The organism is Caballeronia eucalypticola (assembly GCF_047608185.1).
In the GTDB taxonomy this organism is placed as follows: domain Bacteria; phylum Pseudomonadota; class Gammaproteobacteria; order Burkholderiales; family Burkholderiaceae; genus Caballeronia.
The window spans coordinates 1-54,929 of record NZ_JBLKRU010000015.1 but is presented as its reverse complement, the minus strand read 5'-3'; the positions used below and the strand labels follow the sequence as shown (position 1 = coordinate 54,929).

At 59.9% G+C, this 54,929-nt stretch carries 55 protein-coding genes (1 of these 55 running past the window's edge); 24 read left to right on the top strand and 31 right to left on the bottom strand.

Features of this window, described 5'->3' with window-relative positions:
* The 3 genes from ACMX25_RS18735 to ACMX25_RS18725 all read right to left on the bottom strand — a co-directional run.
* A protein-coding gene (locus tag ACMX25_RS18735; protein ID WP_414951554.1) for a ParA family protein crosses the window boundary here: on the bottom strand, window positions 1-714 show its 5' portion. 483 nt of this gene lie to the left of the window's left edge; only the first 714 of its 1,197 coding nucleotides appear in the window; its start codon is at window positions 712-714; its stop codon lies beyond the left edge, outside the window.
* Between the two features lie 247 nt (window positions 715-961).
* Window positions 962-2,908: a phage integrase family protein gene (locus ACMX25_RS18730; protein ID WP_414951552.1), complete on the bottom strand. Its 1,947-nt coding sequence runs from the start codon at window positions 2,906-2,908 to the stop codon at window positions 962-964.
* 249 nt (window positions 2,909-3,157) lie between these two features.
* Window positions 3,158-4,012 carry an SDR family oxidoreductase gene (locus ACMX25_RS18725; protein WP_414951551.1) on the bottom strand — a complete coding sequence of 285 codons (855 nt, stop codon included), beginning with the start codon at window positions 4,010-4,012 and terminating at the stop codon, window positions 3,158-3,160.
* 88 nt (window positions 4,013-4,100) lie between these two features.
* Here ACMX25_RS18725 and ACMX25_RS18720 point away from each other — a divergent pair, with 88 nt between their 5' ends.
* Complete coding sequence (locus tag ACMX25_RS18720; protein WP_414951550.1) at window positions 4,101-4,502, top strand: winged helix-turn-helix transcriptional regulator; 402 nt, start codon at window positions 4,101-4,103, stop codon at window positions 4,500-4,502.
* 85 nt (window positions 4,503-4,587) lie between these two features.
* Here the strand turns inward: ACMX25_RS18720 and ACMX25_RS18715 are convergent, their stop codons facing one another.
* On the bottom strand, window positions 4,588-5,535 hold the full coding sequence (locus tag ACMX25_RS18715) for an aromatic alcohol reductase (protein WP_414951548.1): 948 nt from the start codon (window positions 5,533-5,535) through the stop codon (window positions 4,588-4,590).
* 258 nt (window positions 5,536-5,793) lie between these two features.
* On the opposite strand from ACMX25_RS18715, the gene ACMX25_RS18710 reads away from it, so the two are divergent.
* The gene (locus tag ACMX25_RS18710; RefSeq protein ID WP_414951547.1) at window positions 5,794-6,699 is read left to right on the top strand and encodes a LysR family transcriptional regulator; all 906 of its coding nucleotides are present in this window, start codon (window positions 5,794-5,796) and stop codon (window positions 6,697-6,699) included.
* A 7-nt stretch (window positions 6,700-6,706) separates the two neighbouring features.
* On the opposite strand, the gene ACMX25_RS18705 is transcribed toward ACMX25_RS18710, so the two are convergent.
* Genes ACMX25_RS18705 through ACMX25_RS18690 form a run of 4 tightly spaced genes read right to left on the bottom strand, consistent with a single transcriptional unit; the run spans window position 6,707 to window position 9,590 of the window.
* Window positions 6,707-7,516: a prolipoprotein diacylglyceryl transferase family protein gene (locus tag ACMX25_RS18705; RefSeq protein ID WP_414951546.1), complete on the bottom strand. Its 810-nt coding sequence runs from the start codon at window positions 7,514-7,516 to the stop codon at window positions 6,707-6,709.
* A gap of 12 nt (window positions 7,517-7,528) precedes the next feature.
* The gene (locus tag ACMX25_RS18700) at window positions 7,529-8,020 is read right to left on the bottom strand and encodes a DsrE family protein (RefSeq protein ID WP_414951545.1); all 492 of its coding nucleotides are present in this window, start codon (window positions 8,018-8,020) and stop codon (window positions 7,529-7,531) included.
* A gap of 55 nt (window positions 8,021-8,075) precedes the next feature.
* Window positions 8,076-8,867 carry a sulfite exporter TauE/SafE family protein gene (locus ACMX25_RS18695; protein WP_414951544.1) on the bottom strand — a complete coding sequence of 264 codons (792 nt, stop codon included), beginning with the start codon at window positions 8,865-8,867 and terminating at the stop codon, window positions 8,076-8,078.
* Window positions 8,868-8,870: 3 nt separating this feature from the next.
* The gene (locus tag ACMX25_RS18690; RefSeq protein ID WP_414951543.1) at window positions 8,871-9,590 is read right to left on the bottom strand and encodes an MBL fold metallo-hydrolase; all 720 of its coding nucleotides are present in this window, start codon (window positions 9,588-9,590) and stop codon (window positions 8,871-8,873) included.
* A gap of 221 nt (window positions 9,591-9,811) precedes the next feature.
* Here ACMX25_RS18690 and ACMX25_RS18685 point away from each other — a divergent pair, with 221 nt between their 5' ends.
* The gene (locus ACMX25_RS18685; protein ID WP_414951542.1) at window positions 9,812-10,342 is read left to right on the top strand and encodes an Mpo1 family 2-hydroxy fatty acid dioxygenase; all 531 of its coding nucleotides are present in this window, start codon (window positions 9,812-9,814) and stop codon (window positions 10,340-10,342) included.
* A 181-nt stretch (window positions 10,343-10,523) separates the two neighbouring features.
* Window positions 10,524-10,844, top strand: coding sequence for a DUF4148 domain-containing protein (locus ACMX25_RS18680; RefSeq protein WP_414951540.1), 321 nt, complete (start codon window positions 10,524-10,526; stop codon window positions 10,842-10,844).
* A gap of 262 nt (window positions 10,845-11,106) precedes the next feature.
* Here the strand turns inward: ACMX25_RS18680 and ACMX25_RS18675 are convergent, their stop codons facing one another.
* Window positions 11,107-12,489 carry an aminotransferase-like domain-containing protein gene (locus ACMX25_RS18675; RefSeq protein ID WP_414951539.1) on the bottom strand — a complete coding sequence of 461 codons (1,383 nt, stop codon included), beginning with the start codon at window positions 12,487-12,489 and terminating at the stop codon, window positions 11,107-11,109.
* Between the two features lie 143 nt (window positions 12,490-12,632).
* Here ACMX25_RS18675 and ACMX25_RS18670 point away from each other — a divergent pair, with 143 nt between their 5' ends.
* Genes ACMX25_RS18670 through ACMX25_RS18660 form a run of 3 tightly spaced genes read left to right on the top strand, consistent with a single transcriptional unit; the run spans window position 12,633 to window position 15,940 of the window.
* Entirely contained in the window at window positions 12,633-13,952 is a 1,320-nt protein-coding gene (locus tag ACMX25_RS18670; RefSeq protein ID WP_414951538.1) for a hydroxymethylglutaryl-CoA reductase, degradative, read from the top strand.
* Between the two features lie 60 nt (window positions 13,953-14,012).
* Entirely contained in the window at window positions 14,013-14,558 is a 546-nt protein-coding gene (locus ACMX25_RS18665) for a hypothetical protein (protein WP_414951537.1), read from the top strand.
* A complete protein-coding gene (locus tag ACMX25_RS18660; protein WP_414951536.1) occupies window positions 14,558-15,940 on the top strand; it encodes a tripartite tricarboxylate transporter permease in 1,383 nt (460 codons plus the stop codon). The genes ACMX25_RS18665 and ACMX25_RS18660 overlap by 1 nt, the downstream gene beginning before the upstream one ends.
* Before the next feature lie 143 nt (window positions 15,941-16,083).
* Here the strand turns inward: ACMX25_RS18660 and ACMX25_RS18655 are convergent, their stop codons facing one another.
* Window positions 16,084-16,626: a DUF2867 domain-containing protein gene (locus ACMX25_RS18655; RefSeq protein ID WP_414951535.1), complete on the bottom strand. Its 543-nt coding sequence runs from the start codon at window positions 16,624-16,626 to the stop codon at window positions 16,084-16,086.
* Between the two features lie 232 nt (window positions 16,627-16,858).
* Between ACMX25_RS18655 and ACMX25_RS18650 the strand changes: the two genes are divergently transcribed.
* Window positions 16,859-17,689 (top strand): class I SAM-dependent methyltransferase, encoded by an 831-nt coding sequence (locus tag ACMX25_RS18650; RefSeq protein WP_414951534.1) that lies wholly within the window; start codon window positions 16,859-16,861, stop codon window positions 17,687-17,689.
* Window positions 17,690-17,736: 47 nt separating this feature from the next.
* Here ACMX25_RS18650 and ACMX25_RS18645 read toward each other — a convergent pair whose 3' ends face one another.
* Both ACMX25_RS18645 and ACMX25_RS18640 read right to left on the bottom strand, forming a co-directional pair.
* Window positions 17,737-18,192 carry a hypothetical protein gene (locus tag ACMX25_RS18645; protein WP_414951533.1) on the bottom strand — a complete coding sequence of 152 codons (456 nt, stop codon included), beginning with the start codon at window positions 18,190-18,192 and terminating at the stop codon, window positions 17,737-17,739.
* 113 nt (window positions 18,193-18,305) lie between these two features.
* A complete protein-coding gene (locus ACMX25_RS18640; RefSeq protein ID WP_414951532.1) occupies window positions 18,306-19,178 on the bottom strand; it encodes a LysR family transcriptional regulator in 873 nt (290 codons plus the stop codon).
* 111 nt (window positions 19,179-19,289) lie between these two features.
* On the opposite strand from ACMX25_RS18640, the gene ACMX25_RS18635 reads away from it, so the two are divergent.
* From ACMX25_RS18635 to ACMX25_RS18625, 3 genes are all read left to right on the top strand, one after another.
* A complete protein-coding gene (locus ACMX25_RS18635; RefSeq protein WP_414951531.1) occupies window positions 19,290-20,597 on the top strand; it encodes an aspartate aminotransferase family protein in 1,308 nt (435 codons plus the stop codon).
* A 67-nt stretch (window positions 20,598-20,664) separates the two neighbouring features.
* Window positions 20,665-20,985 carry a hypothetical protein gene (locus tag ACMX25_RS18630; protein WP_414951530.1) on the top strand — a complete coding sequence of 107 codons (321 nt, stop codon included), beginning with the start codon at window positions 20,665-20,667 and terminating at the stop codon, window positions 20,983-20,985.
* Window positions 20,967-21,386, top strand: a complete 420-nt coding sequence (locus tag ACMX25_RS18625; protein ID WP_414951529.1) for a GNAT family N-acetyltransferase — start codon at window positions 20,967-20,969, stop codon at window positions 21,384-21,386. Before ACMX25_RS18630 ends, ACMX25_RS18625 begins: the two co-directional genes overlap by 19 nt.
* Window positions 21,387-21,406: 20 nt before the next feature.
* On the opposite strand, the gene ACMX25_RS18620 is transcribed toward ACMX25_RS18625, so the two are convergent.
* The gene (locus tag ACMX25_RS18620) at window positions 21,407-22,390 is read right to left on the bottom strand and encodes a GlxA family transcriptional regulator (protein ID WP_414951528.1); all 984 of its coding nucleotides are present in this window, start codon (window positions 22,388-22,390) and stop codon (window positions 21,407-21,409) included.
* A 113-nt stretch (window positions 22,391-22,503) separates the two neighbouring features.
* Between ACMX25_RS18620 and ACMX25_RS18615 the strand changes: the two genes are divergently transcribed.
* Window positions 22,504-23,052 carry a cysteine hydrolase family protein gene (locus tag ACMX25_RS18615; RefSeq protein WP_414951527.1) on the top strand — a complete coding sequence of 183 codons (549 nt, stop codon included), beginning with the start codon at window positions 22,504-22,506 and terminating at the stop codon, window positions 23,050-23,052.
* A gap of 24 nt (window positions 23,053-23,076) precedes the next feature.
* Here ACMX25_RS18615 and ACMX25_RS18610 read toward each other — a convergent pair whose 3' ends face one another.
* Window positions 23,077-23,973 carry an alpha/beta fold hydrolase gene (locus tag ACMX25_RS18610; protein ID WP_414951526.1) on the bottom strand — a complete coding sequence of 299 codons (897 nt, stop codon included), beginning with the start codon at window positions 23,971-23,973 and terminating at the stop codon, window positions 23,077-23,079.
* Window positions 23,974-24,271: 298 nt separating this feature from the next.
* On the opposite strand from ACMX25_RS18610, the gene ACMX25_RS18605 reads away from it, so the two are divergent.
* Complete coding sequence (locus tag ACMX25_RS18605) at window positions 24,272-25,036, top strand: IclR family transcriptional regulator (protein WP_414951525.1); 765 nt, start codon at window positions 24,272-24,274, stop codon at window positions 25,034-25,036.
* Here ACMX25_RS18605 and ACMX25_RS18600 read toward each other — a convergent pair.
* From ACMX25_RS18600 to ACMX25_RS18555, 10 genes are all read right to left on the bottom strand, one after another.
* Window positions 25,024-25,848 (bottom strand): citryl-CoA lyase, encoded by an 825-nt coding sequence (locus tag ACMX25_RS18600; RefSeq protein ID WP_414951524.1) that lies wholly within the window; start codon window positions 25,846-25,848, stop codon window positions 25,024-25,026. The two genes, ACMX25_RS18605 and ACMX25_RS18600, sit on opposite strands and share 13 nt — an antisense overlap.
* Before the next feature lie 2 nt (window positions 25,849-25,850).
* On the bottom strand, window positions 25,851-27,050 hold the full coding sequence (locus tag ACMX25_RS18595) for a CaiB/BaiF CoA transferase family protein (protein WP_414951522.1): 1,200 nt from the start codon (window positions 27,048-27,050) through the stop codon (window positions 25,851-25,853).
* Between the two features lie 28 nt (window positions 27,051-27,078).
* Window positions 27,079-28,512, bottom strand: coding sequence for an MFS transporter (locus ACMX25_RS18590; protein WP_414951521.1), 1,434 nt, complete (start codon window positions 28,510-28,512; stop codon window positions 27,079-27,081).
* Window positions 28,513-28,692: 180 nt separating this feature from the next.
* A complete protein-coding gene (locus ACMX25_RS18585; RefSeq protein ID WP_414951520.1) occupies window positions 28,693-29,064 on the bottom strand; it encodes a c-type cytochrome in 372 nt (123 codons plus the stop codon).
* A 3-nt stretch (window positions 29,065-29,067) separates the two neighbouring features.
* Entirely contained in the window at window positions 29,068-29,391 is a 324-nt protein-coding gene (locus ACMX25_RS18580) for a ribbon-helix-helix domain-containing protein (protein WP_299708297.1), read from the bottom strand.
* 82 nt (window positions 29,392-29,473) lie between these two features.
* Window positions 29,474-31,042 (bottom strand): GMC family oxidoreductase, encoded by a 1,569-nt coding sequence (locus tag ACMX25_RS18575; RefSeq protein ID WP_414951519.1) that lies wholly within the window; start codon window positions 31,040-31,042, stop codon window positions 29,474-29,476.
* A gap of 65 nt (window positions 31,043-31,107) precedes the next feature.
* Window positions 31,108-31,743, bottom strand: coding sequence for a twin-arginine translocation signal domain-containing protein (locus tag ACMX25_RS18570; RefSeq protein WP_414951518.1), 636 nt, complete (start codon window positions 31,741-31,743; stop codon window positions 31,108-31,110).
* A gap of 41 nt (window positions 31,744-31,784) precedes the next feature.
* A complete protein-coding gene (locus ACMX25_RS18565) occupies window positions 31,785-32,180 on the bottom strand; it encodes a VOC family protein (protein WP_414951517.1) in 396 nt (131 codons plus the stop codon).
* A gap of 174 nt (window positions 32,181-32,354) precedes the next feature.
* A complete protein-coding gene (locus ACMX25_RS18560) occupies window positions 32,355-33,272 on the bottom strand; it encodes a DMT family transporter (RefSeq protein WP_414951516.1) in 918 nt (305 codons plus the stop codon).
* Window positions 33,273-33,505: 233 nt separating this feature from the next.
* Complete coding sequence (locus ACMX25_RS18555; RefSeq protein WP_414951515.1) at window positions 33,506-34,294, bottom strand: SH3 domain-containing protein; 789 nt, start codon at window positions 34,292-34,294, stop codon at window positions 33,506-33,508.
* 340 nt (window positions 34,295-34,634) lie between these two features.
* Here ACMX25_RS18555 and ACMX25_RS18550 point away from each other — a divergent pair, with 340 nt between their 5' ends.
* Together ACMX25_RS18550 and ACMX25_RS18545 are read left to right on the top strand one after the other, a co-directional pair.
* Entirely contained in the window at window positions 34,635-35,177 is a 543-nt protein-coding gene (locus tag ACMX25_RS18550; protein WP_414951514.1) for a GNAT family N-acetyltransferase, read from the top strand.
* Window positions 35,178-35,303: 126 nt separating this feature from the next.
* Window positions 35,304-36,026: a GntR family transcriptional regulator gene (locus ACMX25_RS18545; protein ID WP_414951513.1), complete on the top strand. Its 723-nt coding sequence runs from the start codon at window positions 35,304-35,306 to the stop codon at window positions 36,024-36,026.
* A gap of 135 nt (window positions 36,027-36,161) precedes the next feature.
* On the opposite strand, the gene ACMX25_RS18540 is transcribed toward ACMX25_RS18545, so the two are convergent.
* Both ACMX25_RS18540 and ACMX25_RS18535 read right to left on the bottom strand, forming a co-directional pair.
* Window positions 36,162-37,001, bottom strand: a complete 840-nt coding sequence (locus tag ACMX25_RS18540; protein WP_414951512.1) for an amidohydrolase family protein — start codon at window positions 36,999-37,001, stop codon at window positions 36,162-36,164.
* A gap of 6 nt (window positions 37,002-37,007) precedes the next feature.
* Window positions 37,008-38,255 carry an MFS transporter gene (locus ACMX25_RS18535; protein WP_414951511.1) on the bottom strand — a complete coding sequence of 416 codons (1,248 nt, stop codon included), beginning with the start codon at window positions 38,253-38,255 and terminating at the stop codon, window positions 37,008-37,010.
* A gap of 323 nt (window positions 38,256-38,578) precedes the next feature.
* Between ACMX25_RS18535 and ACMX25_RS18530 the strand changes: the two genes are divergently transcribed.
* Window positions 38,579-39,040 (top strand): GNAT family N-acetyltransferase, encoded by a 462-nt coding sequence (locus ACMX25_RS18530; RefSeq protein WP_414951510.1) that lies wholly within the window; start codon window positions 38,579-38,581, stop codon window positions 39,038-39,040.
* 12 nt (window positions 39,041-39,052) lie between these two features.
* On the opposite strand, the gene ACMX25_RS18525 is transcribed toward ACMX25_RS18530, so the two are convergent.
* The gene (locus ACMX25_RS18525) at window positions 39,053-39,574 is read right to left on the bottom strand and encodes a DinB family protein (protein WP_414951509.1); all 522 of its coding nucleotides are present in this window, start codon (window positions 39,572-39,574) and stop codon (window positions 39,053-39,055) included.
* Window positions 39,575-39,679: 105 nt separating this feature from the next.
* On the opposite strand from ACMX25_RS18525, the gene ACMX25_RS18520 reads away from it, so the two are divergent.
* Window positions 39,680-40,846, top strand: a complete 1,167-nt coding sequence (locus tag ACMX25_RS18520) for a citrate synthase (protein WP_414951508.1) — start codon at window positions 39,680-39,682, stop codon at window positions 40,844-40,846.
* 136 nt (window positions 40,847-40,982) lie between these two features.
* Here the strand turns inward: ACMX25_RS18520 and ACMX25_RS18515 are convergent, their stop codons facing one another.
* On the bottom strand, window positions 40,983-41,267 hold the full coding sequence (locus ACMX25_RS18515) for a hypothetical protein (protein ID WP_414951507.1): 285 nt from the start codon (window positions 41,265-41,267) through the stop codon (window positions 40,983-40,985).
* A 365-nt stretch (window positions 41,268-41,632) separates the two neighbouring features.
* Here ACMX25_RS18515 and ACMX25_RS18510 point away from each other — a divergent pair, with 365 nt between their 5' ends.
* Entirely contained in the window at window positions 41,633-42,697 is a 1,065-nt protein-coding gene (locus ACMX25_RS18510) for an AraC family transcriptional regulator (RefSeq protein ID WP_414951506.1), read from the top strand.
* Window positions 42,698-42,718: 21 nt separating this feature from the next.
* On the opposite strand, the gene ACMX25_RS18505 is transcribed toward ACMX25_RS18510, so the two are convergent.
* The gene (locus tag ACMX25_RS18505) at window positions 42,719-43,993 is read right to left on the bottom strand and encodes an MFS transporter (protein ID WP_414951505.1); all 1,275 of its coding nucleotides are present in this window, start codon (window positions 43,991-43,993) and stop codon (window positions 42,719-42,721) included.
* 149 nt (window positions 43,994-44,142) lie between these two features.
* Here ACMX25_RS18505 and ACMX25_RS18500 point away from each other — a divergent pair, with 149 nt between their 5' ends.
* Window positions 44,143-44,346, top strand: coding sequence for an aldo/keto reductase (locus ACMX25_RS18500; protein ID WP_414951504.1), 204 nt, complete (start codon window positions 44,143-44,145; stop codon window positions 44,344-44,346).
* Between the two features lie 16 nt (window positions 44,347-44,362).
* On the opposite strand, the gene ACMX25_RS18495 is transcribed toward ACMX25_RS18500, so the two are convergent.
* Complete coding sequence (locus ACMX25_RS18495) at window positions 44,363-45,127, bottom strand: GntR family transcriptional regulator (RefSeq protein ID WP_414951503.1); 765 nt, start codon at window positions 45,125-45,127, stop codon at window positions 44,363-44,365.
* Window positions 45,128-45,284: 157 nt separating this feature from the next.
* Between ACMX25_RS18495 and ACMX25_RS18490 the strand changes: the two genes are divergently transcribed.
* The 5 genes from ACMX25_RS18490 to ACMX25_RS18470 all read left to right on the top strand — a co-directional run bounded on the left by ACMX25_RS18490 (window position 45,285) and on the right by ACMX25_RS18470 (window position 53,162).
* Window positions 45,285-46,505, top strand: coding sequence for a pyridoxal-phosphate-dependent aminotransferase family protein (locus ACMX25_RS18490; RefSeq protein WP_414951501.1), 1,221 nt, complete (start codon window positions 45,285-45,287; stop codon window positions 46,503-46,505).
* A gap of 91 nt (window positions 46,506-46,596) precedes the next feature.
* Window positions 46,597-49,620 carry an FAD-binding and (Fe-S)-binding domain-containing protein gene (locus ACMX25_RS18485; protein ID WP_414951499.1) on the top strand — a complete coding sequence of 1,008 codons (3,024 nt, stop codon included), beginning with the start codon at window positions 46,597-46,599 and terminating at the stop codon, window positions 49,618-49,620.
* Window positions 49,621-49,826: 206 nt separating this feature from the next.
* On the top strand, window positions 49,827-51,128 hold the full coding sequence (locus tag ACMX25_RS18480; protein WP_414951676.1) for an MFS transporter: 1,302 nt from the start codon (window positions 49,827-49,829) through the stop codon (window positions 51,126-51,128).
* Window positions 51,129-51,148: 20 nt separating this feature from the next.
* Complete coding sequence (locus ACMX25_RS18475) at window positions 51,149-51,931, top strand: enoyl-CoA hydratase/isomerase family protein (protein ID WP_414951498.1); 783 nt, start codon at window positions 51,149-51,151, stop codon at window positions 51,929-51,931.
* 1 nt (window position 51,932) lies between these two features.
* Window positions 51,933-53,162 carry a CaiB/BaiF CoA transferase family protein gene (locus ACMX25_RS18470; RefSeq protein ID WP_414951497.1) on the top strand — a complete coding sequence of 410 codons (1,230 nt, stop codon included), beginning with the start codon at window positions 51,933-51,935 and terminating at the stop codon, window positions 53,160-53,162.
* A 507-nt stretch (window positions 53,163-53,669) separates the two neighbouring features.
* Here the strand turns inward: ACMX25_RS18470 and ACMX25_RS18465 are convergent.
* Window positions 53,670-54,791, bottom strand: coding sequence for an IS110 family RNA-guided transposase (locus ACMX25_RS18465; protein WP_414949685.1), 1,122 nt, complete (start codon window positions 54,789-54,791; stop codon window positions 53,670-53,672).
* Window positions 54,792-54,929: the final 138 nt, after the last annotated feature.

The window sequence follows — 54,929 nt, the reverse complement described above, 5'->3', positions numbered from 1 at the left end:
GAGTTCCGCGAGCCCGTCGTTCAGCACGTTCCAGAACTTCGCGCTCGGCGACGCGTGAACGCGCGCCGGCAGCATGAATTCAGCGTTGAACAAATCCGTGGATGACGGGATCAGGTCAAGGTTTTCCCAATACGTCTGCATGGGCAAATGCTTCATATCGAAGGATTCGCCACTGACGTAAGCCTCAATCAAGGGCAAAATAGTCTGGTCGCCATTGATTTCCGCGTGCGGGTTGATCCCGTACAGCGTGGTCGCGCTGCCCTGCGGGTCCATATCTATATGGAGAACCTTGCGGCCGTGACGCAATGACAAACCCTGCGCCAGCACCATGGAGGTTGTGGTCTTGGTCACACCGCCTTTGAAGTTGCCGATCGCAATGACTTTGCCGTCTTTTCCCGCTGGACGTTGTCTTGGCTTACGTTCCGCCCGAACCCACTCGATGGTTTCGGCGAGCGTAAATTGTCGCGCGGCCCCCGGCTTTTCCTGGGTGCCTTGCGGCAGCTCTCCTTTCTTGATCAGATAGGAGAAGCGAGCTTTGTCGATGCCGCATAGTTCCTGCAGTTTGCCGCTCGGGAACACCGGGGCGACCTTCCGTGGGAACGGCTGGAGCATTTGAGTGCGAATTCGCTCGAGCATTTTCGCGGAGCGAGCCGCCAAATTGACGAGGTCGTCCGGCGTCACCTCGATAGGTGGCGTCGAAAGGTTAATATCCATGCGTTCTTCCCGGTGGCTCTGGTTCTACCAAAAACGTGGATTCTCCCTTAAAAGGTAGAACCGACGGTAAGCGAAGACTAAGAGGTATACGGAGTAAACGCAAGTAAACTTTGCCGAGCCCGAAAGCCGCAAAGGCACGTGGTTGTTAGGCCTAGGGGAGAAAGCTGAGAAAAGACTTGAGGCGAATCGAGGGTTTGGCGGCGCTTTTGGTCTGTAGATTCAAGCGCCGGCGAGGGATTTGTTGCTATCAGCGCGTCGGCGACATGCCGCTTTTACCGTTCGCAATCCCGCCCTGACGACGGGTTTTCACATACAAAAGCGTAGTGGACAGGCTAGCGTGGCCGAGCCGAATTTGGACTTCGCGGCAGTCCGTGCCGCGTTCTAGCGCGTGGTGCGAGTGAGTGTGGCGAACCCAATGCGTGCTCGCGTTGAAACAGCGACGTGAATCGAGCAGATTTTGCGGCGTTGAAAGAACAGCGACCCAGGAGAAAAGCCGGCGGAACACCTGTCCCATGCCGTCGGGCGTCAGCGAATTACCGGTGCGAAAGTGTGCAAGAAGAGGGGTGTCGGACGGACAGGCACTGGGGTCGACGGGCAAACCGCGGGCTCGCAGGCTCTCAAAAACCAATTCCATTACCGCTGATGAGACCGGAACAGTTCGAGCCGCACGGCCTTTTGCGGGCACTGTCAGTTGCCACGCGCTAGCCGATGCGCCGTCAGGCCAGGGCTCCAAGTCGTTCTCCAGCGTGGGTCGAATCAGGCGGCCGGTTGTTGCGTCCGCTAATTCCGCCCGCCGGAGCCCGGTCGAGTACGCGAGATTCAGCGCCAGATAATCACGCAAACCCCGTTGAGAGTACTGGTCGCGAGAGGCCGCCTGGACCACGCTCTGCCACTCCCCGTGGTTGAGAGAGCGCCCTGAAACGTCGATCCGCGCGCCGATTTCCACTGCCGCGACAGTCGAAAAAGGATTGCGCGCCCAATAGTTCTGCTCGACCAGCCACTGGCCCATCGCGTGAAGAATTGCCCGCGCGGTTTCCCGGCTGCGATTAGAAAGGGAGCCGATGAACGGTCGCCAATCGAGATGAGTCCGCTCGATTTTCGCCCGTCCGACCCAGCGTGCGGCTGGTTGCGGATCGGCCAGAAACGTCTCGATATACCCCGCGCAGTCGGCGTGATCCAGCGACGACAGCGCTTTCTTCTTCTCGTTGATTGCCCACAACAGCAGGCGCTCCGCCTCCCGGCGGTAGGCGCGAGCGGTGTGCGGACTGTGCTGCCGAGTGGCGAGCCACGTGTCGATTGCTTGCAAATCCGTGTCCAGCGGGCACGAAGAACGGTGGTTTTGCGCCCGGTTGGTGCCGGCAGAACCGTCCATTTCCGCGGGTACAGCCAGTGATTCGATCGGCACGATGCCATTCTCGCGCGGCCGGACGAGCGTCGGATCGCCCTGCAACAAGCGTCGGCGGGGAATGAGCGCGCGTCTGGACAGCGTGTGACGGAGTGAATCGGCGTGAAGAGCAAGCCAGTCAACAATCCGGCGAGCCGCCTTTGGCCCGACGCGCGCCACACTTGCATACCAACGGTGGCCGCGCGTCTCGATGAATCCGAGCAAATCGCCGAGCGTATGAATACCCGTGTGCTGAAGACGGCCGGCAATTGCTGGTTCGAGCCAGCTCGCGACCGGGTGGCCGGGCTGCGGAGCCTGGACCAGGCTGGCTTCCATGCGGGCGAGGGCGTCAATCTGGCGCCGGCGCAGGCGGGCATTGCGGGTCGTGCGTCTATCAATGCCCGGTGTGCTCTCCTGAGAAAACTCCGCCTGATACAGCTCCAGCAGCTCGGCTTCGCTATGAAAACCGTCAGGATCGACGGATTCCCGATAAGCCTCAAGCGATGGCATCTCGCTCGCCGCCAGCCGTTGTGTATCGGGAATGCTGCCTGGTCTCAGGCGCAGAAGATGCGTGGCTTCGACATCGCGGGTACGGCGGGCGGCACCTGACAGGGTGTCACGCAACAGGCCGATTAAACGACGAGTCGCCCGGAGGTCGGTGGTGGCATCGCCGTAAGTAGCGTGCAGTTGCTCGACCGAAACGCCATCCAGATAGCCGCGATAAAGCGCGAAATGCTCACGAGTAAGCCGCTTGATTGAGGCGCGGTTTTCGGCATTGCGAATGGATGACGATGGTAAAGCGGCTGGCATGAGTTATTTATGCTTTCGTTTCAATAGCTTGGAGCGAGGCTACCAGCGCAGAGGCTGTTTGACAACAAAAAACGCTACATCTGATAAGTATACGGCCGGGTGTGAGAGATGGGCATTCCTTGTCATGCTGGCCGGGTAGTAAAAGCTGAAAGGCAATGCAACGCCGCCGACACATTGAACCATCGGCGCGTGTCGGTTCCATTGACTATCCGACACGCGCCATCGCTACCAACTACAAGAGACTGGCGATCACGCCGCGAGCGCTTCGGCCACTACGGTAGCCAGCGGCGTCGTCGGCCGGCCGAGGAGTTGGCTCAACTGCCGACCATCGTCGAAGAGCGCGCCGTTCGATGTAGCCGCATCCGAGTCCGACAGCAGCGCAGCCATCACTTCCGGTAACCCGATACCGACCAGCGCCGCCTTATAGTCCGCCTCGGACAGATTCTGGTATTCGACCTTCTTGCCCGACTGCCGCGTTATTTCGGCTGCGAGCTCGGTGAGGGTGTAGGCGGAATCGCCGGCCAGTTCATAAACGCGCCCAGCCTGCGCATCACGAGTCATCGCGAGCGCTGCCGCTTCCGCATAGTCCGCCCGCGCGGCCGATGAAATCTTGCCGTCGCCCGCGCCGCCGAGGATCGCGCCGTGTTCGAGCGCAGCGGCGAGGCTTCGGAGGTAGTTCTCGGTGTACCAGCCGTTACGTAGCAAAACGAACGGTACGCCCGATGCGCGCAGTGCTTCTTCCGTCTCGCGATGTTCATCGGCTAATCCAAGCGGCGACGTATCGGCGCGCAGCACACCGGTGTACCCGATCAATCGCACGCCATTGCGCTTCGCGGCATCGATTGCCGCGCGATGCTGGACTGCGCGCCGGCCAATTTCACTCGATGAAATCAGCAACACTTTGTCCGCGCCCTTGAAGGCGGCGTCGAGCGTGGCGGGTTCGTTGTAGTCAGCGCGACGGACTTGGACGCCGAGCGCGGCGAGATCCGCCGCCTTCTCCGGACTGCGCACCGCCGCAACAATGTCACCTGCCGATTGGGTCTTCAACAACGCTTTGATAACGAGCCGGCCGAGTTGGCCGTTGGCTCCGGTAACGACGATCATGATCAAACTCCTGGAATAAATGGGACCGAAGCCGTACCGTATCGGATAAACTAACTTTTCGTAAGTACGTACGCGAAGGTAAGTATCCATGGATTCAAATGTTGATTTGGCTCAGGACGGTGTGCCGTTATCGGCGATGTTGCGTCGCGGCGAATTGCTGTCAGCGGACTGCCCGTCGCGGGAAGTGCTGAAGCACGTCACGAGCCGATGGGGTGTTCTCGTGTTGATGGTGCTGCTCGAGCAGACTTGCCGTTTCAGCGATCTGCGCCGGAAGGTCGATGGCGTGAGCGAAAAGATGCTCGCGCAGACGCTGCAGTGGCTGGCCGCCGATGGCTTCGTGATTCGCACTGTGTATGACGAAGTGCCGCCGCATGTTGACTATCGGCTGACGCCGCTGGGGGAGGAGGTCGCGCGCCAGGTGACGTCGTTGGCGGACTGGATCGAAATTAACCTGTCGCGCATCCTGAGTGCGCGGACGGTGGACGCGTAGCGGCCGTGAGGTTTTTCGTGCTGCCCAGACCCGATCCGCTGGCTCGTGCTTCAGCGGATCTAAGGCCCCGGCAGTACGGTTGAGCTTATGACTGACCGGCAACGCTTTCGCGCGCCACAAGATTAGCGCGCATCCAGTCTTCGAGCCCGCAAGCCGCAATGCCGCGTTGGGCATTGAACGTCTGCAACTTGTCCCACGCTACGCCTTTCCCTTCGGCGAATACCGCGCGATATTTCTTGATCGAATTCTCCGGATCATCGGCCAGTTCGCGTTTCAATTCCGGCACGCTCCACTCGGTGCGACGGACATTCAGGTCCAGTAGTTTATCGATTGAATCGGCGAGTTGACGGTAAGTCACGGTATCGCCCGCGATATACACAATCTGATTCACGATACGCGGCTCCGCGAACACAATCTCGGTGGTCAGCGCGCCAATGTCGCCGGCGGTTGTCACGGTCACGCCGTTGTCCCAGCTTCCCAACGCGTTCACGGTGTTTTGCGCGAGATCCACCACGCCGAACGACGGTTCGAAGAGAAAGCTGGTAAACATGCCCGTCGATACGATCACCCATTCCGTCTGATTCTGCGAGCGCAGCAGGTCGCGCACGTCGAGCTGCTCATCGAACAGATCCTGCGGACTGTCACGGCCGATAACGTCGTAGTCAACGCCAAATTGCCAAGGGAAATATCGCTTCACGCCCGCCTTCAGCGCTGCGCGGGCGAGCTTGCGCTGAACGCCGCTGCCGCCCACGAATCCCGTGCACGAGATGACCGTGTGGAAGCGTTCAAAAACCGCAGCCAGCGAGTCTTCCGATTGCGCCGCCAGATCACCGGCGACCAGTTCGATCCCAAGCGTCCGCAGCTCGGCAATGTCTGTTTGCTTGGCGAGATCCTGCGAATCGATGGTCGATGGGCGCAGCAAAACCGCGATTGAAATTCCTGTTGCCGGTGTAGCGCGGCGCGCGAGACTGCGCAACATGGCCATGCCGAGTTCGCCTGCACCCAGGACAAGAATAGAATTAGCATGCGACATACGAGTACCCTTTTTAGCTTGAGAGAAGTTGTCGGATGCGTGTTTACGCGACCCGTTATCACCGGTTCATTTCTCCGCAGTGGGTTTAAGGGGAGATCCTCCGGACACTCGAAAGTCTAGTGGCGCGGGTGCACGGCATTGTTCGCCGTCACTGAAATGAGAACGCGCGCACATCGAACGATGTCGAACGATTCAGTTTTCGAACTGCCTGTCACCGACGAAATAAACGACGCAATAGAACCGGACACGTGCCCGTTCATGGACAAACTTCAAGCGATGACAACCTTTGCCCGGGTCGTCGAAACGCAGAGCTTCAGCAAGGCGGCGCAGACCTTGTCAATGCCACGGTCATCGGTCACGACGGTCATCAAGAATCTCGAGAAGCATCTGGGTATGCCGCTGCTTCGGCGAAGTACACGGACTCTCAGCCTCACCGATGCAGGCGGGCGTTATTACGCGTCGTGCCGGGCGATCCTCTCGGACATAGCGCAGGCAGAGAGCGGCCTGTTAGCGGATGCGGCGACTCCACACGGGCGAATACGAGCGGGTATGCCGGGCGTATTAGGCCGCGCGATCGTGCTGCCGCGGCTGCGGGAATTCGAACAGCTTTTTCCCGGCATTGAACTAACGCTGGTTCTTAGCGATCGCCCGGTCGACCTGATTTACGATGGTATCGATTGCGTCATCCGCACTGGCGAACTGACGGACTCGACGTTGACCGCACGCAGGCTGGGCCAACTGAACTGGTTGACTTGCGCGGCGCCACGATATCTTAAGGAGTACGGTGAACCTGATACCGTCGAGTCGCTCAGCGATCATCGCGCGGTCAACTATATAGCGAACGCGACGGGCCGGCCGCTCGACTGGCGCTTCAAGGTGGACGGTGAGAATGTCACGGTCACCATGCCAAGCCGATTCGCCGTCAATGAGACAGAAGCGTATTTGCAATGCGGCCTGGAGGGACTGGGATTGATCCAGTTGTCGGAGTTTGTCGCGTCGCCGTATCTGGAAACCGGGCGCCTGAAAGAGGTTCTGGCAAGCGCGAGAAGTGCGCCGGTGCCCATTTCAATTGTTTATCCGAACGGGAGGAATGCGGGCGCGGCTATCAAGGCTTTCGTCGATTGGATCATCCGGATCTTTCCGCAAAGCGGCGTCAATGACTAAAACATCTTCAAGGCGAAGGATAAAACGTGTTGAGCGCCTGATTGAACGTTGCTTTGGAGAAGGGGCCGAGGTGTTTCGATAACAGCCGGCCGTTTGCATCGTAGAAAAGCGTGGTCGGAAAGCCGATAGCACCCACGGCTTTCGCCACTGCGTGCGCGGGATCAAGTAGGGAATTCTGGATATGCAGGTCATGAGACTCAAGATAACTATCCACATGACTCGCGGTTTCGCCCTGGTTGACAAACACGAGATTGACGCCGGGATGGTCAATTTGTGCGCGCGCGAGCACCGGCATTTCAGACTGGCATGGGCCGCACCATGACGCCCAGAGATTGACCACGGTCGGGCGGCCGTCGCCTGTGGTGAGCGCTTGTTGATCGCCGTCGCGATCCATCAACGCAATCGAAGGAATGGTCTCAGGTGTTCTATAAAAATCGATGGCAGCATTCGCGACGCCCCATACCAGCACGCCTGACGATACCGCGATGACCAGCGGTTTCCGCATCGACGGTAAACGAAAGAAGAACCGCGCAGCCACGCAAAGCCCGGCCAGGATCCCCGCGATAAAGTCGAACCCGAGATCGCGGATATCGAACATCTTCAGGAAGTTGTCCTGGAAGTCAGGGAAAAAGCGAATGACAAACGATAAACGCGCGACGAGCAATCCGACCCATACGCTGGTGAAAATTACCCGTTGAAGTTTCGGCTCGCCATGACTCGCGAACTGCGCAACAAGTAACGCTACTGCAATACTCAACAAGAAAATCAGCGGGTGCAGCGGTAACGCGACCGGACCTATATTCAATTTCAACCTCATGCTTCTTGCCATCTACAACGGCATCAAGCTATATCCATCTTTTTGCAAAAGGGTAATGGTCGTGAGCGCAGAAAGTGAGCGCGTCACGCCGGGAAGAAGGGCATCTTGCGGGAAACCATTGGCGATTAGCGCCTGCGCGCAAACCGATATTTCAACGCCTGCGGCTTGCAGCGCTCCGATGAGGCGCGCATTCGGATTTGGCCGTGAATGGGCGGCCTGGTATGGCGAGTCGTTCAAGACACTCGATGTCGCTTCGCCGTGGATAACCGCGACACAGTGAAGCCGATCCGGCGTCACCCCGGACATGCAGTACAAGTTCACGGCGCGCGCGACGCGCTCGAGTCCCGCATTAGGCGCCTCGGGCTTCTTGCCTGGCGCGCTGACCGAAAAAACGATCCGGTATGTCGCATTCGCGTCCGGCAGGTGAACCGCGCCGTCGATCCAATGCGCTTGTCCAAATTCCTCGATGACAGGACTTCCCGGAGCGAACTTAGCTTGCGTCATGACTTGCCTGCATCGATTAAGAGTTTGAGTTGATTCAGTGTCAGCGCTCCGAAAGTTATCGCGCCTGCCACGAGTGATAGAGCATATAGGTTGCGACCGAAATAATCATCGCGGCGAAAACGCGATTCAGCGCGCCACGCTTTCGTGCGAGGCGACAGGCCGCCTGAGTGCCCAATAACCCGCCAACCACGCCACCGCCGATAAATTCCGCCGCAACCAGCCAGTCGACTTGACCCGACAGCGAGTAGTTGATCGCTGTTGTCAAACCAAACGAGCCGACCGCGAATAGCGACGTGCCGATTGCATCGACGATCTGCATTCGACCGGCGAACATCAGGCCCGGGACGACCAGGAAACCTCCGCCGATCCCGAAAAATCCGGACAAGCTTCCTGCACCCAATCCCGTTCCGCATAACCGCGGATAAGGCGTCGGGTAAGCGCCGGCAACGGCCGTGGCCGAGGGGCGCGGCCGGAGCATGAGGAACGCGACGAAGCACATCAGGAACGCAAAATAAGTCAAAAGCCTCTGGCCGTCGACCAGTTTGCCGATGCTCGAACCCAGCATTGCGCCAAGCACGCCGCTCGCCGCGAACGCGAAGGCGGGTCCCCAACGGACATGCCCGGCGCGCGCGTGCGGAATCATGTTGATGTAGGCGCTGGCCGCGACCGCCAACGCCGCGGTCCCGATCGCGATGTGCGGGTTCTGGACACCGACTACGTAGAGGATCAGCGGCACGGCGAGGATCGAACCGCCCCCACCGACGAGGCCAAGCGAGAAGCTGACGAAACCGCCGCAGAGCACCGCTGCGATTGCTTGCGTCACGGCAGCGGAAGCATGAAGGGTCATCGATCAGCCCTGGCGCGTTGCGGGCGTCGATGGCTGACCGCATGCCAGGTTCGCGGGGATGGCGACATCCATCATCTTGGGGCTCGGAAGATTCAAGCCCTTCATGATTGCCACGTATTCGCTCTCGGTTTTCCCCGCGAGTCTTGGATTGAAGTGCTTCTCCTCACCGATGCTCGACGCGGTCCATCCCTTGTAATCGTGAGCCGGGTAGAGCGTGGTTTCGTCGGGTAGCTTGAACAGTTTGTTGACGATCGAATCCCACGACCGATGCGCGTCGCCGCCCTGAAAATCAGTTCGTCCGCTGCCGCGAATGAGCAGGACATCGCCGGTGAAAACGGCTTGCGGTGCCGAAGGGTTCAAGACGAAGCTGAACGATTCATCGGTGTGGCCGGGCGTATAGAGCGCGCGTAGCGCGATGCCGTCGATACGCAGGATTTCATCTTCACGCACATGCTGCGATACGCAATGCGCCTTCGACATCTCACCCATGATCGTCGTGCACTGCGTGGCATCGCGAAGGTCGCCAAGCGCCGTGATGTGATCGGCATGGGTGTGGGTGTCAATGGCATGAACCAGCCGCAGATCCAGCTGCTCGATCACTTTCAGATATTGGTCGAGCTGCTCTTTTACGGGATCGATGATAAGCGCTTCCCCACCTGCCCGAGAGGCAAGCACGTAGGTGTAGGTGCTTGACTGGCCATCGAAAAATTGCCGGAACAACATTGCCTTATTACCTCGAAAAACTCCGCTATATTACTTTTACATATAAGCTTATCTCTATATAGAATAAAGTATTCAGAGCCGGGAAGTCAACGATTGAAAGGCGCCGAAGGTAATAAGAAGGGGGGAATCAACTGAGGGTATCGGCGCAAACACGAATGCGCGTTAAAGCCGTCATCGCGTACGCTAAGCCATGCCGTTCACGATGAATCGGAGAGCACTCTATGAAATCCCTGGTTGACCAGCTTGGACAGTACGCGGTGTATCACCGCGACTCGCGCAATATCGTTTCGCATCTCATCGGCATTCCATTGATCGTGGTCGCGGTCGCCACGCTACTCGCCCGTCCGGCGCTCGGCGTGACGGGCACGCTGAGCGTGTCGCCGGCAATGCTGCTCGCCGCGGCAGTCGCCGTGTTCTATCTTCGGCTCGACCTGCGGTTCGGAATCCTGATGACCATTTTGCTCGCGCTGAGCGTGTGGGCGGGAAAGCTGCTCGCGATGCAGACAACCGCATCTTGGCTTGCCTGGGGACTGGGACTGTTTTTTATCGGCTGGGTCATCCAGTTCATAGGGCACTATTTCGAAGGCAGCAAGCCGGCTTTCGTAGACGATGTCATCGGGCTGGCGGTGGGGCCGCTCTTCATCGTCGCGGAGCTGGCGTTCTTTCTCGGACTGCGCGACCCCGTTCGGCGTGCAATTGAAGAACGCGCCGGCCCCATACACGGCGCTGCCGGTAAAGGAGCCGTTCGCTGACCGTCGGCCCCTTGTATGGCGACATTCTCGGCTCCCTTTCAATTAGCTAGGGTTTACACTAAATCAACAATAATCCCTTGCGCAGTCTGCTATTAATCTTAAGCGTGCATTTACCTACACTTGAACCACTGAAACGCGAACAGGGTTGTTCGCGGCGAAAATCAAGATTCGGAGGTAGGTCATGAAACTCGTTCAATCGCTTATTGTTGCTGCAGCGCTCGCTATCCCGGCCGTGTCGTCTTTCGCGCAATCGAACGCGCCCGTTACTCGCGCCGAAGTAAAGGCCCAACTGGTCCAGCTTGAAAAGGCGGGCTATCAACCCGGTCGCGATGACCCGTATTACCCGGCTGACGTTCAGGCTGCCGAAGCGCGTGTGTCTGCGCAAAACGGCGCTGCCAACAGCTACGGCGGTGTAAGCGATGGCACGTCCGCATCGGGTGGCCACGCAGTCGTGAGCCCAATTTTGAATGACAACGGCACGTCGATCTACTCCCGCCATTAATCGACGTTAGCCGCTCGCAATATCAAGCCGCGCAGAAACGATGGCGGCTTGGAAAAATGCTTCGAAGAGAGTTCGTGAGCGCGTGGTGATCTTGCGCGCTCATTCAATTCACTTAGCCATATCGAATCAACGAATTAACGAATCTACGAACAGCACCTCCTCCAGCGGGTCGCTCCGATCCCGATGGAATTCGCCCAACTCATAGTTGGGCTTTTTTTGCTTTCGACAGAATGCGCCGAGGGAGCAGCGAGGTGCCTACGCCTCAGCCGAGTGCTTTGAGCGCGGCCGCAAATCGAGGATCCTTCAGATACGCGACGTTAAACCGGCAGTACGGCGAAACGCTTTCCGCGTGAGGCGAAAAGACCGTCCCCGGCGCGAGAATGACGGATTGCGCGAGCATCGCTTGCGCAAACTTGATCGAGTCCTCGCAATGCGGCAGCGCTGCCCAAAGATAGAGGCTCTGTTCGCTGACCTTATAGATCGTCGCGCCCAATGCGTGAAGCGCGTTGACCCCCGCTTCGGTCGCCCGTCGAAGTTTCTCCTGCATATGATTGGTGTGACGCAGGAAGTGGCCATCGCTGAGAATGGCCTCCAGCGTGCGCTCGCAATACTCCGAACTGCTCACGTGCGTCAGCATTTTTACATCGGCGAGATCGCTTGCCAGCGCCGGGTCGCAAGCAAGAAAGCCCACGCGCAACGCGGCGGATACCGACTTCGCGAAACTGCCGATATAAATCGTCCGGCGCAATTGATCCAGCGTCGAGATGCGCGTAAGCGAGCGTGGTTTCAGGTCGGCGAGCGCATCGTTTTCGACAATCGTGAGATCGTAGGTTTCGGCCAGCCGGAGTATGCGATGCGCCTTCGCGGCGCTCGTGTCGGTCGCGGTCGGATTGTGTCCCACTGATTGCGTGAAAAAAAGTTTCGGCCGATAGGTTTTCAAGTGCTCCTCGAGCACCGCGATGTCAGGGCCATCAATCTCTCTTGGCACGCCGACCATGTTCGCTCCGCTCAACTTCAACTTCCCGAACAGCGGGTAATAACCGGGGTCGTCGACGAGTACGGTGTCGCCCGGACGCACGAAATATCGCAGCACCATGTCCATCGCCTGATTCGCGCCGTGCGTGAGCACGATCTGCGTGGGCGCGGCTTCAATCTCATACGCGGCCAGCTTCTGCTGAAGATGCTGGCGCAACGGCAGATATCCGAAGCGGCTGCCGTATCGAAACAGCGAACCCACGCCGGTCCGGACCACACGCTGATGGAATTGATCCAGACGCGTTTCTTCCAGCCACTCAACCGGCGGAAATCCTTCGCCCAGGTTAAGAAACTCGGGCTTGTTCTGCAGCTGTTCACGCATCAGCCAGACAACATCCATAGCCCGGTCCAGCGTGGTGGGTTCTTCTCCGACCGGCTGTACGTCGACCGAACGTGACACGAAAAATCCCGACCCTCGCTTCGGTTCGATCAGGCCGCTTGCCGTCAGGATGTCAAAGGCGCTGATGACGGTGTTCTTCGAGCAACCGTTCCCCTCAGCGTATTCCCTAATCGATGGCAATTTGGCGCCAGCCTGAAGCAGGCCGTCTTTGATCTGTCTGGCCAAATTGTCTGCGATGGAGCGAGGCAGGCCCGTCTTTTCGCGTTGCATGATCCTGATTGCTCCGTGTCCGACTGAATTGTTCTGGGTACAGTGAGGTCGCTGTCTTGGATAAGTGTGCCTTTTAATAGGGTACAGCCGGCCTATTATTCGCTCGATCCAGCCACTTCCGCAAGCAGGGACGCGAGGGGCGAATGAATAACAGCGAAAGCCAAGGAGCATTGCGAGTGAACATCGATTCAAAGTTGCCGAATTTTCGCGGGCTGTCGCCGGCGCAGCGTCTGAAGCACATTGCCGAGGCAGCAAATCTGAGCGACGCCGACCATGCGTTGCTTGGCAACGCCGATGCACTTTCGCTGGAAACCGCCAACGGCATGATCGAGAACGTGATCGGGACGTTCCAGTTGCCCATGGCCGTAGCCGGCTACTTCCAGATCAACGGGCGCGACGTGCTCGTGCCCATGGCAGTGGAGGAACCTTCGATAGTCGCCGCAGCTTCGTTCATGGCAAAGATGGCGCGCGAGGGCGGCGGTTTCATCACGTCGAGCACCGCGCCGCTGATGCGTGCGCAAGTGCAGATCATCGGCGTGAGCGATCCTTACGGCGCGCGTTTGTCGATCCTCAAGCACAAGGAAGAACTGATCCAGCTGGCGAATAGCCGCGACAAGGTGCTGATCGGTCTCGGCGGAGGTTGCAAGGACATCGAGGTTCACGTGTTTCCCGAAACGCCTCGCGGGGCGATGGTGGTGGCGCACCTGATCGTCGATGTACGCGATGCAATGGGCGCGAACACCGTCAATACGATGGCGGAGTCCGTGGCGGGACGCATGGAGGAGATCACGGGCGGTAAAGTTCGCCTGCGCATCTTGTCGAACCTCGCCGATCTGCGCCTCGCCCGCGCGCAAGTTCGTTACTCCGCCGAGACGCTGACGACCAGGGAGTATTCGGGCGAGCAGGTGATCGAAGGCGTGATTGATGCCTGTTTGTTCGCGGCCATCGATCCGTACCGCGCCGCGACGCATAACAAAGGGATCATGAACGGCATTGATCCGGTGATCGTCGCAACGGGTAACGACTGGCGCGCGGTCGAAGCGGGCGCGCATGCGTATGCGTGCCGGAACGGTCGATATACATCGCTGACCACGTGGGAAAGAGCGGGTAACGGTGATCTGGTAGGCACCATCGAGATGCCGATGCCCGTGGGTCTCGTCGGCGGCGCCACCAAAACCCATCCGCTCGCGCGGCTCGCCCTCAAGATCATGGACGTGCACTCGGCTCAGGATCTCGGCGAGATTGCTGTGGCCGTCGGCCTCGCGCAAAACATGGGCGCGCTGCGCGCGCTCTCCACCGAAGGTATCCAGCGCGGGCACATGGCGCTTCACGCGCGCAATATCGCGATGTCCGCGGGTGCGGCCGGCGTGGATATCGACTGGGTCGTTGGAAAGATGGTTGCTGCAAACGATGTCCGTACCGACTACGCCATGACGCTGCTTGCCGGGCCTCGCGACGCTTGAGCAGCGACCGTGGGCACGACGGCGATAACGAAACAAAAACTTCCGCAAACGGAGGAGACAATGAAGCATTCAGTATTGGACGCCGATGAGGCGTTGAGATCCACGTCCGTTGGCACGAGTACAGACGTCGATGCGCGGGTTTCCCATCTGGTTGAAGTGTGGGGAGACACCGTCGATATCCGGCATCTCGCGTGGTCTGTCGTGCTTGGCGTCGGCATCAGCCTCGGCGCATTTTTCTCGGCCAATTATTTTCTCGCGCTCTACGTCCACGACGCCGCGATGACCCGTGCTTACGCCATGCTGCTGGGACTCGCCGGCTGCCTGATCGCGGGCGCGGTGTGCGCGAAGCTGTTCAAGCCGAAACGTGTAGTGGTCGACCAGGCATCCGATACAGCTCGCCGCGAAGAAGTGCTCGATCAACTCGCGGCCGAGGCGGGCGGCCTTGGCTTTGTCGCGGATCTGCCGCTGCCGGTGGCCACAGAGATGAAAGAGCTGGGTCTCTACGATGTATTCCTCAAACACGAGCAGCGCATCGAGGCATCAAAACGTGCGCTCGATGAAGGCCGCGTTTTCATCGAAACGAAAACAAGTAAGGAATCCTCGTGATGGATGCGCTTGTTCACCAGATACTGGTGGCGGTATCGATGGGCCTGATCGGCGCCATCGTGTTCGCCGGCATCGGCCTCATTTCAGGCACGGACGAAACCACCACGCTTGCACCGCTTACCCTGCTGGTCGCGCTGCTCGGCGTGCCGCCCGCGGGGGTCTTTACGTTCTTCATGGCCGGGGCCGTGGCAAAACACATGACGCATGCCATTCCGACCGCGCTGCTCGGCATTCCAGGCGACACGCTCGCGGCGCCCCTGCTTCAGCAAGCGACCATGCTGCGCAATCTCGGCGTGCCGCACATTGCGCTGAGAAAGATGATTTCGGGTGGGATTATCGCGGCTTTCGTCGCTGTGCCGCTGGCCGTGTTGTTCGCTGTGTTACTTGCACCGTTCGGCCCGTCGATATCGAAAGCTGCGCCGTGGGTATTTCTCGCCGCAGCCGTTGCGATCGCGTACTTTTCATCGGGCCGATGGGCGTCCGTGTTGCTGCTCGTGCCGTTCGTGCTCGTGATCGTCGGACTTCAGGTGCTGACCGGGAAATACGGCGTGAAACTCAGCGTCAGTTATTTTTTGGGCATTGCTATTGGCCCGCTGATTGCCGACCTGTTTTCAATCCTCTCGCCCGCCGATCGCGCTGTGATGCGCCGCGACAAAGTCAAGACCTTCTCGCTCGCGCCCGACGTGAAAAGCTGGAGTGGCTACTTTCCCAATCCGCTGAAGGTGCTCGACCGTCAGCAGCGAAACTGGACCATTGCGACGGCGGCGGTGTCGAGCGCAACGTTTGTCTTCAGCCCGGTCGCGATGACCGTCGTGATGGGCGAACTGGTCGGCTCGCGGGTCAAGCACGCGTACCATCGTTTGACCACGGTTATTGCCGCACGAAACGGCGTGACAGAGGCTACGTACATTGCCGAGACACTGATTCCACTGATTGCGTTCGGACTGCCGTTGAGTCCTGTGGCAGCGGGTCCGGCGGCACCGTTGTTCAACGCGCCGCCGCGCTTTTTCGTCGATACAGCCACGGGGCAAATGAACAACCTGCACACATTGATGACGAGCTGGGAATTCCTCGGCTACGGTTTGTTGTCGGTCGTGCTGGCGGCGCTGATTGCGTATCCGTTTTCGATGAACTATGCGCACCGTGCGGCTTCGTTCGTTGCACGGCGACTCAGCCATGAAGCGATTATTGCAACGTTCGCGGGGTTGATCGTGGTGATCAGCGTGTGGGAAGGGCAGTTGCTGGGGTTCCTTGTGATCGTGACGATCGGGCTCTTAGGAGGACTGTTATCCCGGCGCTTCGGCTTTAACACCGGCGTTCAGTTCATGGGATATTACGCCGCAGTACTGAGTGTCCCGGCGTTGACGAAGTTGATCACTTAAGCTGGCGATGCCGGTTTTTTCGAATCGACTCGTGCCAACGAAAACGCGCGTTTACTTCACGGCTCTAAGGAGACCGGGAAGAGTAGGTGGTTTCGCGTGCGCGAAAGCGTCGATGTGTCGCGATGCGTCGAGCGCAAGGCGCCTCAGGAGGCAGTGGGCCAGCCGATAAGCGCAGCGCGGCGCATGCTCGATCGAACCACCATTTCATGAAATGGCGTGATCAACAGGATGTACGACCGGCCCAGAAGATTGTGGCATTGCACGACAGTCGATACCGTCAGGTAGCGCCCGCCGCCTGCAACCTCTTGCCTGGCTTCCTGGAACACCGACACCCTGAAGTCGAGATGCTTGTCGTCTTCGCCCAGTATAATTTCATCGACCGAGCGCTCGTAGATCCTGAAAATGGAGACGTGCTTATCCTGCTCGGATCGTGCAGATTCCGCCAGGCGTTTCGCAGTCTTGAGGCCGAATCCGGCAACGAGCGCGTCGCGCACCCGCAGGAGCTTTGCAACCCATGCTGCCTGATGCGAAAACATGAAACGCGCGAGTAGTTCGGGATCGGTGGTTGCGTTGTCCGGCAAGCGGATGGTGTAGGCATCCGCGAGGTTGGGATGCTCGTACATGCGCGTTACGCGTGAACCGGACGGCAACGCGACGGAGGTCACGGACACATTTGGATTTTGCATAGGGCAAGGGCTCCGATGTGATGGCTCGTGGCGACGGGACTATATTAACTGCGAGCACGGTTTGTGACGGTACACCGCTGTCGGAGCTTCTTGCGCATGTCTGCGATTGACACGTTGAAGTATGCAAATGCATATGGCGCAAATGACCTCAAAGTTGGCATTTACGACCATACAGTTTTTCGTGTTCGATCGCTACACTGACCGCTGTTGCAAATAATGACGGAGCAGGTCCATGGACGAAGCCAATGAGATCACCGAACACTATGAGCGACCGAGCCTGGTCGAGCACCTCCGCGCGGCGCTGGCCTTAAGCGGACTTGGCGAGAAGCGGCTTTCGGCGAAAGATCTTGCTCAACTCGATCAGCTCCATTCGCGGGGACTGGCGGCCACCGTTGAACTGTCTGAGGCACTGCCGATCACCGAGGCAACTCGCGTTATCGATATAGGATCTGGCCTCGGCGGACCGTCCCGTTATTTAGCCGAGACCTTCGGATGCACGGTGCAGGGCATCGATCTAAGTCAGTCGTTTGTCGACGCCGCCCGGTTTCTGGCCGAGCGTTCAGGTCTCGAGGACAAGGTCGCCTACCAGCGCGGGAACGCACTTTCCCTGCCATTCTCTGCAGACGCGTTCGATGTCGCGTGGTCGCAGCACGTTGCCATGAATATTGCCGACCGGGATGCTCTCTACGGTGAAACGCGTCGCGTGCTGCGCCGTGGCGGCCACTTCGCCATCTTCGATGTCGTTGCCGCATCTGAAGATCCCCTGCATTACCCGGTGCCTTGGGCGAGCGGGCCGGAGACGAGCTTCCTCCTGTCGGCCGACGCAATGCGCACCGTCCTCGTAAGCCAAGGGTTTCGCATCACGTCGTGGACCGACTGCACGGAAGCGGGAGTTAGCTGGTTTCTGGAGCGGGAGGCCGAGCGGGCGCGGTCTTCGACGCCGCCCGTGCTCGCTCTCGGGACGGTCATGGGTCCGGCGTTCGGTCAGGCCGCTGTGAACCTTCGCCGCAACCTGGGGGAAGGGCGCGCCGCGCTTATCCAGGCAATTTGCGAGAAAGTTTGAGTACGCTCACACGTGCCAGCGTCGGGCGGGCAGCGCACTCAACGCATTTACTGACCAGACGCATGTGCCTGGAGAAACGCCGCGTATCCGTTCTGGGCCTTGAGGATCTTGTCGGCGCACTTGTCGTAGTCCGAACCTTTTGCGCTGTCTTGCCCGTACATGCCGCGGCACTGCGCAAAGAGGGTGAGCGTTGCGCCCGAACCTTTCGCGTCACGCGTGGCCGATAAGCTGGCCTTGCCGCCGCCGGAAGGCACGTCGGTGTCGATAGCGACCGCGTCCGCGCGTGTCACCGACGTATCGGAATATTGCTCGATATAGCGTTTTGTAAGCGCCCAGGCGGCGTCGCAGTTCGCCGCATCGCAATTGACTACCGCATTGTGTTGAGCGGCGGCAAGGCTGGTTTCGTTGCGGGCGAATTTCTGGGCTTGCGCCTCCTGCTTTTCAGCGGACGAGCAGCCGGTAAGTACGAGCGCGACAAGCGCAACAACAGCAATCTTTTTCACGAATAAAACTTCCATAGCCACGATTGAGCACGATTATAGCCGTGCGTCCGAAGCGTCCGCAGTTGCCTTCGAAAGGCTCTCGCAAGCATCTCGATGGCACCCGGCGGAACTCATCAGGACGAAGGTGCCGACATCGTTCTCAAGGTGCGGGTCATGAGGTCCTTCACATTTTCCACAAGCAGCGAATCGACCGGACCCGAATGTGAAACGACGGCAATGCCCACATGTGGAAGCGGCGGGAGCAGTTCGCCGGCGGGCATGATCCGCAAATCAGCCGGCACCGCCCCTCTCGTCAGCACAGCGGCTGCTATGCCCGCCCGCACGATGGCCAGTAGCCCATCCTTGCTGACGCTTTCATAAGCCACGCGATAGCTGATGTTGGCACTGTCGAGCGCACGCCGCGCCGCCTGATGATCGAGTGTTTCGGGCGCGGACAAGGCTATTTGAAGCGGTCCGTCGCTTGAGGCGTAGAAGTCCCGCGACGCGATCCATACCAGGTCCTCCCATCGAATCACCCGCTCCTGATTTCCCTGCGCGGCGAGCGATACCAAAGCCACATCGACACGGCGTGCATCGAGCATTTTCTCGAGCAAGGGCGTAGGCGCACAGACGACTTCCAGCGCGACCCGCGGATGCTGCGCCGCTATCGCGCGCAGCACGGCCGGAAGGAACTCCGTGCAGTAGTCCTCGGGGCATCCAAGCCGGATCGAACCGGTGAGCCCGCGACCCGTCACGTCGACCAGCGCCTCGTCGTGTGCGCGCACCAGCCTTCGGGCGTGCGACAACAGCCGATCCCCGCGCGATGTCAGCTCGACACCGCGTGCGGTACGCACCAGCACGGCGCCATCGACGATCTCTTCAATCCTCTTCAACTGCATGCTGAGCGCGGATTGCGTACGGCCAACTTCCGCCGCCGCGCGCGTGAGCGATCCGGCATCCGCTATGGCGACGAACGTCCTGAGCAAATCGAAATCCAGCTGCAACATGATGGCATCAGCTCCTCGAATGGCAGGCATCACAACTTTTCATTTCCACCCGCCGATTTAGTTCGCTTACATTGACCTTCGGCACATCCGCCCGCCTCTCTGGACACAGACATGTCAGCACAAACCGATCGGGACTTTTGGTCAAACGCTCAGCAGCACCTGATCCGCTACGGCGGATCATTCTCGCCCGTCATAATCGAGCGTGCCAGCGGCAGCCATGTTCATGATTCCACAGGCCGCGCGATACTCGATTTCACCTCTGGACAGATGAGCGCCATCCTCGGCCATTCTCATCCGGAAATCGCTGAAGTTATCGCCGAGAGCGCACGTAATCTCACGCACCTTTTCAGCGGGATGCTCTCGCGCCCGGTCGTGGATCTGGCAACCCGCCTGGCCGGCATCGCGCCTAAAGGACTCGAGCGCTCCCTGCTGCTCAGCACCGGCGGTGAAGCCAACGAAGCAGCGATCAAGATGGCGAAGCTCGTCACCGGACGGTACGAGATCGTGAGCTTCGCCCAATCGTGGCACGGGATGACTGGCGGCGCAGCATCGGCCACATACAGCGCCGGCCGCAAGGGTTACGGTCCGGCCGCCGTGGGGTCCTTCGCCATTCCGGCGCCGTATCCGTACCGGCCAAGGTTCGAACGCAACGGCGCATACGATTGGGCGGCCGAACTCGACTACGCATTCGACCTGATCGACAGGCAATCTTGCGGCAGCCTCGCGGCGTTTATCGCTGAGCCAATCCTGAGTTCGGGTGGCCTGATTGAATTGCCGCAAGGCTATATGCGCGCGCTAAAAGCGAAGTGCGTCGAGCGCGGCATGCTGTTGATCGTGGACGAAGCGCAAACCGGCATGGGCAGAACCGGAACCATGTTCACGTGCGAGCGCGACGACGTAGCGCCCGACATCCTGACCTTGTCCAAAACGCTGGGCGCAGGACTTCCGCTGGCCGCCGTGCTGACGACGCAGGAAATCGAGGACCAGGCGCACGAACGAGGTTTCCTGTTTTATACGACGCACGTGTCCGATCCGATGCCGGCAGCGGTCGGGCTCAAGGTCATCGAAATCATCGAGCGGGACGGGCTTGTTGAGCGCGCCGGTGTGCTTGGTTCTCGTTTGCGCGGCGGTCTGGAGACGCTTCAAAGCCGCTTCGACTGTATCGGCGATGTGCGTGGACGCGGGTTGATGCTCGGGATTGAAATTGTCGGAGATAGAGCAACGAAATCTCCGGCGCCGGATCTTTCCGCTGCAATCACACGTCGCTGCCTCGAACTCGGCCTGCATATGAATATCGTGCAGTTGCCGGGACTTGGCGACGTCTTCCGTCTCGCTCCGCCGCTTACCATTGCCGAGGCTGAGATCGATAAGGGGTTATCGATCATCGAGCAAGCGATCAAGGAAAGCGTGGGTATATGACACGCGTTGCGCTTGGCCAGGCATTCAATCCGCGGCGACAGAGTCGGCTCTTGCAAAGGAAAAGCATATGAATCATGCAATGCACGTCGGCCTCGACCACCCGATCTGGGCGGCGCTTACGACCCGGCAGGCGCATCTTGGGCTCTGCGAATCGTTTGCCCGCCGATACCATCCCGATGTGGCGCCCTTCGCCGCCTTGGCGTCCGAAACCCCGGCTGCCTACCGGGCGCCCCACGCGCTTTTGCTGCCCGGCGAGCAAGTCGTTTTGCAATCATTCGATGCGATGGCTCCAGCCGATGCGCTGCAAATGACGCACGTGGGCATCGCATCGTCCATCAAATGGTCGCTACGCACCTGGAGGCCCGGGACATGGACGCTGAGGAAATGATCCCGCTGAGTAACGCCGATGCGAAAGATATGCTCGATCTCGTCCAAAAGACGAAGCCCGGTCCTTTCGGCAAGCGGACGAGTGAGATGGACAATTACATCGGCATCCGCGACCAGGGGCGTCTCATTGCGATGGCCGGCGAACGGATGCGGCCCGACGGTTACGTTGAGATAAGCGCTGTTTGTGTCGATGAAGACTGGCGCGGAAGAGGGCTTGCCGGCCGGCTCGTGAAAACCTTGGGCAGGCAAATCGAGCAACTGGGGGAGGCTCCGTTTCTCCACGTGTTCAGCGACAACCGTTCTGCGATTGGGTTGTATGAACGTTTGGGCTTCGAATTGCGCCGCACGTTTCACCTTACCCGCATCGGGCATGCTGTTTCGGGGTCAGCTGCCGTTCTTTAGAAGTTTGAATTGAATGCCCCCTAAAACGGCGCGGCGGCCATGCCTTCGCTCTGCGTTTGAAAGCGCCTTCTATAGTCCCCTGGAGCCAATCCCGTCAGCCGGATAAAAATCTTTCGAAACGATCCAACATCCTCGTAACCGACCTTCCAGGCGACCTGATCAAACGATTGCTGGCTCGTTTCGAGCATTTCACGCGCTTTGCCGACCCGCAGATGCTGGCAATACTCAGTCGGGCGAAGACCGGTGGCCTTTTGAAATCGACGAAGAAAGGTTCTTTCCTCCAACCCCGCGCGCTGAGCCATTGAAGCGATTGTCGGATGGTTGGCGCCGTCTGTCTGTAGCCAGTGCTGCACGTCGAGGATTGTCTTGTCGCCGTGATTGAGTTTCGGAGAGAAGGCGCTGTAATAGCGCTGCTCTCGTCCGGGAGGATCGACCAGGAGGAAGCGTGCAGTCTCCACCATTGCCGCAGAGCCTAGCAGACGATCGACTATCCTGAGCCCCAGATCAGCCCACGCCATCACGCCTCCCGCAGTCAGAATGTCGCCGTCGTCGATCAGTAGTTTGTCGGCATCGACGTGAATGTCGGGAAAGCGCTCAGCGAGGAGTTGCGCCTGCGACCAATGCGTTGTTGCCAAGCGCTTGGCGAGCAGCCCGGTTTGCGCCAATAGAAATGTCCCGACGCAAACGGACGCCAGCACGGACCCTCTCGCATGACAGTCGTTCAACCATGTGGCGATCGGAGCGAAAGCATCGCCGACGGGCAGCGTTCCGAGTGCTGGCGGAAGAATCACGAAATCGGGCGCGCAATCTGCCCATGGCGGGGCGGAACTGCCGGCGTCGAACTGGACATGGCTTACCTTGAGCACTGGATGTCCAACGTTGTTTGACCGCTGATATAAGCGCTCCGCAATGTAAAACAGGTCCGTCAGCCCGTGAATAGCGGCAAGCTGGCTCCCCGGATAGATCAACAATGCTATTTCCACGACGGCTGGTTTTTTTGCCATTGTCAGTTTTACCTCGTTTTCTGTCAGTCCTGCCAATTCACTAAATCATCGCAGAAGCTTACTCTTGAGTCTCGCAGAACGTTCCCGATTCTCGCCAAACCCAGGAGTAGAACATGTCCAAGCGTGCACTCATCATCGTAGACCTGCAAAACGATTATTTCCCCGGTGGGAAATGGACGTTGACCGGCATCGAAGCCGCAGCCGCGAATGCGGCGCGTCTGCTTCAGTCAGCACGTGCTGCTGGCCACCTCGTCGTGCATGTTCGCCATGAGTCGCCGAAGAGCGACGCAGCGTTTTTCGTCGCCGGCTCGGAAGGGGCCGCGATCGCTCCGCAAGTGATCAACAAGGAAGGGGAGCACGTCGTCCTGAAACATCAAATCAATGCCTTTCGTGACACTGACCTGGAGAAGATTCTGGACGCCAATGGCATTGAAGAAGTGATTGTTGCCGGTGCGATGAGCCACATGTGCGTGGACGCAATCACGCGGGCGGCTGTCGATTTTGGCTATAAGGCGACGGTCATACATGATGCCGTTGCTACGCTCGACATGGAGTTCGGCGGCGTCAAGGTTCCGGCCGCCCAGGTGCATGCGGCGTTCATGGCGGCGCTGGGTTTTGCCTATGCAACTATGTTGTCTACGGATGAGTACGTTAGCGCTTAGCTTTGGTGCGCTCGGCTAAAGCACTCACTCCCCGCGCAGATGCCCGATCACCAGATCCGCCACCGCGTCGGGTGCTTCGCGGGGCGGAAAGTGCCCCACGCCGTCCAGGACCACCCGCCGATAACCACCCGTAAACTTCTTCTCCATCCCTTCCGACGAAGCCGGTTCGTCGCAGAAATCGGAGCCGCCCTGGATCATCAGCGTAGGTGTCGAAAGCTGGTCGATAGTCGCCAGTTTCTCCCGCAGCGAAGCGTATGCCGGATCGGATACTTCCCCCTGACGCCAGCGCCGCCGATAACCGTTGAGCGTGATTGGCACCCAGTCGGGGTTATCGAAAGCGGCGGCAGTGAGCGCGAATTCATCATCGTCGAACCAGCCGGGCGGCGACCACGTATCCCATTGCAGACGCGCGAATCCTTTGGGATCGGCGGCGATTGCTGCGGGGGCGTCATCGAGTGCCATGAACCATTGATACCAAAACTTCCGCGCCTGCGAGAAGTGCGGCAGTTCGAACAAACCTTTGGGCTGGAACGCCAGCGCGAGTCCGGCGATGCGGCCTATACGCTCAGGAAACAGCGCTGCCAGCGTATAGGCCGCGCGTGCGCCCCAGTCGTGGCCGATGACATCGAAACGATGGATTCCCAAGGCATCGGCTAAGTCGATCACGTCCTGCGCGAGCGCCACGCCGGAGCCGTCGCGTACAGAATCCGCCGATAGAAACCGCGTGTCGCCACTGCCGCGCAAGTCCGGCATGATCGTCCGAAAGCCCGCCGCAGCGAGACGTGGCGCTACGGTTGTCCAGGCGCGCGCGGCATCGGGCCAACCGTGGACCAGCATGACCGGCGGCCCATCGGCTGGACCCAAATCGACGTACGCAATTTCAAGTTTAGGCGTGCGCGCCAGCAGTTTTCGATCGTCCATGCACGTTCTCCGCGGGATTGGCCAGTGTCGTTCGATGCATAAATGCTGCCACGTATTCCATGCTTTCGCACGTGACGCCAACGCGCAAAAAAGCAACTAACGCTCTGCCCCGCCACGCATCTGTGAATTTGGGGTTTGCCATCGCCCGATCAAAGCGCTTTCGATATTCATCAAAACCGGCTCCGCAGAAAAGGGGGCTCAGCCACCTATATGAACCGTATGAGACGTCCCCGCCATCGCGTAAAATTCCCCATCGAACCATATACAGGACACGACGCTTCACCCACGTCACTCAACCATGCAAACCCCCGAGATCAAACCTGGCCCGAAAGAAAGCGAAGGCGTTGCCGTCATCGACCGTGCTTGTTCGATCCTGTTTGCGTTCAGGCCCGACGATGGATCGCTGACGCTTGCCGAACTCGCCGCGCGTACCGGGCTCTACAAAAGCACGCTGCTGCGCTTGGCGGGCGCGCTAATTCAGCACCGCTTGCTGCTGCGTCTCGATGACGGCCGCTTTCAGCTCGGCCCGGCCACCTTCATGCTCGGCGCGTTGTATCAACGCAGTTTGAATCTCGGCGATATCCTCGTTCCGCTCATGCGCGAGCTCGCCGAAATCAGTGGCGAAAGCGTGTCCTTCTATGTGCGTGACGAAGCGGTGCGGGTGTGTTTGCATCGTGTGGATTCGACGCACGCAGTGCGTTATCACGTTCGCGAAGGCGACGTGTTGCCGTTGGGAAGCGGCTCAGGCGGCTTGGTGCTGCTTGCATTCGGCGGAGCGGAAGGCGAAGTGTTCGAGCGCATTCGCGACGACTTTTACTGCGTCTCCATGGGCGAACGCGACCGCGAGACCGCCGGCATTTCGATGCCCGTCTTCGGGGTGCGCCAGACCCTGCGCGGCGTGTTGACGCTCGCCGGTCCGAGTTCGCGGATCGATCTGGCGTTCGTGGCGCGCAATATTGGCGCGTTGTTCGATTGCGCGGCCCGCGCAACCGATGCACTCGGCGGCGACGCGCGCGCGTTACGCAACGCGCAGGAACGCGCCGCGAAGGTTCAGCCCAAATGACGCTCGGGCTTGCCGGTGTATTTGTAGGCCATCTGACGCGGCATCGGCCCTTTATTGCGCTCGTTGCGCTCGCGTTGTTCCCACGCGTGCGACAAGATCCCGACCGCGCGCGATAAGCAAAACACCCCGCGCGCCAACTCCGGCGCGAAGCCGAGTTCCGCATAGATCACGGCCGTTGCGCCGTCGATGTTCATCGGCACCGGCTTGTTTTTCCGCTGCTTGAGCAACGCTTCTACACCGCGCGCAACCGCCGCGTATCGTCCGCTGATTGCGCCTTGTTCAACGCTTGTATCGACTAACGCAAGCAGCTTGACCGCACGCGGATCGACGGGATGAAAGCGATGCCCGAAGCCGGGCAGATACTTGCCGCTCGTTTCGATAAACGTATCCACGCCTTGCGCGACAGCATCGCTCAACGTGGCGCCAGCGTCTTCGAGCGCGACGATCGAATCGTATAGCCCGACCGCTTGCTGTCCCGCGCCGCCGTGGACATCGTCGAGTGCATTAATAGCCGATGCCATTGCGCCGTTCAACGGCAAACCGCAACTTGTCGCCATGCGCGAGATGGCGATAGACGGCGCGTGCGGACCATGATCGACCGACGCCACGAGCGCCGCTTCGAACAATGCCGCTTGCGCTTTATCCGGCAATTCGCCACGCAGCATGAGCCAGATCATCTGCGGAAAACTGATCGCGCCGATCAACTCCTGAATCGGAAAGCCACGGACATTGATCGATCCCGGATGGATATCGATGATCGACGTGCTCCAGTAATCCGCGGCAAGCGTGGCCGCGTCAAATGTTTGCGTCATGGTCAGATCACTCCTTCGGCGCGCAGTTCGTCGATTTGCGTATCGTCGAAACCGAGCGTTGCAAGATGCTCGCGGGTGTTGGCGGACAAGGTCGGCGCGGGGGTGGCGGGCGCGGTGTCGGCATCAGAGAAACGGAAGCCGGCGCGGGTGACGCGTTGCCGCGTGACGGCATTGTCACCGTTGAACTCGTGCACGAATTCACGCGATACCAGATGCGGATGCGCGAGAATGTCCGGCACCGACATCACCCGTCCAACCGGCACGCTGGCTTCGGTCAGCTTGGCATCCCAGTTCACCGCGCTGTCGGTTGCCAGCGCCGCTTCAATCTCCACCTTCAACGCCGCACGATTCACCTTGCGCGTGTTGCGCTCGGAAAAGCGCGGGTCATCGGCGAGATCCGCGCGCCCGATCAACCGGCACAAACTCACGAACTGCTTCGTTTCGTTCGCCGCGATGTTGAGCAAACCATCGCCCGTCTTGAACGTGCCCGAGGGCGCAGCCGTGAAGTTCTCGTTGCCCATCGGCGCGGGCGTGACGCCGGCGTTCAGGTAGTTCGACACGACCCAGCCCATGGTCGAGAGCGTGGCTTCGAGCATCGATACATCGAGCATCCGGCCGCGTCCATTCGCGCGGGCATCGACCAGCGCCGCGCAAATGCCGAACGCCGCCGTCAAGCCGCCGACCGTATCCGAGACCGGATAGCCCACGCGCAGCGGCGCACTTTCGGCATCGCCCGTCACGCTCATCACGCCAGAAATGCCCTGAATAATCTGGTCGTACGCAGGCCGCTTGGAAAATTCGCCATCCTTACCAAAACCGGAGATCGCGCAATAGATGAGCTTCGGATTGATCTCGCTCAAAGCCTCGTAGCCAAGATCCAAGCGCGTCATCACGCCGGGCCGGAAGTTCTCTACTAGCACGTCCGCCGTCTTCACAAGTGAGCGCAAGATCTCCTTGCCGCGCGCATCTTTCAGGTTCAGCGTGATCGACTGCTTCCCCGCATTGACCGCCACGAACGACGCACCCATGCCGCGTTCCGACGCGTCCTTATCGGCACCCAGGCGCCTTGCCAGATCGCCGCCTTCCGGATGCTCGACCTTGATCACTTCTGCGCCGAGCAGCGCGAGTTGATACGCACAAAACGGCCCGGCCAATACATTCGATAAATCCAGCACCCGCACGCCAGCTAACGGAAGCGTCATGTCAGAACCTCTTGTTCAGATCGAACCATCATTGCGAAATTTCATCGAGGTTGCGATTGTTGGTACGCGGTCCGAAGATGCCGATCGCGCCCATCACCATCACCATCGACACGCTGATCAAGGCGAACACGCCGGTCACTTCGAAGTGGCGCAGCGCGAACGCGATCATGAAGCCGGAAAACATGGCGGAAAGACGCGAGATGGAATACACGAAACCCACGGCGCGAGCGCGCAGACGCGTGGGAAAGAGCTCGGTTTGATACGCGTGATAGCCGACCGAAAGCAACGTGCCGCAAAGCGTGATCAGCACGCCGAGGATCATCAGCATGACTGGCGATGTCTGCGTGGCGAACAAACTGCCGAACACGACGATGCCGAATGCCGACAACACGATCAGCGTCTTCCGTTCAATCCGGTCCGCAATCGCCATCCCGATCAACGGTCCAAACGGATTCGATATCGCGATGACAAACGAGTACAGCAAGCTGTGCGTGATCGTGACGCCTTTGGAGACGAGCAGCGTCGGCACCCAGGACGCGAAGCCGTAGAACCCGATCGCCTGGAAGAAGTTGAAGACGAGCATGGTGATCGCGCGTTTGCGATACGGCGGCTGCCAGATTTCGCGGAACGCGGCCTTCGTGGTTGCCGGTTCGACGGTTGCAACGGGCGTTGGCAATGCGCGTCCATATTGCGCGGCTACTTTCGCCTCGATGGCTTGCAGTACCTTCTCCGCTTCCGCCGTACGGCCCTGTTGCGCGAGCCAACGGGGACTTTCAGGCACGCGCCGGCGGATCGCCCAAACGACGATTGCACCCAATGCACCGATGATCACCACCCAGCGCCATCCATCCAGGCCGAAGGGTTTTTGCGGCACGAGCCACCATGCGAGAAACGCGACCGAGGGCACGGCCGAATATTGGACGAGGTGGACGAACGCGAACGCACGGCCGCGCAGATGTTTGGGGACGAGCTCGCTGACGTAGGTATCGATAGTCACAAGCTCCACGCCCACGCCAATGCCTGCAATCAGCCGCCATAGGTTGATCGCGGGCGCGGTGGTTTGCAGCGCCATGATCAGCGTGGCCGCCGAATACCAGAGCAGCGAGACGGTGAAGACGGTGCGGCGGCCGTATCGATCGGCGAGACCGGCCAGAAAGAATGTGCCGATGAACAAGCCCGCAAACGACGCCGCCACGAACGCGCCAAGTCCCGAGACGCCGAAGAATGAGGCCGTTGTCGTGGAATAGAGGCCGCTTTTGACGAGGCCGGGGCCTACGTAGGCGGTAAAAAACAGGTCATAAAATTCGAACCAGCCGCCGATGGACAGCAGGAATACGAGCATCCAGACGGAACGCGTCGCCGGCAGCCGGTCGATGCGCGCATTGACGCCGAACGTTGTATCGCCCACGCCGGCGCTTGAATTGGGCGACCCGTGCGTCGCATCGATTGGCAGGCTTGCCATTGAACCCTCCTATGGGTGTCTCGCTTTGACGAAGTTCTGTCAGATAGAACGACGTTCTGTTTATAGCTGACGCGAGGTTAGTGCGTGAGGAGGCCGCGCGAAATAAGGGGTTTTACCTAGAGGGGAAAAATATCGCGCGCTGCGTGGAAAGGGCAGCGCGCTTGGGCTCAAAGAGTCGACTTACTTGTCGGGCGCGCCGGAAAGAATCCAGGCGATCACAGTATGCAAGTCGGCGTCGCTAATATTGGGGTTCGGCGGCATGGGGACTTCGCCCCAAACGAAAGCGCCGCCATTGCGGACTTTGGTGAATAGCTTGTCGGGCGCCGAGGCATCGCCGTGATACTTCTTCGCGATCTCTCGATACGCCGGCCCGACCACTTGCGAATCCACGGCATGACAGGAGAGACAGTTGTTCTTCTGCACGATCGACAAAGCGGCTGCGGCATCCGGCGCCGCTTGCGCCGGTAATACAACTGCCGCGAGTAGCGTGAGCGTGAGTAGCACCCCACAAGACGATTTCGCCCATGCACGTCCGGTCATCGGTTTTGTCATCGGTCAGCCTGTCACCTTGTCTGTCGTCGCCGCTGCCACGTGGCTGCGAAAATCCATCGATGCATTCGCCCTCAGCCCTTGATATCGAAGACAGGTGACGCGCAGGAACGACGCAAAATTCGTCGTTTCGCCCAGATGCTGCGTGACCTCCTCATGCAACTTGGCAATGAGCTGGTTGGTCGTCATGTCGTTGTCGGCGGCGAGCTCGGACAGGGTTTGCCAGAACAGGTTTTCCAGCCGGATGGTTGTTGTCACGCCGCTGATGCGCACCGAGCGCGCGCGGCATTCATAGAGAATGGGATCGGTTTGAGCGTAGATCCTGCACATGGACAGCTCCTGACATTGAAGAAGGAACCGCCGGGCGGCGGTTCCTGTGGGTCGCTTCGGTCGCTTCGCAAGCCTCTGTTTTCTAGATATTACGGCGTTTCATCTGGTCCGCGATGTAATCCGATTGCCGGATTGCCAGCGTCACGATGGTCAGTGTCGGATTTTCGGCCGCGCTGGTCGTGAACTGACTGCCGTCGGAGATAAACAGGTTCGGGACATCGAAGGTCTGGCCGTGCTTGTTGCAGACGCCGTCACTCGATTTCGCACTCATCCTGCAGGTGCCCAGATTATGCGTGGACGGGTAGGGCGGCGTGCGCAGCGTCTTCACGGCGCCTGCCGCTGCATAGATGGCTTCACCTTGCTTGAACGCGTGATTGCGCATGGCGATGTCATTCGGATGATCGTCGTAATGGACGTTCGCCACCGGCAGCCCGACCTGATCCTTCACGTCATGATTCAGCGTGATGCGGTTGGTCTCGCGCGGCATGTCCTCTCCGACAATCCACATGCCGGCGGTATTTGCGTAGTTGTCCATATAGTAAGCAAAGTCCGATCCCCATGCACCCGGATCGAAGAACGCGGCGGCGAACGGCAAACCGAGCGAGATGGTTTCCATTTCGTAGCCACCCGCAAATCCGCGCTTCGGATTGAACTCGGCTTCGTCCGTGACAATGCCAGCCATCACCGTGCCACGATAAAAATGCACGGGCTCCTTGAACACACCGAACACCGAGCCCGTGGTGTGCCGCATGTAATTGCGGCCCACCTGGCCCGAGCTGTTGGCGAGGCCGTCAGGATGTTTCGATGATTCCGAGAGCAATAACAGGCGCGGCGTTTCTATCGAGTTTCCCGCGACGCAGACCACGCGTGCGCGCTGACGCTGCTGCTTGCCGTCGGCATCCATATAGACCACGCTGCTGGCCTTGCCGGCAGCATTCGTCTCGATGCGCATCACGTGCGATTCCGGCCGTAATTCGAGCCTGCCCGTGGCTTCGCCAGCGGGAATTTCCGTATAGAGCGTGGACCATTTCGCGCCCGACTTGCAGCCCTGGAAACAGAAGCCGAGCTGCATGCAGCGGCCGCGTCCGGCGCGTGGGCGGCTGTTGATCGCCATGTGACCGGTACTGCAATTCTTGTAGCCGACCTTGGTCGCGCCGTCGTACAGGATCTTGAAGTTGTTGTTGCCCGGCAGGCCCGGAATGTTGTTCGTGCGCGTGACGCCCATCTTGTCTTCGGCGCGTGCGTAGTAGGGTTCGAGATCGGAGAGCGCGATCGGCCAGTCAAGCAGGTTCGCCTGATCGATGGAACCATAGGTCGTGCGCGCCTTGAACTCGTGCTCATGAAGACGCAGCGACGCACCCGCCCAGTGCGTGGTCGTGCCGCCCACTGTCTTGCAGATCCATGCGGGTAATTCAGGGAAGTCCTTGGCCACGCGCCAGGTGCCTGACGTGGTGCGTTTATCGGTCCAGGCGAGTTGCCCGAACGACTTCCATTCGTCGTTGATGAAGGTCGCTGAAGACTGGCGCTTGCCTGCCTCCAGCACGACCACTTTCACCCCTTTCTGACATAACTCGTTTGCCAGCGTCCCGCCGCCCGCGCCCGAACCAACGATCACGACAACCGAGTCGTCGTTGTAGTCGAACTTAGCCATGCTTGCCTCCTCGGCAGTATCAGATGTGCGCCTTTGTCTTTGCTTATCGTCGCTGATGTTTGCTGTCAGGCGACCGGCGGACTTGCGTCGGCGGGCGGATTGGGCAACCAGGTCAGGTCGTTGAAGCCGCGATACACATAGCCACCTTTGCTGAACGCTTCGCCTTCGTAGCCGAAATGCGCAAATGCCATCTCGTTGTTGTAGAGCGAAGTGACGCATTGGCCGCGCACGAGCAGGACGAACGGATCGGTCTGATTGGCTTCGACAATGGCGGTTCGCTGCGCGTCGGAGAGGCTTGCTGTGTCGTTCCACTTACCGGACGCGGCGTCGTTCAGTTTCGCCACGCCGGTCTTGATGACATCGATGGTCTTCGGGTCCGTGGCTTTTGCATCCACGTCCTTGACCGCGAGCGCGTAGACCGCGTCCGGCAACGTCTTGTGCGGATACAGCGTGCGCGCGAGCACCATGATTGCGTCGGCCTGGTTCTGGTCGATATGGCTGAGTTCCACTGCCCAGGCGCGGCTTGGCGCGAGCAGGGCGATCGGCGTGCCGGCCACCAGCAAACCAGTCAGCACCACGGAGCCCTGGAGGAAGTGCCTGCGGCTCACGCGCGCAGACGGTACGGACGATATGGACGATATAGCGGGGATCGCGTCGCCGGTCTCGGCCGCGATTATGGCAATGGGGATCGCCTTGGGCATGATTTGTCTCCTTTTATATTGTGTACGGCGCCAGCGTCAGTTCATACGTAGTGGCCCTCCCTGGATAACACTTCGATCTTGTAGCCGTCGGGATCGGTGATGAAGAAAAAGCGCGCCGCCACCGCGCCGTCGTGGCTCAGCGATTTCAGGTCGCCGGGCTGCATGCCCCGGCTTAGCAGAGAGTCGCGGAATGCTTCGATATCGTCGACGGCGAATGCCACGTGACCGTAGCCCGTGCCGTGCGTGTAGGGCGTGGTCGCGCCTTTGTTCAACGTGAGTTCGATCTCGGTCCCGCTCTCGGGATCGCGGAGATAAACGAGCGTGAAGGTATCGAAGTCAAGGCGATGCGACTCGCGCATGCCGAACGCGTTTTGATAGAACGCAATGGAGCGATCCAGCGATTCAACGCGAATCATGAGATGAAGGAATTTGGTCATGCTGAACTCGTGTCATAGCGTCGCTTCAGTATGCAACGTTGACGGAAAAGAAGGTAATAGCGGGTTATTACCGCGGTCTGGATTCGTCGGGTTAAACACCTAGTAGAAGGTGTTTCGCTTCACGGCCTCGTCGCAGCACTGGGCTCTGACGCGCATGGGCGGTCCACTTCAAGGTCACGGTTTCTGCCGCTTGACACTCGATATCGACCAGGTTGCAAGCGCCACGCCGGCAACGGTAAACACCATCGCTCCCCACGCCAGCGGCGGCATGACTTCATTGAGCATCAACCACGAGAGCACTGCCGCGACCGGTGGAATAAAGAAGAACAAGGACGCTATCTTCGACGCCTGCCCCGCGCGAACCAGCGCCAGCAGCAAGGTGATCGCGATCAGTGAGTTGCCAACCACGAGGTATCCCAGCGCAGCCATGAACGTCCCGGTCCACTGAACCTGAACGTCTTCCAGCAGCAGCGCCAACGGTGCGCAGAACGCAAGGCCAATTGAATACTGGATCAGGTTTGACGTCACCGGATGTTGCGCCACGCCAAAGCGCTTTTCATAGAGCAACGCGGCTGTCATTCCAATCAATGCGCCTATGACAAGCAGAAGACCCCAGATCGAATGCACCGACATACTCGATCGGCTGACAACCACACCGGTTGCGCCAATCAGCCCGAGCGTCAGCCCCAGCCATTGCCGGGCGCCCACGCGTTCGCCGACGAGTTTCGGCGCCAGTGCGGCCACAAGCACAGGCTGCAGCGACACGATGACCGCCGCCACGCCCGCCGACACCCCCGCTTTGAAGGCGAGGTAACTCAAGCCGAAGTACACGACTTGCACCAGGAAGCCGACCACACACGCATGTCCCCAGGCAGCCCGGGTCTTCGGCAACGCGGGCTTGGTGATGATGAAGAGAGGGATGAGCAGGCAAACGGTGCAGCCATAGCGGAGCGCCAGCAATGTCAGCGGCGGCGCGTAGCCGACTGCAATCTTTGCTATCGGAAAGCCGCCCGACCAGAGCAGGACAAAAGCCATCTTGGCAGCGAAAGTCTTGAGGCTGGCATGTGGCGATGAAGCATTGGCTTGCAGCATTGTTCCTGGCTCGCGTGTTCTGCGATCCCGCATTGGACGGGCAGCGTTTATTTGTCGATGCTACGGATTGCTTCAGGCGCCCGCGGAAGCAGGCGCCTGCGAGGGACGATGTTTTTTTCAAAACAGGTCACGCGGGCGCGAGTGACGCGAAACTCATGATGCTTCTGTTTACGCCAGCACGTTGCTGCCAGCGTAGAAGCGCGCCGTAGCCCGCGGCCGGCGAATGATTGCGGCTAACCGTGCTGCTGCTGGTTGTTGCCGCCGCCATGACCGCCGCCATTTCCACCGCCGCCGCCACCTCCATGACCGCCACCGCCGTTACCTCCGCCGCCACCATGAGCGGGTGGTGGTCCTGAAGGTCGCCCGCCGCCGGGTTGCCCTGGAGGACGACCCCCGCCGCCTTGACCCGGAGGCCGTCCACCCGCACCTTGACCTGGCGGTGGTCCCGGAGGACGACCACCGGCACCTTGACCCGGCGGCGGTCCCGGAGGCCGCCCGCCCGCGCCGTGGCCCGGCGGCGGTCCCGGAGGCCGTCCACCGCCATGACCGGGCGGCGGTCCGGACGGAGGCCTTCCGCCATAACCGGGCGGACGGCCGGGACCGGGCCGGGGAGGCGGCCGATTCGCCCAGCGTGATTGCTGGTTGTACCAAGGACGGCCGCGGTAATAACTGCCCCAGTACGAACCGATGGAAAACGTCACGATAGGCAAACCGATCGTGGTTCCGTACGTCAGGATCGGTACATTGCCGCCCTGATACGGATAGCTGAGACTTCCCGCATAGACCCAGCCGCGCAAGTTGGGCACCACCACGTCGCACCAGGTGTAGCCGCTGATGCAGCCCATGACCGTGACGGGCACGCCGCCCGGCAACTGAGTCACGATCGGGTAGTCGCCCGCCGGCCCGGCTCGCATGTTGACCGCATTATTCGTGTACGCCTGCTGCTGCGCGAACGTCACGGCGGGAATCGCCAGCAAGCCCGCAAATCCAATACAACCCCATTGAAGCAACTGTTTTCGCATATGGCCTCTCATCGTGGGAGTGCGACTTCCGATGCTGGCCTGTCGCTTTCCGGATTAAGCAAGTATGGAGTTCACGCTCCATGGAGTCTATGCGGGTGAAACCTGCCGGCACAGGAAATCTGGATAAACTTGAATCGATGCCCGTGGTTCGTGGGGCTTGGCGCGCCGCTGAGCCGCCGTTGACGCAAATTGGCGACGACACCTGACATGTCGATTACACGCATCACGGCGCTGCCTTCCTCAGGTGGAAATGTTTGCAACGACCCACGCTGGCTGATAGAAAAGTGCGCGGCCCTGATCGCTGCTTGCCCATCTAAACCAACCTCAACCGGGACATTGCATGCTTGTTGAAATACGCGAGGCCACGGTCGAAGATGCAAACGCTATCGCCACGGTTCATGTGGATTCATGGCAGGCGGCGTATCGCGGAATCTTGCCCGAGGGGTATCTGGCCAATCTGTCGGTGATGCGGCGGACGGAGGCATGGCATCACTTCATCGTCGCGGGAAAGCCGCGGGTGCTGGTCGCTCATGCCGACGCCGACGCCGATGATCACGCCGACGCAGCCATTATCGGCTGGGTCGCGTTCGGGGACTCACGGGACGGGGACAAGGATCATCGGTGGGCCGAAGTGGAGACGCTGTACATAGCGCCGGCTTTCTGGCGCAAAGGTATCGGCAGACGACTCATCGATGCAGCACGTCACGCGCTGCAATCGGCCGGATATACAGACGTCGCCCTATGGGTCTTGCTGGACAACCGGCGCGCGCGTGCGTTTTATAAACGAAGCGGTTTCGTCTGCGATAACTCGAGCAGGGGCGTTCAACTCGGCGGCAAGTGGTTGACAGAGCTTCGATACTGTCGCTCTCTCAGCAAGACATGAGTGCATGAGCAGTGGTCTCTTCAAAAGAGCAATAGGCCAAAGCCAATCCCACAGCAACGCAATTTGACGCAACAAATGCGAGGGGAAGTCATACAATCCTGTGCATGTATTACACCGAAGACCTGCATGCAAGCCGATAACCGACTCCCCCGATACCAACGCCTGCGCGACGAACTTGCGTCAAGAATAGCCGCGCGCCGCTGGCAACCCGGCGAGGCTATTCCCACCGAACAGGAACTTGCGCAGAGCTTTGACCTCGCGGTTGGAACCGTGCGCAAGGCAATTGACCTGCTTGTCGCGGAAGGCCTGTTGGAGCGTTACCAAGGGCGCGGCACGTTTGTCCGGCGTGCGAGTTTCGATGGCTCGCTGTTCCGGTTCTTCCGTTTTCAAAGCAAGTCCGGCGAGCGCCGGATTCCCAAGAGCCAGATTCTGAAGCGCAGCATAGTGGAGGCGCCGGCCGCCGTTGCCGCCACGTTGCAGATTGCATCCGGCGCCAACGTGATCCAGATGGCGCGACTTCGCTTGATCGAAGACGCACCTGTGCTGACCGAAGACATCTGGCTGCCGCTCGACCGTTTCGCGGCGTTCGCCGACCTGCCGCTTGACTCTATCGGCGACCTGCTTTATCCGGTCTATGAAGCGAAATGCAATCAGGTGGTGGCATCGGCGACGGAAACGCTCACCGTCGAAGCCGCAAGCGTGAAGCACGCGAAACTGCTGGCTATTGAGAAAGGCACGCCGATCGTGGTGATCGAGCGGCTGGCCTATGGATACGATCGCCATCCCCTTGAATGGCGTCGCTCACGCGGCCCGGCAAGCCAGTTCCTGTATCAATCGGAAATCCGCTGAGCCACGTGCGACGAAGGCTCACGACTGAAAGTCGCGAGCGCGCCTTTCAGCGACTTCACTCGATCTTTAAGCGGTTGCGCGGCCGCCGTGGCCTCTTCCACCAGCGCCGCGTTCTCCTGCTTTCCGACGCTTGACTTAGCGAAAGTGGAATAGCTCTGCAGGCGTGTCGATCAACACGGCCCGCCGATGCGACGCATCAGTGACAAGTCGATGAAAATCGCCCAGCGCGCGTCGCGGATCGCAGACATGTTCGAACTGCGTATGCGGCCAATCGGTGCCCCAAAGCAAGCGGTCGGCGCCAAACGCGGGCAGCAATTCGCACCACGCAATCGCGCTTGTGGCGAAGGTCGCGTCGGGGTCCTCCGGTTTCGCACTCACCCTATATCCCGCCGATACCTTGACCCACACGCGCCGCGTTTGCCCCAGCAAGAGCAGGTAAGCAAAGCCGGGATCGCTGCTGCCGAGCGCGGGATCGAAACGCCCGAAATGATCGATCACGATCCGCACGCCGCTTGCCAGCAGCGCGGGCGCCACCTCGAACAGGCGGCCTGCGTCGATCTGCATTTCAAGGTGCCAGTCGAGCGCGACCATGCGCGATAAAAGCGCGATCCAGTGTTGATCGGTGAAATCGGGCAGTGGGGCGCCGATCAGGTTCGCTCGAATTCCCACGACCCCCCGCGCATGCCAGTCGTCGATATAACCCGGCGCATTCACCGGATCAGCCATGACGACCCCGCGCAACTGCTGCGGGTACGCGTCGAGACACGCGAGCAGATAGCTGTTGTCGAAGCCGAGGAAGCTGGGCTGGATCAGCACGCCGTGCGACATCCCGATGCTGGCAAGCATGGCGCGATAGCGTTCGAGCGGAGCGTCGTAGGCCGGCGCATAACGCCGGCCTGAAGCAAGCGGCAGGTCCCGCGTGAACACGTGCGCGTGCGAATCTATGCCGGTGACAGGGCTGCCAATATCAGTCATGACGCGCTACGCCGGCACGTCTTCGGCGAGCGTGCGCCCGCGCGTTTCCGGCAGCATCATTACACTGACGGCGACGATTGCATAAGCGAAAACCGCGTCCACGCCAATCGCGAATCCGAGGGAATACTGTGCGGCCAGATGTCCGACCATCACGGGGAAGCCCGCCGACACAACCCGTCCGAAGTTGTAGCAAAAGCCTACGCCAGTCCCGCGTGTGCCGCGTGGATAAAGTTCGTTGAAGAGCGCGCCCATGCTGGCCGGAATGCCGGCGGCGAAAAAGCCGAGTGGGAATCCGAGCGCCAACATTGCGTGATTGGAGAGCGGCACGAAAAGATAAACGATGACCGTGCCCACGCAGCAGACGGAGAACAGCAAAATGGTCTGGCGGCGCCCAATGCGATCGAGCAACTGCGACGCTGCCAGGCAGCCGAAGAAAAATGCCGCGATGATCACCGCCAGATAACCGCCGGTGCTCAGCACTGAAAGATGACGTTCGGTCTTCAGGTAGGTCGGAAGCCACGTGGTGAGGGCCGAGTAGCCGCCATGTGCGCCCACGCCCAGCAGACCGCCGATAAGCGTCATGCGGATAACGTCGGGCGCGAAGATCGACAGGAGCGGCGTGCGTTCTTTCGTGTCCTTCAGTACCGCCTCCTTGCGAGCGGGCGCGACCGGCTCCTGGACATTGCGCCGAATATAGATGATCAGGAGCGCGGGCAAGATGCCGATGCCGAACATCACCCGCCAGCCGATATCGGGCGACATGAACGAAAACACGGTCGCGTAAAGCAGCACGGCCGCGGCCCAGCCGACGGCCCATGCACTTTGTACCGCGCCCATTGCCTTGCCGCGATGTTCGTTGCGAATAGTCTCGGCCATCAGCACCGCGCCCGCTGCCCATTCGCCGCCAAAACCAAAGCCCTGTAGCGCCTTCAGTACGATGAACTGCGGATAATTCTGCGCAAACGCCGACAGTAACGTGAAGACTGAAAAGAAGATGACGGTGACCTGCAAGGTTTTCACGCGGCCGTAACGGTCTGCTGCTGCGCCGCAGATCCATCCGCCCATGGCGGACGCCACCAGCGTGACGCCGCTCACCAGACCCGCCTGCGTTTTGCTGATGCCCCATTCCGCAATGATCGCGGGGATGACGAGACTGAACATCTGGACATCGAGCGCGTCGAGCGCCCAACCGCCGAAGCACGCCCAGAACGTATATCGCTCGCCGTTAGAAATCTGCCGATACCAGGAAAACATCGAGTCTCCGTGCGTCTTTTGTCTGCTTGAATGAATGGGGCGTGCCCAGATTGATGAATGGTCAACCAGTCGTCAAAACATATATATGTTTATATGAATGTCGGATTCGTGGGATAGTGTTTACCCCGTTGATGGAAGGAGGCATCGGAATTTAGACGTTGTTTTTGACGGTTTGTGTGATGAGTTCGATGCGAAGCGCTTGATTTCGTGGCTCTACGTTTAATGACCGCATTGGATCTATGAACGGTTCCAGCACGCTTTTATTCTTCGCTTTGATTCCTCATCAAGCTTGCGGACCTCCGTGCCACGACCAACTACCCAATATGACTGACGCCATTCACGTACGCCCCGTTGTGTCATCGGATTTCAATGCATGGAAGCTTCTCTGGGACGGCTACAACGCCTTTTACGATCGCCACGGCGACACAGCGTTACCGCTCGAAGTCACGCGGACGACATGGTCGCGCTTCTTCGATGCGTACGAACCCATGCATGCGCTAGTGGCGGAAAGCGGCGGCGAGTTAGTCGGCTTGGCGCATTTTCTTTTTCATCGGAGCACGATCCAACTGGGTCCGCGTTGTTATCTGCATGACCTGTTTACAGCCGAGGCCGCGAGAGGAAAAGGCGTCGGTCGCAAGCTGATCGAGGAGGTTTATCGGCAGGCGGAGACCGCGGGTGTGAAGCACGTGTATTGGCACACGCGAGACACCAACACCACGGCGATGCAACTCTACGACAAGGTCGGCGAGAAGCCAGGGTCCGTGGTGTATCGCAAACCGCTGTAAGTCACGCGGTCCTCAAGCAAGCCCCTTTTCCGCGAGACGCTGGTAAAACAGCAGGTCAAGTTCCGGTGCCCGTCCCACAAGCCCGGTCAGCAGTGCATGCGCCTGCCCACGATGATGCGTCTGGTGATTGAACCAATGCGCAAGTGCGGGCGTGAGAGGTTGCGTGATCGCTTCGGGCGTGGAGACGCGCCGGTACGTGATCGTACCTTCGAGCGACGCCTCACTGAGTTCCGTTATGTACCGCATGATCCGCGTGTCTTCGGCTTCACGCGCTAGACGAAGCGGCTCCAGTTCCTCGAACAGGATTGCATCGAGCCGATCGGGTGAATCGCCTTCGCCCGTGAAACGAAACATCCACACGCGATCGGTTACGAGCAAGTGATTGAGCGTCCCTTGTATCGATCTGAAAAACGCGCCGCGATCCGCGCGATAGTCGGCGGCGCTCAGGCGCGCGGCGGCATCGAAGAGCCGGGTGTTAGCCCACGCGTTGTAGCGCGCGAATGTATCGAAGTGCTGTTTGAGCAATCCCTGCATGTCGTCCTCCTCATCGCTTTAAAACGTTCGTCCTGCATGGCTACAGATATTAATATTGATAGCATTGACGTCAATCTTGATTCAATTTATCAATGTGAGATCCGTATGGCATGGATGACAGCGGCCGAGGCTTTGAGCGTATTGAACGTCCGCGCGCAGACGCTCTATGCGAACGTGAGCCGTGGAAAAATCCGCGCGAAGCCCGATGAAACGGACTCGCGCCGCAGCCTGTATCACCGGGACGATGTAGTGCGCATGGCGGAGCGTCGTAGCGGACAGCGCAAGGTTGAGAAAGTCGCAGCGCAGACCATCGACTGGGGTGATCCTGTTTTGCTTTCCGCTATTTCCACGGTGTCGGATGGAAAGCTCTGGTATCGCGGGCGGGATGCTATCGAGCTTGCGAACACGGCGTCGTTTGAGGCGGTAACCGGGTTGTTATGGGAGGCCGATGCGATCTCGATTGATCCCCCCATTTCGCGCGAGGATGCCAACACCGAAACCGACGACCCTTTGACCGCAAGTCTCGTTGCATTGGCCCGGCGTAGCGCGCGTGATTTGCCATCGAGCGGACGCACGCCTGCCGTGTTGCGAGGCGAGGCCGCGAGCGTTCTTTCGACGCTCGCACATGCTGTCCTTGGCGCTACAGCTTCCTCGCGCGCGGGGCGAACGTTAAGCGAGCGGCTGGCGGTATCGTGGGGATGCAGTGAGGCTGAAGACGCCATCCGGCGCGCGCTCGTTTTGCTCGCCGATCATGAACTGAATGCATCGACGTTCGCTACGCGCGTCACCATCTCCACGGGTGCGTCCTTATCGGCGGGCGTGTTGGCAGGTCTTGCCACGCTCACCGGACCGTTGCATGGCGGCGCGTCGTCGTCGGTTCGCGGGTTGATCGAGTCGGCAACAAGAACCGGCCCGGAGGCGGCCGTGCGTAACTGGCTGGCGCAAGGTCGCGTGATTCCGGCATTCGGTCATCCGCTATACGCCGATGGAGACCCCAGGGCGCGCGCGCTGCTCAGCAGGGTTAGAGTGCCGCCGATATATGCTGAGCTCGCCGAGTGCGTGGAACGGGCGGTTGGCGAGCGTCCGAACGTGGATTTCGCGCTGGCGGTTCTCGCGGCGGCTTTCGATCTGCCGTCGCATGCGTCGCTGTCGATCTTCGCGCTTGCCCGCTGCGCGGGCTGGCTCGCTCATGCATTGGAGCAAGCGCAAACAGGCCACTTGATCCGGCCGCGCGCCCGTTATGTCGGGCTGCCGCCGAATCCTGCGCAGTGAGTCTGACGGAGCGGCAAAACCATTACATCAAGCATTCAGGTCGATGGCGACTTTGCCGACATGCGCGGCGTTTTCAAGGAAGCGGTAAGCGTCGACGGTTTGCTCGAAGTCGCAGGTCCGGTCGATCACCAGCGCTTCACGCCGCCGTCTGTTTCAACACATTTGGCCGTACGCGTTTGGCCAGATCCTGCAACAGCCGTTGCGCGCGGTGCCGTTGCACGGCCACCAGATCGCTCTCATTCATCAGGGCGCGAAGCCGGCTTTCCCAATACTCCTTGTCCATGCCGTGGACCGGTCCGGCCGGGAAGGCCCGCGCGACGGACCTGACCATGTGCTCAATGTGGTCGAGCTGGCGATCCGCTAAACTCGCGGGCAGCAAGTTGCCGTGACTAAGCGACGGTGCTTTCTTTAAAGCGTTCATTTTGCTGATATCTCGTCGTGCTTCGCTGAGCTGCCTCAGGAAGGGTGGTGCAATCAATTCGTCCGGACATCGCCGATCAAGACGCTCGTTCTGTCACTACCCAATGCCGATGGCGATGAACGAGCGTGGCGGCACCGTTTCCGTTGCCGCCGCCTTTTGATGAAAAGAGCCTGTGATTTCCGTCTGCAATGCCGTAAACCAGGCATTGCGGTCGTGACGCGGAATGGGCCGCGAAGTTATTGATCTGAAGATACCGCACTGTTTTTGGCAGGCTTTACCCTATGTCTCAATTCTCCAAATAAATTGATCACCCCGACTTGCGGCCGAATCGATCGGCTATTTTGGGGCGCTATCAGGTAAAAACAATGGCTTCGCATACCCGTCGAGACGGGCTCGCCCAGGCGGCAGTGCCGGATGCTGACATCGTCCACAGCAGCTTCAACACGTACGCCTCGAAGGCGGATCAGCAGCTCCTCGCCTGGCGTGAGCGGGTGGGACATGTCGTGGATGTCCTGCCTTCGAAGGAGCAGATTACAAGCGGCTTTAGCGGCCGTATCGACCGGTATGCACTGGGCGATCTTGTCTTCACCGACTCCACGACCGACGCCATGTCGCTTGAACGCTCGGTCGCGAGAGTGTCCACTGACGTACGGCGCGACTATGTTTTCCACATCTTTGTGCAGGGCGAGGTCGATACGGGAAAGGGCATGCAGAAAAAACGCAGCGCCCCGGATTCGGTTCAGGGAATAGTCGTTTTCGACATGGACCAGCCGTTTCGCGTCAAGCGGACCGACTGCCACGTATTGACGATGTTCGTGCCAAGAGCGGCCGTCGAGGCCACGTTCCCGGACGCCGATTCGATTCATGGCCGCACTGTCGAGCGCGGTGCGCCGCTGACCCAGCTGGTGACGAATCACGCGTTGGCGCTCAGCCGCGATCTGCCGGGAATGACCGCGGCGCAGGCAGCGCGGGAAATGGATGCCGGCGCGCAACTGCTGCTTGCGGCCTTCCGCAAGCAGGCAAGACTGACCGGCGACGGCCGCGCAGCCGTGCAGGCGGCCGTGATGAGCCAGGTGCGGCGATACGTCGAAGCGGATCTCAACCAGCCGGAGCTTTCGCCTTCCAGCGTGGTGGATGCGCTGCAATTGAAGCGCGCCACGATCTACCGATGGTTCGAGCATGAAGGCGGACTGGGCGCGTATATCCGCAATCGCCGTTTGCGCGAGGCAGCCGACGAGCTGGTCCGCTTCCCGCACCTTCAGGTTATCGATATTGCCTACGGGCTGGGTTTCAATAGCGCGTCGGATTTCACGCGCGCCTTTCGCCGTGCATACGGCATGAGCCCGCTAGATGCGCGCGCTCGCGCGCTTGAGTTGCAGCGGGCGAGCAAGCTGGAATTGCCGTCTTCGTACGGGCCCGGCGGCAGATAGGCGGGTAGCGCGAAAACCGCTTCAGTCGGGCGCCGTTTCGGGGAAGCGCCGCAGCGCAAACAGCGTGATGCAGATGGCGGCGATCAGATACCACGCGGGCATCATCGGATTGCCGGTCACAGCGATCAGCCACGTGACGATAAGCGGCGAAAACCCGCCGAAAATTGCCACGCCGAAGCTGTACATGATGGACAGCGCGGCGGCGCGATGCTGCGGCGCAAAGGCCTCCAGCATCATCACCGTGCTGGCGCCGGCGTTGCTGAGCGCGACCGCCACATATGCCAGGATGATCAATAGCGCGGTGACATCGCCTACGCCCATTTTCAAGGCCAGGAAGGCCGGATACGTCAACACAAGACAGACGACGAGCGCCAGGTACTGGATGGGCTTGCGGCGCTTTTGGCGATCGGCGATCCGGGCCACCAGCGGGTTCACGACCATGATCACGAGACCGGACAGGCTCGCGGTCAGCAGGCTGATGACCGGGGGGCGATGCAATGTCCGAATCAGATAACTCGGCATGTAGAACACCGTGATGTAGATGCCGATCGACGGCGCGGCCATTATCAACGTTCCATATATGAGCGTGCGTCCGTGTTCTGAGAACAGGGTCGCGAGCCGTGGGCGCTTGGGCACCTCGATGGAAATCGAAGGCATGCGCCGGCGCAAATACCAGCCGACGGGGCCGATCAATCCGCCGAGCAGGAACGGAATCCGCCATCCCCATTCGTCCATGCCGGCTGGCGAGAGCACGGCGGTCGTGATTGCTCCAACCGTCGCAGCGGCAAATGCGGCAGCGCCCTGACTCGCGCCACGCCAACTGGTCAGATAACAGCGGCGCTCGCGCGGGACTGATTCCATCAGTACGGCTGACGCCGGTCCGATCTCGCCGCCTGCCGCGAGCCCCTGCATGAGTCGCGCGAGAACCATCAGCACCGTTGCCGCTGGTCCGATCGACGCAACCGTCGGCAGGCAGGCGATCAGCCATGTGCCGAGCGTCATGAACGCGAGCGACCAGGTCATGCCGGCTTTGCGCCCCCGGCTGTTGGCGATCTGCCCGATGATGACGGCCCCGAGCGGGCGCATGACGAATCCCGCACCGAAGGTTGCCAGCGACAGCAGCAGCGAAGACAGCGGGTTGTGCGACGGGAAGAAGAGTTTGCCGATGATGACAGCGGAGAAGCTATAGACCGTGAAGTCGTACGCGACAAACGCGTTACCGATGACGGTAGCCAGGACGATGCGCGCGGGCCTTGCTTTTGGGGCTTGAGTCAGGTGGTCTGCTGCGGGGTGCATGGATGCGGTCTTGGGCGCGGTGCCCATAGGCATGGGTCGCTATTTTTTGGGCTTGATGTTGGCTTGGGCGCAGGCCGGGGAATGATAAGGCAACGCAAATACTTGTGCTTGCGGCCGCGCCGGCCCTGACATAAAACTTAGCCCTAGGCGTGACTAGGCCCCAGGCGCGCTCCCCCTTCACGCCGGGTGTGACATCGACAATTCTGGGCGCGCGCCGGATCGACCCGCTTCAGGCGAATCTTGCCGCGCTCGATCTCAAGCTGACTGACGCGCAGATCGCGGCGCTTGACGCGGTATCGAAGCCCGCTCTCAACTTCCCCGCCGATTTCAACCGCTACCTGGTGTCCCGCTAAACCGCTTTAACCGGTTTTAACCCGGCGGCGCGTCAGGCAACGTGCCGCCTTCCGAGCGCGTGCGCACCGTCGTCATCGTTCTCTCAGCCAGCACCGCATCGCGCTTCGACAACAAGTGGCCGCGCAAGACTCCTGCCATGCGCTTGCCATCGCGTGCTTCCAGCGCCTCGATCATGGCTTCGTGATCGCGGATCGCGCTGTCCCACTTCACCGTCTGGAAGTTGGACCGGAACCGCAGCGCCTGCAACCGCCGGTTCACCGATATATACGTCTGCCGCAGCGCCGAATTGCGCGCGGCGTCGTTGATCTTGTCGTGAATGGCCTGATTGCGGCTGTAGTACCCCGACAGGTCGTTCTGCTCGCGGCAAGCCAACATCGCGTAATGCAGCGCCTTGATTTCGCTCAGCTCGGCAGGCGTTATCCGCTCGCACGCGAGTTCGCCCGAGAACGCTTCCAGCCCGCTCATCAGTTCAAACGTCTCGCGAATCTCCGCCTCGCTCATCTGCGATACCGATGCGCCCCGGTTCGGCAGGATGTCGATTAGTCCCTCGGACGCCAGCACCTTCAGCGCCTCACGCAACGGCGTGCGCGAAATGCCCAGTGTCTCGCATAACGTGCGTTCGTTGAGCTTCACGCCGGGCGCAAGCAAGCCCTCGACGATGAAATTACGCAGGTGCTCAACCACCGTGTCATGCAGCCGTTGCCGTTCGACTTTGGGAAGCGTAGTCGCGACCTGCGCAATCTGTGCGATCTGCGAATCCGCCAAATGATCATTTTGCATTCAATACCTCAACCTTTTCTATTGACGCGATTTTACCGTACCGCGCCGGTAAGTTTGGAGGGGCGGGTTTCCACCTAAGAAAAACAAGCATTTACCACTACCGGTCACCGCCTTGGTGCGTTAAAGTATTTTGCATGCAAAATTCAAAGGACGCATCATGTTAAAACTCGATTTCCATCCCGCTGGTCGTCATTTCCTGCAGATTCCAGGCCCCAGCCCGGTTCCGGACCGCATTCTACGGGCAATGAGTTATCCGACGATCGACCATCGCGGGCCGGAATTCGGTGCGTTAGGCCTGAAAGTCCTGGACGGCATCAAGGCCATCTTCAAGACTGAACAGCCGGTCGTGATCTATCCGTCATCGGGCACTGGCGCATGGGAAGCGGCGCTCTGCAACACGCTCAGCCCCGGCGACACCGTGTTGATGTTCGAGACCGGCCACTTCGCGACGCTCTGGAAAAAGATGGCCGAGAACCTCGGGTTGAAGCCGGAATTCCTGGGGCTTCCCGGTATCGAGGGATGGCGGCGCGGCGTGCAGGCCGACATGATCGAAGCGCGTTTGCGCGAAGACACGCAGCACACGATCAAGGCAGTTTGCGTCGTCCATAACGAAACCTCGACGGGCGTCACGTCGGACATTGCAGCGGTGCGTCGCGCGATCGATGCGGCCGGACATCCGGCGCTGTTTCTCGTCGATACGATTTCCGGACTTGCGTCGGCGGATTATCGGCATGACGAATGGGGCGTGGATGTCACCGTGTCCGGTTCGCAAAAGGGCTTGATGCTGCCGCCGGGGATCAGCTTCAATGCGGTCTCGCCGAAGGCAATCAGGGCGAGTAAGGACGCGAAGTTGCCGCGTGCGTTCTGGGCGTGGGACGAGATCATCGAGATGAACAAGAGCGGGTACTGGCCGTACACGCCGAACACCAATTTGTTGTACGGATTGTCCGAAGCGCTTGAGATGATCGGCGACGAAGGGCTCGATCAAGTTTTTGCCCGCCATCAAAGATTGGCTGCTGCTTGCCGCGCTGCGGTCAACGCGTGGGGACTCGAAATTCAGTGCGCCGATCCGGCCGTTTATTCGCCGGTGCTGACGGGCGTGATGACGCCTGAAGGCGTCGACGCAGATGCGATTCGCAAGACGATCTACGAGCACTTCGATATGTCGCTTGGCACGGGCCTCGGCAAGCTGAAGGGCCGCATGTTCCGCATCGGGCATTTGGGCGACTGCAACGACCTCACGCTGATGGCAACGCTCACGGGATGCGAAATGGGCCTCAAGTTGTCGGGCGTGAAGCTCGCGGGGAGCGGCGTCCTGGCAGCGATGGACTACTTGACGAGCCACGCCGCAGCGCCGGAATTGAAGGCGGCGGCTTAAGCGCGAAAGACGAAAACGAGCACGAAGACGAGCGCGAAGACGAGGGCGCTCCTTCGCAAACTCCCCACTATTCAACCGCGCGTAGACGCCGATGCTCACTAAATCTTCCGAAGCGCTCGTCCAGCCGATTCACCTGATGCCGGCGTCGGCGCGCGCCACGTTGTCACCGCTGGCCATGCGCTTGCGCAAAGAATTACGCGGCGACGTGTTGTTCGACCGGGCGGCGCGCGGACGCTACGCGACGGATGCATCGATCTATCAGATCATGCCGCTGGGCGCGGTCGTGCCAAAGGATCAGGCGGACTTGCTGCTCGCGTTGGAGATCGCGCGCGACGCACATGTTCCCGTGCTTGCACGCGGCGCGGGAACGAGCCAATGCGGGCAAACGATTGGCGAGGCGCTGGTTATCGATACCAGCAAGTGGCTCAACAATATCGTCCACTTTGATCGTGAAGCGCGCACGGTAACGGTCGAGCCGGGCGTGGTGCTCGACCATCTGAACGCGTGGCTGAAACCACATGGCTTGTGGTTTCCCGTCGATGTATCGACCAGCGCGCAATGCACGATCGGCGGCATGGCCGGCAACAACTCATGCGGCTCGCGGTCGATGGAATACGGGATCATGGTGCACAACGTGGTGTCTATCGACGCCGTGCTGGCCGATGGTCATCAAGCCACGTTCGCGGCATTGCACGCGATGTCATCCGATGCGCGAACGCGGTCGCTGGTTGAAGGCGTGCAGCAAATAGCGCAACGCGAACGCGATGAAATTCGCGAGCAGGTGCCGAAGGTATTGCGGCGCGTAGCGGGCTACAACATCGATCTCTTCGATTGCCAGAGTCCCTTGCCCTTCAGCGCGGATGGCGAGCCGAATCTCGCGCAATTACTGGTGGGCTCCGAAGGCACGCTCGCCTTCAGCCGGCAACTCACGTTGAAGCTCTGGCCCTTGCCCGAGCATAAGACGCTTGGCGTCGTGAACTTCCCCACGTTCTACGATGCAATGGACATGACGCAGCACATCGTCAAGTTGGGACCGGTCGCGGTGGAACTGGTCGACCGCACGATGATCGACCTGTCGATGTCCAATCCCGCGTTCCGTCCGGTGATCGAACGTGCGCTGGTCGGCCAGCCGCAAGCCGTGTTGCTGGTCGAATTCGCCGGCGCGGACAAGGCGGTGCAACTCGCGAAGCTTGCACAGCTTGTGGAATTGATGGGCGATCTGGGCTTGCCCGGTTCGGTGGTCGAGATGCCCGATGCCTCGCAACAAAAGGCCTTGTGGGAAGTACGCAAGGCCGGTCTCAACATCATGATGAGCATGAAGGGCGACGGCAAGCCGGTGTCGTTCATCGAAGATTGCGCGGTGCCGCTCGAACATCTTGCGCAATACACCACGCGACTCACCGAGGTCTTCCACAAGCACCACACTGAAGGCACGTGGTACGCGCATGCGAGCGTCGGGACGCTGCACGTACGGCCTATTCTCGACATGCGCCGCACCGGCGCAGAAAAAATGCGGGCGATTGCCGAGGAAGCGTCGGCGCTGGTGCGCGAATACAAGGGTGCGTATTCCGGCGAACACGGCGATGGTTTGTGCCGCGGCGAATGGGTCGCGTGGCAATACGGGCCGCGTCTGAACGAAGCGTTCCGCGAGATCAAGACGCTCTTTGATCCCGAGAATCGCATGAGTCCGGACCGCATCGTGAATCCACCGAAAATGGACGATGCAACGAACTTCCGTTTTCCGCCAACGTATCGCGAACGCGAGATAGCCACGCAACTCGACTGGTCGCAATGGAACGCGACGCGCGATCCGCTGACGGGTGTCGAGACCTCGCCGGGAACGGGCGACGATCACACCGGCGGCCTCGCGAAGGCCGTCGAAATGTGCAACAACAACGGCCATTGCCGCAAGTTCGATGCGGGCACCATGTGCCCGAGCTATCGCATCACCAAGGATGAGCAGCATGTCACGCGGGGCCGCGCGAATACGCTGCGGCTCGCGATCAGCGGACAGCTCGGTGAGGGCGGCCTCGCCAGCCAGGACGTGAAAGATGTGCTGGACCTGTGTGTGTCGTGCAAGGGCTGCAAGCGTGATTGCCCCACGGGCGTCGACATGGCGAAGATCAAGATCGAAGCGCGCGCTGCGTGGACGGCGGCGAATGGCTTACGCATGCGGGACCGGCTAGTGGGTTTTCTGCCGCGCTACGCGTCGTATGCGAGCCGCATGCCGTCGTTGTTCGGATCGGTCGAGCGCCTGCCGCGTTTCGCAGGCTGGCTAAAAACCCGTCTTGGCCTTGCGCCGCAACGTGCATTTCCGCAATTCGTGAAGTCGTTTTTATCGACGGCGATACAACCCTTGCCACCCGTGCAAGGCGACAAGGAAGTGCTGCTTTTCGTCGATACCTTCAACAACTACATGGAACCCGACAACGCCCGCGCCGCCAAGCGCGTGCTCGAAGCCGCAGGCTACACGGTTCACCTGAACATCAAGGCGGGTGAACGGCCGCTGTGCTGCGGGCGCACGTTCCTCTCGGCGGGACGGGTCGATGAAGCGAAGGCGGAAGCGCGCCGCACGCTGGACACATTGCGGCCGTATATAGAACGCGGCGTACCGGTTGTCGGTCTTGAACCGTCGTGCCTGCTTTCCTTCCGCGATGAATTCCTCGACTACGGTTATGGCGATGAAGCGCGCAAGCTTTCGCAGTCATCGTTCCTGTTCGAAGAGTTCCTGGTCCGCGAGAAAGAGGCGGGACGCCTGCGGCTTTCGCTGAAACCCCTCGCTCAGCCGAAGGCCCTGGTTCATGGCCATTGCCATCAAAAGGCCTTCGATGTATTTCGTCCCGTGCAGGCCGTGCTCGGCTGGATTCCTCAGCTGGAGGTCTCGGTGGTCGAGTCGTCGTGTTGCGGCATGGCCGGGAGTTTCGGTTACGAAGCCGAGCACTACGAAGCATCGAAGGCCATGGCGGAGTTGTCGTTGCTGCCCGCCGTGCGGAAAGCACAGGATGCCGTGATCGTCGCCGACGGCACCAGTTGCCGTCACCAGATAGCGGACGGCACGGATGCGAAGGCGTTGCATGTCGCCCAGGTACTGGCCGCGGCGCTAAGGGACTATTGAATAAGTACGGATTCACATAAACAGCGGACGGCAACAAATTCCGCGCACAGGAGACCAGCATGGCACGACCGCGCAAACCCAGGATTCGCAGCATCGATTTAACGCCCATTCAATAAGGTTCAGCAAAAGCTTTAGCAAGTTCCGGATGCAGTTCGCTTCGGGTGCCCGTGGGCGCCTTGATGAAGCACGTACTACTCAAGGAGACGATGATGTTCCGTCGAGCTACGACGCGCGTTCTACTGCTGCTGTGCGCCATGTATTTCATTACCTATGTTGACCGTGTCAACGTCAGTACCGCCGCCTCGCAATTCGGCGCGGAACTGCACTTGTCGCATGTCCAGATCGGCTTTGTATTTTCCGCATTTGCCTATCCGTATCTTGTCTTCCAGATTATTGGCGGATGGGTGGGGGACCGCTTCGGGCCGCGTCGGACGCTCGCTGTCTGCGCCGTGATCTGGGCAGGCGCCACGATCATGACGGGGCTGGCTGGCGGGTTTGTATCGCTGATCGCTGCGCGCTTGTTGCTTGGGCTGGGCGAAGGGGCAACATTCCCCACCGCTACCCGCGCAATGTCGAACTGGATGCCTGCCGATCAACGCGGTTTTGCACAAGGAACCACGCATGCCGCGTCGCGCATTGGTAACGCGGTGGCGCCACCATTGATCGTCTGGTTGATGATCGCGACGAGTTGGCGTGGTGCTTTCATCGTGACCGGGATCGTGAGTTTCCTGTGGGCGATTGTCTGGATCTTCTATTTCCGCGATAACCCCCGTGACCACAAGAGCATTACCGCCGATGAGTGCGCCACGCTTTCATCGTTCTCCGGCGTCAAGCAGCGCGTGCCTGTTCCATGGCGTGCATTACTGGGACGGATGGCGCCCGTGACCGCCGTGTACTTCTGCTACGGCTGGGTGTTGTGGCTCTTCCTTGGCTGGATTCCGCAGTACTTTCTCCACAACTATCACATGGAGTTGGGCAAGTCGGCGTTGTTCGCATCGGGCGTGTTTTTCGCTGGCGTTCTTGGCGACTGGCTTGGCGGCTCGGTCACGGATCGTATCTTGCGGCGCAGCGGAAATCTGCGCATGGCCCGTAATGTGATGGTCGGCGTCTGCATGCTGCTGACGTTGCTGTCGCTCGCGCCCATCATGCTGGTGTCCAATATGTCGATTACGCTGGCTGCAGTTTGCCTGAGCGGCGGATTCTTCTTCAACGAGATGACGATCGGACCCATGTGGGCCGTGCCGATGGACATCGCGCCGAAGCACGCCGGCACCGCGAGCGGCATCATGAATTCGGGCTCTGCACTGGCCGCGATTATCAGTCCGGTCGTGGGCGGTTTCCTGATCGACAAGACGGGGAACTGGAACCTGCCTTTCACGGTTTCCATGATCCTGATGGGGGTCGGCATTGTGCTCTCGTTCACCATGCGGCCGGACCGCGCGTTAGACGTGGTTGCTGCGGGCGCTGAAGGAACGGAAGGCGCTGAGCCAGCCAGGAAGTTTGTCTAGATCTTTCTCCAGGAGACGATGTGGCTGAACCATCCATCTTGATCGAACGCGAGGGGTTCATCGCGACGGTTGTCATCGATAGGCCCGCGAAGCTCAACGCGATGACCAAACCGCTTTGGCAATCGTTGGGAGAGACTATTGATGCCCTCTCCGCCGATGACACCATCCGCTGCATCATCCTGCGCGGCGCCGGCGAGAAAGCCTTCTCGCCGGGTAACGACATCGCCGAGTTCCAGACCGATCGCTCCAACGTCGAGCAAGCCCGCGCGTATGGCGCGATCATGCATCGCACGTTGAGAGCGCTGGGTGCATGCAGGCATCCGATTGTCGCGATGATTCACGGCATTTGCGTGGGGGGTGGACTCGAGATTGCCGCCATGTGCGATCTGCGTATCTGCGGGGAATCCAGCCGCTTTGGCGTGCCGATCAAGAACCTCGGCCTGGTGATGGCGCACGCCGAACTCGATGCGCTCGTGCAGCTTGCTGGACCCGCCATTGCGCTCGAAATCCTGCTGGAGGGGCGCATTTTCGGGGCGCAAGAAGCGTTCGCCAAGGGACTCGTTACGCGAGTCGTTGCCGACGATCAGGTCACCGCGGAAACGCTTGCAACGGCAACCCGGATAGCCGATGGCGCGCCGTTGGTTGCACGCTGGCACAAGCAGTTCGTCAAGCGCGCGATGAACCCTGCGGCGCTCACGCCCGAGGAACGTGATGAAGGTTTCGCGTGCTTTGGCACGGAGGACTTTCGCACGGGTTATCAAGCCTTCCTCGACAAGGTCAAACCCGAATTCAAGGGGCGTTGATATGCTCGAAACAGAAACAGGCAGCAAGGGTCCGCTTAGCGGGATGCGCGTTATCGAACTGGCTCACATCATGTCGGGACCCATTTGCGGAATGATGCTTGCCGACATGGGCGCCGATGTCATCAAGGTCGAGAAAATTCCCGGCGGTGACGATTGCCGCCGCTTCGCTCCCATTTTGGAAGGTGGGGAATCGGCGTCATTCATTATCGTGAACCGCAACAAACGCGGTGTGGCCATCAACCTCAAGACCGACGGCGGCCGTGAAGTGCTGCGCAAGATGCTGGCTACGGCCGACGTCGTCACCGAGAACTATCGTCGCGGCACGATGGAAAAACTGGGCATGGGTTACGACGCGCTCAAGGCGGAAAATCCCGGTCTGATCTATTGCGCGATTTCGGGTTTTGGCCGTAGCGGACCGATGGCCGACAAAGGCGGTTTCGATTTGATCGCGCAGGGCATGAGCGGTCTTATGAGCATGACCGGCGAACCGGGTCAGGCGCCGATCAAGGCGGGCTCGCCCGTCACCGATATCAACGCGGGCATTCTCGCCGCGCTTGGAATTTGCGCGGCGTACTCGGCCAAGCAAAAGACCGGGCGGGGCCAGATGGTTGATACCTCGTTATTCGAAGCTGGTTTGCAGCAGATGTACTGGGCCTTTGCTAATTATTTCGCTGACGGCACGGTGTTGCCTAAGGCAGGCTCTGCTAATCCGACTAGCGCGCCGTATCAGGCCTTCCGGACCCGCGACGGCTGGGTGAATATTGGCGCGGCGAATCAGAGCAATTACGAGCGGCTGGTCGGAGCGCTGGATATTGCGGGGCTTGAGGAAGATGAGCGTTTCAGGACGAATGCCGGGCGCTTGAAATATCGGGGAGCGCTGGTTGAGATTCTGACGGCGCGACTTATTGAGCGAACGACGAATGAATGGCTTGCCACGTTCGATGCAATTGGCTTGCCGTCGGGACCGGTGCTCGGCGTGCCCGAAGCGGTGGTGCATGAACAAGCGTTGGCGCGCGGGATGATTGTCGAGACGACGCATCCGGTAGCGGGGCGCATGCGCGGTCTGGGCTTGCCGATTCACTTTTCTGACGGACGTACCGAGTCGGCGATGCCCGCGCCGTTGCTGGGTCAACACACGGCGGAAGTGTTAAGGGAATATGGTTTCTCCGATGAACGTATTCACGCGCTACAAGAAGAAGGCGCGATCAATGCCGGCGAGGTAATGCCTTAGGGCGATTGCAAATTGGGTTTGGTTCGCGCTTGGTTGGGGGTTGGACGGGGTGGTTTTGGGTTAGCGGTCAGGGTCAGTGTTGGGATGGTGGTTCTAGCGTTAACGGTCTGAGTCATTGCCGGGTTGCTGCTTTCCAGGTCTTCGCGCGTTTAGTATTAGCTGATTTCTTTATCACTATTAGCCACTGCGCGTGGCGGCGCGTCATTTCTGATATGACTTTCCGTGTCAAGCGTCGATGTTCAGATTTTTATTTCACTCATATTCGAGTGGGCGCTGCAATTTCCTGAGGGCGGCGTAGCAGTAAAACTCGACGGTGAATCAGGCTGATATTCGCGGGTTGGTTACCGCATTACAGAGATCCGTTTCGTGAGTCTGCCGCTAGCTTTGTGCGCAAGTCGGAATGAACCGTTGCCAAGAAATGACGCGGATAACTCGAATACCGGGCTACGCCGCCTTCAGGAAACTACCGTTTCATTGCGAACTGCTTTTTTGCTGCCTTCACCTGCCTTACTCCGAGCGCGGGCTCGCCTGCGCCATGCCCAACCGGCCGATGTCCCAGATGAAGCCCGCCAGTTCGCGAGCCACCGCGACGATGGCCACATTGGTGCTTTTGCCGCGCGCCACCAGCTTTCGATAGCGCCGGCACAGGCGCACCTGCGCGTCCCACGCCCGATCGACGATAACCTTTGGCAAGCCCTCATGACGACGCTGGATCTCGGGGCTCACTTTGGCCGTATGCCGATAACTCCAGGCCGCCTCGATGAGCAGTTTGCGGGCAAAGGAATTGCCGGTCTTCGTGATACCGCCTTGGCGCCGTTTGCCTCCCGAGGAATACTCCGAGGGCGTCACGCCAAGCCAGGCCATCAACTGTCGGGGGTGCGCAAAGCGACTCAAATCGCCTAACTCCGAGAGCAAGCCCACGGCAGCGGTGAACTGGATACCGCGCATCGATTGCAGAGCAAGCACGGCGGGATAAAAGCCCCAGCGTGGCACGGCATCGCGCATGGCCGATTCCAGACGCTGGCATTGTGCAAACCGATCCTCGATGGCGCGGCGTAACTCGTTAAACGCGAAATCCTGCCACTCGTTGCCAAACGAGAATTTGCTTAACCAGTTGCGGTGCGCCGGTCCCCAATTGGCCACCCCCACGTAGCGCACGCCGTGCGAGAGCAAAAATGCCTTCAGTGTCTGGCGCGCGCGCTTAAGCTCGTCGCGCGATTTTGCCCAGGTTCGGGCGAGATCGCGAAACGCTTCGTCTTCGACGGTGGGGATGTTGACGGCGCTGAGATCGCCGGCGCGCAGCGAGCGCACGAGCTTGATGGCATCGCGCCGGTCGGTCTTCACGCGATCGCCGGGTTTGCGCGGTATCTGCGTGGGGGCGCACACCATGCACTGGATGCCTTTGTCGCTCAGGCGCCGCTGCAAGACGTAGCCAAAGGGGCCCGCCTCATACACGACACGCACGTGCTTGGCCTTGGACAACAGCCGCTTGCACAGACGATCAAGATCGGCCTGAGTGGTGCCGATCTTGCCCAGCACCTCCACCTCACCGCCGTCCAGCGCGTAAGCGACGGTGATGGAATCCTTATGAACATCCAGTCCGACGAACAATGTGCTAACGTTTTGCATGCTGGCCTCCGGGTTGTAAATGAACACTTCGAGTGAGCGGTTCGCCCTCACTTTTACGGCTCTGGCTTTATGCTAACCCGCGCGGTTCAACTCTTCCTGTGGGGCCAGCCCTTACTTCCACGGAAGTCATACTGACTT

What these genes read in the sequence shown, in the direction of transcription:
- ACMX25_RS18730 (WP_414951552.1), bottom strand. Translation starts at nt 2,908, where the DNA reads ATGCCAGCCGCTTTACCATCGTCATCCATTCGCAATGCCGAAAACCGC.
- ACMX25_RS18725 (WP_414951551.1), bottom strand. Translation starts at nt 4,012, where the DNA reads ATGATCGTCGTTACCGGAGCCAACGGCCAACTCGGCCGGCTCGTTATC.
- ACMX25_RS18720 (WP_414951550.1), top strand. Translation starts at nt 4,101, where the DNA reads ATGGATTCAAATGTTGATTTGGCTCAGGACGGTGTGCCGTTATCGGCG.
- ACMX25_RS18715 (WP_414951548.1), bottom strand. Translation starts at nt 5,535, where the DNA reads ATGTCGCATGCTAATTCTATTCTTGTCCTGGGTGCAGGCGAACTCGGC.
- ACMX25_RS18710 (WP_414951547.1), top strand. Translation starts at nt 5,794, where the DNA reads ATGGACAAACTTCAAGCGATGACAACCTTTGCCCGGGTCGTCGAAACG.
- ACMX25_RS18705 (WP_414951546.1), bottom strand. Translation starts at nt 7,516, where the DNA reads ATGAGGTTGAAATTGAATATAGGTCCGGTCGCGTTACCGCTGCACCCG.
- ACMX25_RS18700 (WP_414951545.1), bottom strand. Translation starts at nt 8,020, where the DNA reads ATGACGCAAGCTAAGTTCGCTCCGGGAAGTCCTGTCATCGAGGAATTT.
- ACMX25_RS18695 (WP_414951544.1), bottom strand. Translation starts at nt 8,867, where the DNA reads ATGACCCTTCATGCTTCCGCTGCCGTGACGCAAGCAATCGCAGCGGTG.
- ACMX25_RS18690 (WP_414951543.1), bottom strand. Translation starts at nt 9,590, where the DNA reads ATGTTGTTCCGGCAATTTTTCGATGGCCAGTCAAGCACCTACACCTAC.
- ACMX25_RS18685 (WP_414951542.1), top strand. Translation starts at nt 9,812, where the DNA reads ATGAAATCCCTGGTTGACCAGCTTGGACAGTACGCGGTGTATCACCGC.
- ACMX25_RS18680 (WP_414951540.1), top strand. Translation starts at nt 10,524, where the DNA reads ATGAAACTCGTTCAATCGCTTATTGTTGCTGCAGCGCTCGCTATCCCG.
- ACMX25_RS18675 (WP_414951539.1), bottom strand. Translation starts at nt 12,489, where the DNA reads ATGCAACGCGAAAAGACGGGCCTGCCTCGCTCCATCGCAGACAATTTG.
- ACMX25_RS18670 (WP_414951538.1), top strand. Translation starts at nt 12,633, where the DNA reads ATGAATAACAGCGAAAGCCAAGGAGCATTGCGAGTGAACATCGATTCA.
- ACMX25_RS18665 (WP_414951537.1), top strand. Translation starts at nt 14,013, where the DNA reads ATGAAGCATTCAGTATTGGACGCCGATGAGGCGTTGAGATCCACGTCC.
- ACMX25_RS18660 (WP_414951536.1), top strand. Translation starts at nt 14,558, where the DNA reads ATGGATGCGCTTGTTCACCAGATACTGGTGGCGGTATCGATGGGCCTG.
- ACMX25_RS18655 (WP_414951535.1), bottom strand. Translation starts at nt 16,626, where the DNA reads ATGCAAAATCCAAATGTGTCCGTGACCTCCGTCGCGTTGCCGTCCGGT.
- ACMX25_RS18650 (WP_414951534.1), top strand. Translation starts at nt 16,859, where the DNA reads ATGGACGAAGCCAATGAGATCACCGAACACTATGAGCGACCGAGCCTG.
- ACMX25_RS18640 (WP_414951532.1), bottom strand. Translation starts at nt 19,178, where the DNA reads ATGTTGCAGCTGGATTTCGATTTGCTCAGGACGTTCGTCGCCATAGCG.
- ACMX25_RS18635 (WP_414951531.1), top strand. Translation starts at nt 19,290, where the DNA reads ATGTCAGCACAAACCGATCGGGACTTTTGGTCAAACGCTCAGCAGCAC.
- ACMX25_RS18630 (WP_414951530.1), top strand. Translation starts at nt 20,665, where the DNA reads ATGAATCATGCAATGCACGTCGGCCTCGACCACCCGATCTGGGCGGCG.
- ACMX25_RS18625 (WP_414951529.1), top strand. Translation starts at nt 20,967, where the DNA reads ATGGACGCTGAGGAAATGATCCCGCTGAGTAACGCCGATGCGAAAGAT.
- ACMX25_RS18620 (WP_414951528.1), bottom strand. Translation starts at nt 22,390, where the DNA reads ATGGCAAAAAAACCAGCCGTCGTGGAAATAGCATTGTTGATCTATCCG.
- ACMX25_RS18615 (WP_414951527.1), top strand. Translation starts at nt 22,504, where the DNA reads ATGTCCAAGCGTGCACTCATCATCGTAGACCTGCAAAACGATTATTTC.
- ACMX25_RS18610 (WP_414951526.1), bottom strand. Translation starts at nt 23,973, where the DNA reads ATGGACGATCGAAAACTGCTGGCGCGCACGCCTAAACTTGAAATTGCG.
- ACMX25_RS18605 (WP_414951525.1), top strand. Translation starts at nt 24,272, where the DNA reads ATGCAAACCCCCGAGATCAAACCTGGCCCGAAAGAAAGCGAAGGCGTT.
- ACMX25_RS18600 (WP_414951524.1), bottom strand. Translation starts at nt 25,848, where the DNA reads ATGACGCAAACATTTGACGCGGCCACGCTTGCCGCGGATTACTGGAGC.
- ACMX25_RS18595 (WP_414951522.1), bottom strand. Translation starts at nt 27,050, where the DNA reads ATGACGCTTCCGTTAGCTGGCGTGCGGGTGCTGGATTTATCGAATGTA.
- ACMX25_RS18590 (WP_414951521.1), bottom strand. Translation starts at nt 28,512, where the DNA reads ATGGCAAGCCTGCCAATCGATGCGACGCACGGGTCGCCCAATTCAAGC.
- ACMX25_RS18585 (WP_414951520.1), bottom strand. Translation starts at nt 29,064, where the DNA reads ATGACAAAACCGATGACCGGACGTGCATGGGCGAAATCGTCTTGTGGG.
- ACMX25_RS18580 (WP_299708297.1), bottom strand. Translation starts at nt 29,391, where the DNA reads ATGTGCAGGATCTACGCTCAAACCGATCCCATTCTCTATGAATGCCGC.
- ACMX25_RS18575 (WP_414951519.1), bottom strand. Translation starts at nt 31,042, where the DNA reads ATGGCTAAGTTCGACTACAACGACGACTCGGTTGTCGTGATCGTTGGT.
- ACMX25_RS18570 (WP_414951518.1), bottom strand. Translation starts at nt 31,743, where the DNA reads ATGCCCAAGGCGATCCCCATTGCCATAATCGCGGCCGAGACCGGCGAC.
- ACMX25_RS18565 (WP_414951517.1), bottom strand. Translation starts at nt 32,180, where the DNA reads ATGACCAAATTCCTTCATCTCATGATTCGCGTTGAATCGCTGGATCGC.
- ACMX25_RS18560 (WP_414951516.1), bottom strand. Translation starts at nt 33,272, where the DNA reads ATGCTGCAAGCCAATGCTTCATCGCCACATGCCAGCCTCAAGACTTTC.
- ACMX25_RS18555 (WP_414951515.1), bottom strand. Translation starts at nt 34,294, where the DNA reads ATGCGAAAACAGTTGCTTCAATGGGGTTGTATTGGATTTGCGGGCTTG.
- ACMX25_RS18550 (WP_414951514.1), top strand. Translation starts at nt 34,635, where the DNA reads ATGCTTGTTGAAATACGCGAGGCCACGGTCGAAGATGCAAACGCTATC.
- ACMX25_RS18545 (WP_414951513.1), top strand. Translation starts at nt 35,304, where the DNA reads ATGCAAGCCGATAACCGACTCCCCCGATACCAACGCCTGCGCGACGAA.
- ACMX25_RS18540 (WP_414951512.1), bottom strand. Translation starts at nt 37,001, where the DNA reads ATGACTGATATTGGCAGCCCTGTCACCGGCATAGATTCGCACGCGCAC.
- ACMX25_RS18535 (WP_414951511.1), bottom strand. Translation starts at nt 38,255, where the DNA reads ATGTTTTCCTGGTATCGGCAGATTTCTAACGGCGAGCGATATACGTTC.
- ACMX25_RS18530 (WP_414951510.1), top strand. Translation starts at nt 38,579, where the DNA reads ATGACTGACGCCATTCACGTACGCCCCGTTGTGTCATCGGATTTCAAT.
- ACMX25_RS18525 (WP_414951509.1), bottom strand. Translation starts at nt 39,574, where the DNA reads ATGCAGGGATTGCTCAAACAGCACTTCGATACATTCGCGCGCTACAAC.
- ACMX25_RS18520 (WP_414951508.1), top strand. Translation starts at nt 39,680, where the DNA reads ATGGCATGGATGACAGCGGCCGAGGCTTTGAGCGTATTGAACGTCCGC.
- ACMX25_RS18515 (WP_414951507.1), bottom strand. Translation starts at nt 41,267, where the DNA reads ATGAACGCTTTAAAGAAAGCACCGTCGCTTAGTCACGGCAACTTGCTG.
- ACMX25_RS18510 (WP_414951506.1), top strand. Translation starts at nt 41,633, where the DNA reads ATGGCTTCGCATACCCGTCGAGACGGGCTCGCCCAGGCGGCAGTGCCG.
- ACMX25_RS18505 (WP_414951505.1), bottom strand. Translation starts at nt 43,993, where the DNA reads ATGCACCCCGCAGCAGACCACCTGACTCAAGCCCCAAAAGCAAGGCCC.
- ACMX25_RS18495 (WP_414951503.1), bottom strand. Translation starts at nt 45,127, where the DNA reads ATGCAAAATGATCATTTGGCGGATTCGCAGATCGCACAGATTGCGCAG.
- ACMX25_RS18490 (WP_414951501.1), top strand. Translation starts at nt 45,285, where the DNA reads ATGTTAAAACTCGATTTCCATCCCGCTGGTCGTCATTTCCTGCAGATT.
- ACMX25_RS18485 (WP_414951499.1), top strand. Translation starts at nt 46,597, where the DNA reads ATGCTCACTAAATCTTCCGAAGCGCTCGTCCAGCCGATTCACCTGATG.
- ACMX25_RS18480 (WP_414951676.1), top strand. Translation starts at nt 49,827, where the DNA reads ATGATGTTCCGTCGAGCTACGACGCGCGTTCTACTGCTGCTGTGCGCC.
- ACMX25_RS18470 (WP_414951497.1), top strand. Translation starts at nt 51,933, where the DNA reads ATGCTCGAAACAGAAACAGGCAGCAAGGGTCCGCTTAGCGGGATGCGC.
- ACMX25_RS18465 (WP_414949685.1), bottom strand. Translation starts at nt 54,791, where the DNA reads ATGCAAAACGTTAGCACATTGTTCGTCGGACTGGATGTTCATAAGGAT.